At 37.2% G+C, this 42749-nt stretch carries 39 protein-coding genes and 4 pseudogenes; 16 read left to right on the forward strand and 27 right to left on the reverse strand.

Annotation, left to right across the window (positions count from 1 at the left end; all coding sequences use genetic code 11):
• The 13 genes from tnpA to WKT13_RS12580 all read right to left on the reverse strand — a co-directional run.
• On the reverse strand, positions 1 to 170 hold a 170-nt coding region (tnpA, locus tag WKT13_RS13365), incomplete at its 3' end, for an IS66 family insertion sequence element accessory protein TnpA (RefSeq protein WP_445323608.1).
• A 216-nt stretch (positions 171 to 386) separates the two neighbouring features.
• On the reverse strand, positions 387 to 662 hold the full coding sequence (locus WKT13_RS12525) for a toll/interleukin-1 receptor domain-containing protein (RefSeq protein WP_340324133.1): 276 nt from the start codon (positions 660 to 662) through the stop codon (positions 387 to 389).
• A 1-nt stretch (position 663) separates the two neighbouring features.
• On the reverse strand, positions 664 to 2226 hold the full coding sequence (locus WKT13_RS12530; RefSeq protein ID WP_340324134.1) for a hypothetical protein: 1563 nt from the start codon (positions 2224 to 2226) through the stop codon (positions 664 to 666).
• Complete coding sequence (locus WKT13_RS12535) at positions 2223 to 3047, reverse strand: toll/interleukin-1 receptor domain-containing protein (RefSeq protein WP_340324135.1); 825 nt, start codon at positions 3045 to 3047, stop codon at positions 2223 to 2225. The genes WKT13_RS12530 and WKT13_RS12535 overlap by 4 nt, the downstream gene beginning before the upstream one ends.
• A gap of 40 nt (positions 3048 to 3087) precedes the next feature.
• Positions 3088 to 4293: a hypothetical protein gene (locus WKT13_RS12540; RefSeq protein WP_340324136.1), complete on the reverse strand. Its 1206-nt coding sequence runs from the start codon at positions 4291 to 4293 to the stop codon at positions 3088 to 3090.
• Between the two features lie 738 nt (positions 4294 to 5031).
• Positions 5032 to 7347, reverse strand: a complete 2316-nt coding sequence (locus tag WKT13_RS12545) for a hypothetical protein (RefSeq protein WP_340324137.1) — start codon at positions 7345 to 7347, stop codon at positions 5032 to 5034.
• Positions 7348 to 7354: 7 nt separating this feature from the next.
• Entirely contained in the window at positions 7355 to 8323 is a 969-nt protein-coding gene (locus WKT13_RS12550; protein ID WP_340324138.1) for a RyR domain-containing protein, read from the reverse strand.
• Entirely contained in the window at positions 8313 to 8873 is a 561-nt protein-coding gene (locus WKT13_RS12555) for a sigma-70 family RNA polymerase sigma factor (protein WP_340324139.1), read from the reverse strand. Before WKT13_RS12555 ends, WKT13_RS12550 begins: the two co-directional genes overlap by 11 nt.
• Entirely contained in the window at positions 8870 to 10333 is a 1464-nt protein-coding gene (locus tag WKT13_RS12560) for a toll/interleukin-1 receptor domain-containing protein (protein ID WP_340324168.1), read from the reverse strand. The genes WKT13_RS12555 and WKT13_RS12560 overlap by 4 nt, the downstream gene beginning before the upstream one ends.
• 108 nt (positions 10334 to 10441) lie before the next feature.
• A complete protein-coding gene (locus WKT13_RS12565) occupies positions 10442 to 11296 on the reverse strand; it encodes a toll/interleukin-1 receptor domain-containing protein (protein ID WP_340324140.1) in 855 nt (284 codons plus the stop codon).
• Between the two features lie 32 nt (positions 11297 to 11328).
• Positions 11329 to 11967: a zinc ribbon domain-containing protein gene (locus WKT13_RS12570; protein WP_340324141.1), complete on the reverse strand. Its 639-nt coding sequence runs from the start codon at positions 11965 to 11967 to the stop codon at positions 11329 to 11331.
• A gap of 71 nt (positions 11968 to 12038) precedes the next feature.
• Positions 12039 to 12896, reverse strand: a complete 858-nt coding sequence (locus tag WKT13_RS12575) for a M48 family metallopeptidase (protein WP_340324142.1) — start codon at positions 12894 to 12896, stop codon at positions 12039 to 12041.
• Positions 12897 to 12913: 17 nt separating this feature from the next.
• Complete coding sequence (locus WKT13_RS12580) at positions 12914 to 13639, reverse strand: UpxY family transcription antiterminator (RefSeq protein WP_340324143.1); 726 nt, start codon at positions 13637 to 13639, stop codon at positions 12914 to 12916.
• A 556-nt stretch (positions 13640 to 14195) separates the two neighbouring features.
• Here WKT13_RS12580 and WKT13_RS12585 point away from each other — a divergent pair.
• Together WKT13_RS12585 and WKT13_RS12590 are read left to right on the forward strand one after the other, a co-directional pair.
• Complete coding sequence (locus tag WKT13_RS12585) at positions 14196 to 14777, forward strand: hypothetical protein (RefSeq protein ID WP_340324144.1); 582 nt, start codon at positions 14196 to 14198, stop codon at positions 14775 to 14777.
• Between the two features lie 57 nt (positions 14778 to 14834).
• Complete coding sequence (locus tag WKT13_RS12590) at positions 14835 to 15236, forward strand: hypothetical protein (RefSeq protein WP_340324145.1); 402 nt, start codon at positions 14835 to 14837, stop codon at positions 15234 to 15236.
• A 125-nt stretch (positions 15237 to 15361) separates the two neighbouring features.
• Here WKT13_RS12590 and istB read toward each other — a convergent pair.
• The 3 genes and pseudogenes from istB to WKT13_RS12605 form a co-directional block, all read right to left on the reverse strand.
• A pseudogene (gene istB / locus WKT13_RS12595) lies at positions 15362 to 16151 on the reverse strand (IS21-like element helper ATPase IstB).
• Positions 16152 to 16162: 11 nt separating this feature from the next.
• Positions 16163 to 17728 carry an IS21 family transposase gene (gene istA / locus WKT13_RS12600; RefSeq protein ID WP_340324146.1) on the reverse strand — a complete coding sequence of 522 codons (1566 nt, stop codon included), beginning with the start codon at positions 17726 to 17728 and terminating at the stop codon, positions 16163 to 16165.
• Positions 17729 to 17912: 184 nt separating this feature from the next.
• Positions 17913 to 18776 (reverse strand): annotated as a pseudogene (locus WKT13_RS12605) (phage integrase SAM-like domain-containing protein); the annotation flags it as partial.
• Between the two features lie 288 nt (positions 18777 to 19064).
• Here WKT13_RS12605 and WKT13_RS12610 point away from each other — a divergent pair.
• Positions 19065 to 19229 (forward strand): annotated as a pseudogene (locus WKT13_RS12610) (tyrosine-type recombinase/integrase); the annotation flags it as partial.
• A gap of 45 nt (positions 19230 to 19274) precedes the next feature.
• Here the strand turns inward: WKT13_RS12610 and WKT13_RS12615 are convergent.
• The 5 genes from WKT13_RS12615 to WKT13_RS12635 all read right to left on the reverse strand — a co-directional run bounded on the left by WKT13_RS12615 (position 19275) and on the right by WKT13_RS12635 (position 26204).
• Positions 19275 to 19922 carry a hypothetical protein gene (locus WKT13_RS12615; protein ID WP_340324147.1) on the reverse strand — a complete coding sequence of 216 codons (648 nt, stop codon included), beginning with the start codon at positions 19920 to 19922 and terminating at the stop codon, positions 19275 to 19277.
• Positions 19923 to 20509: 587 nt separating this feature from the next.
• On the reverse strand, positions 20510 to 21196 hold the full coding sequence (locus tag WKT13_RS12620; protein WP_340324148.1) for a hypothetical protein: 687 nt from the start codon (positions 21194 to 21196) through the stop codon (positions 20510 to 20512).
• Positions 21157 to 24579, reverse strand: coding sequence for a serine protease (locus tag WKT13_RS12625; protein WP_340324149.1), 3423 nt, complete (start codon positions 24577 to 24579; stop codon positions 21157 to 21159). The genes WKT13_RS12620 and WKT13_RS12625 overlap by 40 nt, the downstream gene beginning before the upstream one ends.
• Positions 24563 to 25756 (reverse strand): MBL fold metallo-hydrolase, encoded by a 1194-nt coding sequence (locus WKT13_RS12630; protein WP_340324150.1) that lies wholly within the window; start codon positions 25754 to 25756, stop codon positions 24563 to 24565. The genes WKT13_RS12625 and WKT13_RS12630 overlap by 17 nt, the downstream gene beginning before the upstream one ends.
• Positions 25757 to 25877: 121 nt before the next feature.
• Positions 25878 to 26204, reverse strand: coding sequence for a helix-turn-helix domain-containing protein (locus WKT13_RS12635; RefSeq protein WP_235303885.1), 327 nt, complete (start codon positions 26202 to 26204; stop codon positions 25878 to 25880).
• 547 nt (positions 26205 to 26751) lie between these two features.
• Between WKT13_RS12635 and WKT13_RS12640 the strand changes: the two genes are divergently transcribed.
• Together WKT13_RS12640 and WKT13_RS12645 are read left to right on the forward strand one after the other, a co-directional pair.
• Positions 26752 to 27435, forward strand: coding sequence for a hypothetical protein (locus WKT13_RS12640; protein WP_340324151.1), 684 nt, complete (start codon positions 26752 to 26754; stop codon positions 27433 to 27435).
• Between the two features lie 66 nt (positions 27436 to 27501).
• A complete protein-coding gene (locus WKT13_RS12645; protein WP_340324152.1) occupies positions 27502 to 27870 on the forward strand; it encodes a helix-turn-helix domain-containing protein in 369 nt (122 codons plus the stop codon).
• Positions 27871 to 27905: 35 nt separating this feature from the next.
• Here the strand turns inward: WKT13_RS12645 and WKT13_RS12650 are convergent, their stop codons facing one another.
• The 4 genes from WKT13_RS12650 to WKT13_RS12665 form a co-directional block, all read right to left on the reverse strand.
• Complete coding sequence (locus WKT13_RS12650; RefSeq protein ID WP_340324153.1) at positions 27906 to 28841, reverse strand: hypothetical protein; 936 nt, start codon at positions 28839 to 28841, stop codon at positions 27906 to 27908.
• Positions 28842 to 28863: 22 nt separating this feature from the next.
• Entirely contained in the window at positions 28864 to 29109 is a 246-nt protein-coding gene (locus WKT13_RS12655; RefSeq protein ID WP_340324154.1) for a hypothetical protein, read from the reverse strand.
• A 4-nt stretch (positions 29110 to 29113) separates the two neighbouring features.
• Positions 29114 to 30871 (reverse strand): AAA family ATPase, encoded by a 1758-nt coding sequence (locus WKT13_RS12660; protein WP_340324155.1) that lies wholly within the window; start codon positions 30869 to 30871, stop codon positions 29114 to 29116.
• A 62-nt stretch (positions 30872 to 30933) separates the two neighbouring features.
• Positions 30934 to 31344 (reverse strand): hypothetical protein, encoded by a 411-nt coding sequence (locus WKT13_RS12665; protein WP_340324156.1) that lies wholly within the window; start codon positions 31342 to 31344, stop codon positions 30934 to 30936.
• 428 nt (positions 31345 to 31772) lie between these two features.
• Here WKT13_RS12665 and WKT13_RS12670 point away from each other — a divergent pair, with 428 nt between their 5' ends.
• From WKT13_RS12670 to WKT13_RS12695, 6 genes and pseudogenes are all read left to right on the forward strand, one after another.
• Entirely contained in the window at positions 31773 to 32942 is a 1170-nt protein-coding gene (locus WKT13_RS12670) for a hypothetical protein (RefSeq protein ID WP_340324157.1), read from the forward strand.
• A 3-nt stretch (positions 32943 to 32945) separates the two neighbouring features.
• Positions 32946 to 33815: a hypothetical protein gene (locus WKT13_RS12675; protein ID WP_340324158.1), complete on the forward strand. Its 870-nt coding sequence runs from the start codon at positions 32946 to 32948 to the stop codon at positions 33813 to 33815.
• 57 nt (positions 33816 to 33872) lie between these two features.
• Entirely contained in the window at positions 33873 to 34490 is a 618-nt protein-coding gene (locus tag WKT13_RS12680; protein ID WP_340324159.1) for a DUF4313 domain-containing protein, read from the forward strand.
• Positions 34491 to 34505: 15 nt separating this feature from the next.
• A complete protein-coding gene (locus WKT13_RS12685) occupies positions 34506 to 34661 on the forward strand; it encodes a hypothetical protein (protein ID WP_164488568.1) in 156 nt (51 codons plus the stop codon).
• Between the two features lie 15 nt (positions 34662 to 34676).
• Complete coding sequence (locus WKT13_RS12690) at positions 34677 to 35009, forward strand: hypothetical protein (RefSeq protein WP_340324160.1); 333 nt, start codon at positions 34677 to 34679, stop codon at positions 35007 to 35009.
• 31 nt (positions 35010 to 35040) lie between these two features.
• A pseudogene (locus tag WKT13_RS12695) lies at positions 35041 to 36018 on the forward strand (hypothetical protein).
• 73 nt (positions 36019 to 36091) lie between these two features.
• On the opposite strand, the gene WKT13_RS12700 reads toward WKT13_RS12695, so the two are convergent.
• Both WKT13_RS12700 and WKT13_RS12705 read right to left on the reverse strand, forming a co-directional pair.
• Positions 36092 to 37711 carry a phosphotransferase family protein gene (locus WKT13_RS12700; protein ID WP_340324161.1) on the reverse strand — a complete coding sequence of 540 codons (1620 nt, stop codon included), beginning with the start codon at positions 37709 to 37711 and terminating at the stop codon, positions 36092 to 36094.
• A complete protein-coding gene (locus WKT13_RS12705) occupies positions 37696 to 38391 on the reverse strand; it encodes a CCA tRNA nucleotidyltransferase (protein WP_340324162.1) in 696 nt (231 codons plus the stop codon). The genes WKT13_RS12700 and WKT13_RS12705 overlap by 16 nt, the downstream gene beginning before the upstream one ends.
• Positions 38392 to 39072: 681 nt before the next feature.
• Between WKT13_RS12705 and WKT13_RS12710 the strand changes: the two genes are divergently transcribed.
• Genes WKT13_RS12710 through WKT13_RS12730 form a run of 5 tightly spaced genes read left to right on the forward strand, consistent with a single transcriptional unit; the run spans position 39073 to position 42744 of the window.
• A complete protein-coding gene (locus WKT13_RS12710) occupies positions 39073 to 40011 on the forward strand; it encodes a hypothetical protein (protein ID WP_340324163.1) in 939 nt (312 codons plus the stop codon).
• Entirely contained in the window at positions 40008 to 40277 is a 270-nt protein-coding gene (locus WKT13_RS12715) for a hypothetical protein (RefSeq protein WP_340324164.1), read from the forward strand. Before WKT13_RS12710 ends, WKT13_RS12715 begins: the two co-directional genes overlap by 4 nt.
• Entirely contained in the window at positions 40274 to 41086 is an 813-nt protein-coding gene (locus WKT13_RS12720) for a DUF4121 family protein (protein WP_340324165.1), read from the forward strand. Before WKT13_RS12715 ends, WKT13_RS12720 begins: the two co-directional genes overlap by 4 nt.
• A 21-nt stretch (positions 41087 to 41107) precedes the next feature.
• Positions 41108 to 41827, forward strand: coding sequence for an N-6 DNA methylase (locus WKT13_RS12725; protein ID WP_340324166.1), 720 nt, complete (start codon positions 41108 to 41110; stop codon positions 41825 to 41827).
• A 26-nt stretch (positions 41828 to 41853) separates the two neighbouring features.
• Positions 41854 to 42744 (forward strand): DUF932 domain-containing protein, encoded by an 891-nt coding sequence (locus tag WKT13_RS12730; RefSeq protein ID WP_340324167.1) that lies wholly within the window; start codon positions 41854 to 41856, stop codon positions 42742 to 42744.
• Positions 42745 to 42749: the final 5 nt, after the last annotated feature.

The following is a 42749-nucleotide window of genomic DNA, read 5'->3' on the forward strand; positions in this document are numbered from 1 at the left end:
AAACTGATAGGAGCCAACTCGTGTTTGATACTGTTCCTGTCAACGGAGCATTTTCGACGCCAGTAGTGATAGGTTGAATAACTTACACCTATCTGTTGAAGGTACGACTTTAACGGCAGGTCGCTTTGTTGCACCTGTAATTCTAATTCTTCAAATTCTTGTCTGTTCATAATAATTGAGGTTTGATTGTATTAACTGCCGCAAAGCTACAACCAAACCTCAAAGTGTAAAAGGTGCATTTCTTCGAATGCTTACCTTCTTTTTGCAAATGTATAAAATAAAAAATACGAGACTCATTTCTGAATCCCGTATTTCCATTTACACAAAATATTTTATAGTGCCATGTTCTATCATCTTCATATGTCATCTTACTTTTTAGGGGACATTTACTGAATATCCCTGATGTATTTTACTTCTTCTTGTACCCAATTGGATTCCTTCGCATTCTTGCTATCACAAAGAATGAACCTGTGTCTGCTATCAATTTCTCGTTTTATTAGCGCATCTACCTCTGTGTCATCTTCAAGACATTTTAAGAAGAACATTATAGGACGAATGTTTCTCTTTTCAAGCAAATTTCTTACTTGAATAACTTTATCATAATCTTTATGTGAATGGGAAAGAAATACCCAAACATCTTCGTTGATTATATCAAAATCCATATTACAACCTAGTTATATTGTATATCGGTATTCTTTCTAGTCCAGGAGCATTTCCTTCTTTCACTGTTGGTCTACCCATACGAGTAGCTAACCAGAGATACCTGTCTATATTTGCTTTTGATACCTTATATTTCAAAGGATTTTCCGAAGTACCAAGATTGATGGTACCTTCATTTTCAAGAGATGCTTTCACGAAATCTTCTAATGGATGTCCAGTCACTTCATCCATCGGTGTAGACATGAATTTGTCAACATCTATGCGATTGTTTGTAAAGCAATCAGTAGTTTCCGCTGTTTGATAAGATATGTCGTTCCAAAACTTTTCTTGGAAAACATCGTCTTTGGCATAACGCTCTATTTCGTCAGGGTCAGAATACATCTTAATCATATCATCAATCATTTGCTTGCGTTCATCTTCCTCTAATGTTTTGGGAACGCTTAACTCAAAGTTGGCTCGAAGGTTTTCAAGCATTTGTTGCTTCATTTCCTCTGTACTGTGTCGCATAAGATTGGCTATCATCTTCAATTGTTTCACCTGTGCCAGACATTCTGGCCCCATAGTGTCAGGACGAGTATTGGAAAGGTATCTTGCCAAACGCTTATGCTGAGCCTCTGTTACATTGACGAGGTATTGTTGTGGTGTCGTCTCATAGAATTGTTGTTTAATAGGATTATAGACTTTCACCCTGATTTTCTTGATGTTATCATAATTTATATTTGCCACCATGATCATTTCTGCTATTGTCCACCAAGATTTAGTATAGTCTATTTCACCATTGTCGTTACGGCTCTCGTACACCCATACTTCATCGACCTCTCGAATATGGTCTTCCAATAAGCCGACAAGCATCCATCTGCGCATAGGAGTATGCGCTTCATCAGCACCACATAATGAAGCCGGAGGTAAAACCTTCAGTTCATAGTCACCATCACAGCCAAGTCTATGACGTTCATTTTTTGATTGAATATCAGTACCTGTAATTATAGATTTAAACTTCTCAACTTCTTCACTGTGACTGTTGCGATAACTAATCATTACAGAAGTTTTTTCGTATTTCTTCCTTCTGCGTATCACTAATGAAGCCCCGAGCATTTCTTCCATTTCCTTTTGGTATTTTAGGAAATCGTTAATCATTTCTTCTGGAATGCGACTATATGTGTCTTCTTTCAGAGATTGTTCAATTTGTTCAGATGTTTTTTTCAAGATATACTCAATAGTATATCTTTCACCATCTTTTTGAGGGAAGACACCTCTTAAAGGTGTAATGTTTAATGGTAGATTATTCTCACTCACAACAATTACATGATTGAGAATATTAACTTGTGCTGTCAATGCTGGATAAACGCCACCGTCATTAAAGTCTGATGGTATTGTACAATCTACTACGACAATATCTGATACATGTACTGCATAAAGAAATTGTTGCTGTTGTAATGGATTAACATCTTTCTTTATAGTCACAAGTTCAAACTCTAAATTATATTTATTAGCAATATCCTTAATACCTTCTGCTAAAGGAGTACTGCTGCGGAATTCCGGGATGAAAAATATTAATGATTTCATACGCTTTCTTTATTAAGATATTGATTGAATGTACCTAATACTGCTTGCAAAGGATTGTAGGACTGATTAATTTGACAATCAATCTTTACGAGAGGAACTTCTTTTGTTAGTTCTTTGTCAGGTAGCCAGTGCCAATACTCACAATTGACTCTCTGACTTTTTTCAATATATGACTTTTCTCCTACATTTATAATACGCTCAATCTTTATTGGAAGTTCTTTTGTGTAGAACCTTAAATGAACAATACCTGTGAAATTCCTATCTAAACTGATGGAAAGATTGCTATTTTCTTCGATTTCTTTTGTTTCATAAGGTGGTTCGTTGTTTAACTGACAAGACATATAGCACGGGCTATACTTGCTGGTTACTTTCAATTCTAAATTACCATTGAGTTGCTTGCGTAATAAATCATATGTTTTCTCGCTATTTGCGTGATCGTATTTAACAATGCTATATTGTATTGACACGACTTCCTTTATAATAGACGGGATATTTTTGTTTTCCAAAATGTATAGCAAATCGCAACCAAGACCATAAAAGAGAATAATTGGCTTTTCGTATTCTTTGGCATGTTCTATTTCTTGCACAAAAACATCACTGTCCGATTTTATCTTGTCACCAATACCTTCAAATAAAACCATTATTATGTTGTAAGAGTTTCTGATACCATCATCCAATTGTTTTGGCCATTCACCTCCACGCACAGTTTCAACATCTAAAAACACTTTGAGATGGTACTTGTGTACTAAAATAGCTCGTATAAGTTCCGCCCATACACTACCACCATCACGTTTATAACTTATAAATACATCGTATTTCATTGGCTTTCTTTATGTTTCGTTGAGAACAAATGAACTGAAATTAATATTTTATTTCATGTAATATCCTTATGAAGTGACTATGTATATTAAACATGACTTTGTTTTTTAAGATCAATTTCCGTGTTTGAAAAGTATTGTATGAAAAATTATCCCTATAAGACTGAACCCATCCAATAGAAAATGATAATAACAACAACTTCCCCCAATTGTTAGGATTGGAAATATCTCCATTTATAATATTTATTGTATTATAAGCAGATAAGACTAACAAAAAAGCTATCATCAACATCAATATTGTGCGAATATTAAAAGTTAAAGTGTTGCAGATAATCTCTTTTGTAACATTTGTATAATAAAGCTCATGAAAAAACTTGTGTATAATAATTATTGGTATGCATATTATTGCCAAAAATATTGAAGAAAATGTTAATGCTTCATTTATAAAGTCTGAGATATCTACAGAAACATTCAAAAAGATGCCTTGCAATAGTAAATCTTTTTCAAAAATAACTATATGTTTTAATAGGCTAAGAAAATATATGTATCCATTCTTTGAAAAACACCACTTGGTAAAAAATAACACCATGAATGGAATTATAAAGAAAACCGGAATTTTTGCTAATCCATTAGAAAAAGCGACTAAACTTCTTTCAAATCTTTGTAATAAATCACGTCGCTTATAGTTGGCAGTTTCTATCTGCTCAGAATATGAGTAATCTACAGTAAATGAACTTGTCTTGGGGTTATCCTTGTAATTGGTTAGAATAGCTTTTAAACTTAGGGAATAGAAACATTCTGAGCTGTCAATTCTTAAAAAAATAGTTCCATTATAATTTGATTTTGAAATAGTCTTTAGACTAATCATTAATTTTGAATTGTCGTATTTTCTAAAAATTTTATTGGTGAGAATTTCTTGTAAAGTCTTTTTGTTTCTAATACAATAAATATATTTATTAATAAACTTTTGATGTTCAAACATTTCCCATAAAACACCTTCGGTTATATCTATAATACAAAATATATATTTTGCACGAGCAATATAAAAGTTAAGTTCATTTTTCCAATTTGATACAGGAAGGCAGAATTCTCGCACATTGCTGTTAAACCTTATTGGATTTGCAATTTTACATATTCTCAAATTAAGATTATTGCATACTTTTACTAATGATTCTTCTATTTGTTTTTGATGTTTGTCTTTATCAGAATTGAACGATCTCAAATATAAAATATCTGGATACGTTTTCATTATAAACACGCCATTACTTTGACGCCATAAAGTACTTATAATAAAGAAATATAGCCATGAAATAACAAATATTACTGCTAATTTAGTTATAGAGCTAAATGATAAGTCCGCAACTAATAAACATAATCCACTGTAAGTGAATATGTACAAACTTGAAAATAAAGCCAAAATTTTAGAGTACAATTTGCAGTAAGCAACTAAAGTGTACCATTTCGTTTTCCTCAGAAAGAAAAAAGTAGAAAGTAGGAGAATTGTTATGAATAATAACAAACAACCGAAAAGCGAGAATGTTAAACTATAATCAAAAAAACCATGTATTGCACATGAAGTTTTTTTTATCCATATTATCAGACATGAAATACAAAATGAATACATAATACCTCTAATGACAACTGCAACGAGGTCACAAAAGTCATTATTATCTGATAATAATCCGAAAACGAATTCTGATAATATATATATTAAGATGGCATAAAGTAAATATTCCATAACTACTATTACAAGCTTATAGATCTTGATAGTTTAGTAATGTTCAAAAAATAACTTGCGCAGCTTTTGATAAAAGCTTGCTATCATTAAGGAGTACCCATTAAAAGTTGCACAAGTTATTTTTTGCATATTACTTAATATAATCATACTTGGTGGTATCTCTCGATACTTCATAAACAAACTGTTTTCGTAAGGTGCCATTCAAGTATGCTTCTTCTGAAGGTTATATCTATTATTTTTATCACTACATTAGTATAATTCTATCTCATCTTTCATCTCAAAACTCAACTTCACTGCAGACTCATCATAAGGGATGGTTTTTGCAAAAACGGGATTAGAATGCAAAGTCAGACAATCTACGATACATTCATGACGGCGTAGTTTCAGACTTCTCCATGGATCACGTTGCTTATCCTTCGATTTTTCATCTTCTTTTTTTATATCCTCGCTTATCGCAGGTTCAAACCCTAGAAGTTCCATCTTGGCATTCCATCGCAGATGCTCACAATCACTAAGATTTTGTAATAGTTGTTTGTTGGAATCAAGTTGAAGCGATTCTGGTGTAACATCTTCATTGACAAGGGCAATCTTTGTATAAATATGCCATACATTGGAACGGTCTTGCTCTTCTTGGTACCAAATTTTTATTTCACTTTCCTTTCGCTTTACTGCATCGGTTTCTTCTAAATAGACCTTTCTGCGCTTTAACCAAGCTTCGTCAGCATATTCCTCTTCGTTGCCATTCTCTATGGCATCAAACTTAGCTCCATACAGTATATCATAGCGATACTTAAACCGCTTTGCCGCTTTCTCAAGAACATCTTTATTTATTGTCTCATAGGAAAAAGCATCCATCACGGAACCAAAAGGGACTATGACATTAAAGAACTCTTTATGCTTACGCAGGAAATCCTCGCGCATTGAATTACGCAAGCGAACAAAAATCTTGAAACGATTTAAATTGTCTCTATATCTGTATGCATACTCAAAAATAGACGTGGCAATGCCAACAGACTCCTCATCATCCTTAATGGAAATGACTATATAATTAAGGTCTTGGATTATAGTCTTCAACTTATCCCAAAATGCAGCAGAATGAGTAGATTGACCATTCCACCAATCTATTTCCGACTTGTTTCTTAAAGCTGGTGCTTCCGTTAAAAAATCAGCTTTCAACTCATCAATGTCTTTATCGATGATATGTATCTTCTTTGCACTAGGATTGCCTTGATTATCTTTTGTAAAAGAACTGAATTCGTAGAGGAAACGGAAAGCATCACGTCCTGTTTCACCAAAACCAATTACCATGCCAGTAAAACCAGATTTCACAGTTCCTGCATTCAGGTCTTTTTCTACATAGTTAATTGGATGGTAGTCTTTCTCTCTCTTCAAATTCTGTATAGCCAAATTACTGGTATCGATGATATGTACCATAAATGCTAATTTACCATCATTGAGCATGGACGTATTGTTCTGGCTCTTTCTTGCATGACAGTAACAGTAAAACGAAGAATATTTATGGTCAATCTCTTTTTTCTGAATTGTTTGTAGCACTGTAACAGCCTGCAAATTATCTTTTTCTTCATCTGACAAGAAGAAATATTCTACTTTACTTTTGTTTTGATTTCTATATTTTCCAGTTGCCGAATTGCGCAATAATTTCTGTAAAGGTATTCGTACTGCCCAAGAAAAATCCAATGCTTTGAATACCTTAAACACATCGTCAGCTTTACTATTTAAAATAGGATTCTCAAAGGAACGTGAGGAATTGAAAAGCAATGCCCCTATCTCCTCTATATCTTCCAAATATTTATCAATACCATTGCTGTCGGAATGGAAGAAATGACTAAAAGAAAAGCGCGTTGCGGCATGGCTATGACCTTTTTGAGGCATATTTATGAATAATATGTAATGATGTTCGTTGCTTTTACTCTTGGATATACTCTTAGCTAAAGCAACTGTATTTGAATTAACACCAAACATCACATAGTAGTTGCAATCTTTTTGCAACCAACTCAACATATATGCCCATACTATTTTTACCCAAGAAAGCAATCTAAAACCAAATAGACGAAGAATAAAAATTGCACTTATTGCAACGGCACAAAAATGCGTAAGCGCAAATAAAGCCATATAAGTAGGATTGCCATGCAATTCTTCCTTTACTTCTATTAAATCTGAATGAGATACAAACATTTCCATAGATGATAGACAAGATCGAAGTAATAAAGCAATGTTACTTGCGGCACTTCCATGCTCATTGAAGCCCACCATGTAAAGAACTACTCCGCACATCCATATAAAGAATGCCTGAATCTTTAAATGACGGAAAAGTACTATTTTGGCTTTAGGTATACATACGGAAATGATAAATACAATGGCTAATAATGCAATGATTATGTTCAGACCATCTAACCAATTATAAAATAGATTGTGAGAACATGAATCTACTAAACCAGTAAAACTTTCTGCAATACGAGATGATAGTGTATAGTCTTCTATCGTTTCTGCATTATTTGCTAAAATTTGTATCGTATCAGACGGATTAACAACTATTTGTTTCATATTTTTCTTACTTTTTTCTTTTTACAATCTCAAATCCCAACTTCTTCACCAATTTCAGCGTCTGCATCGCCATCTCTCGGTCATACAACTTCTCGCTTTCGGGCAGATTGCAGTAAGGCACCATGTCGGGTGTTTCTTTCTTTTGGTCATTGCGCTCCGACCCATAACTCCAACCTTGATCAGTACGAGCTTTTGCCCATATCTCGTGAGCGTTCTCAGCAATAGCCTCCTGTAGTTCGGTGAGGTCGTCATCGAGGGCTACATCATCAAGATTGATGGGGTATGGCTCATATACGAAGCGGTCGGTGGTGTTCACAACTACGAGGTAATAGTTGGATTGTGTCCAAGCTTTGACGAATGACGAAAGGGGATAGGTGGTGAGTTCCTCTTCGGTATAAGGATTGAAGAGCGTTATTTCATCTGATTCTATAGAAATAGAACTGATGGCTACGGCATGGTTGGGCTGTGTGGTGTCTTCTACCACATCATGTAGAAGTAATGTATTGTCGATGACAGCTATCAGTTGATTACCATTGTCCAAAAGGCGCACGATGTCTTCCATAGTTGAGTCGTAGCGACGGCTGACGGACAGATTGTTTTTCTCCAAGAGTCTACCTATATTATATAGTGGCATGCCTTTGTCTTTTAGCCAGCAGTTGCGGTAGGCTTCGTCGAGGAGCGTCTTGTGTGTGGTCTCTATGCCAAACTGATGGAGGATGAACTCTTCACACTCTATATCGCAAAGATAGTTTTCCTTCTGCTTGGCTGCCATGGCTGTCATGGGGACCGGTTTTGTTATGGCAGGTTTCAAGGTTGCCATATCTTCATCCACTTCGCTTGCAATGCGGATGATTTCCTGTAAATTTTCATCTTGTTCTGCAGCTTTCAACACACGCATGGTGTCTTCTGTCGACGTGTTGCCGTCCAAGAAGGCAGACAACAGTTCATCTGATATAATAATATGCTTATCGTTCATAATGCTTTTTGTCTTTAAGTGCAACTTCGGTGAGAGCCTGTATCGCTCTGCGTTTGATATTATAGAGATTGTCCACGGTCACACACAGTTGCCGTGCCACATCTTCCGGTGTCTTGTCTTCTATCATCAGCAGACGTATCACCAAGGCGTAACGTTGGTTCTTCATCTGTCTTAATAAAGTCTCCATATCCATTCGTGCTTGTGAGTTTTCCGCCAATGAAAGCTCACGATGACTATTGTTAAGAGGTTCTTGACTCTCGTCATCTATCACCTTCGCTTTACTTTTCAGCAATAGGCAATGTCTTATGGCAATGGTCTTTAGCCATTGATAGAGTGTACTTTCATACTTAAACGAGCGCAACTTCTTCGCATCGTTCTCCATAAGGAGTATGTATATCTCGCTGATTATCTCGTCGTAATCAACAATCTGCGCCCCGAACACTCGCCTAATGACACTAAGGAACAACGGACGGCAATCCTTAAAGAAGAATTGTGCCGTTACCTTAGTGTCATGGGCGATGAGGAAAGATATTATTTCTTTGTCGGTCATTCGAAAGATGTTCTATTGGTTTGAACAATTTTATTAATAATATGGGTAGGAAGTTCTCCATTTACTTCAAAGGGTATAGTCTTGTAACCTCCGTTTTCTCGGATGTATGATATACCTTTAATTTCAAAGAGATTCTCAGAGATACTAAAATCCGCATCTATATAACCGATGTTTTTCCCGTTATCATTATTTACAGTACCTTCAATATGCTTTTTAATCAAAAACATAGAAAGATATGTAAGGTCGTTGTTTTGCGGATATTGTATTTTTGCTTCAATTTTTATGTCAAAATTGTCATGGCAATCAAATTTTATGATGAATTTAGCTTCACTCTTGTCGTAAATGCCATTTGTTGTTAATGAATAGATATTGCTTGATTCGCTATTTGTATTTCTTTTTGAAGAAGCATCTCCTCTTTTATGGTCAGCAAATCTATACTGTGTAGAGTCGTGATCCGATTTGTAGGCTATGTGTGACTCATTATATTTTTCGACCTTTGTATTATTCTGTGAGCCTCCAAAACTAATATATTGGATTGGTATAAATACTACACACAAAAAGAAGGCAATAGTAATGGTTATAAAACATCCTTTGTGTTTAGATAAATCTCGTAGCCTATTAGATTTGGAATATACCATTTCCTGTTTTTCAAAATTAATATTTTCAATATTTTTCTTTTTGTCTTTGATTGGTAAGTATGCGCATATTTCAGAATAATGTTTGAAGTCAAATGATTCAAATTGACGTAAACTAATTGGTAATGAAGATATGTCAAAATTAATAATAGTAATTATATTCCCCGTTTTTCTTCCTGTTCTTTTTTCTTCAATAAAAGTTCGCCATTCTGATTGTACATAAGAAGATTCAATGTGTTCTGGTTTAGAAGCAATAATTATCATATGTGTGGCAGAATCCAACGCTTCATCAATAATCTTTCCGTATTCAGCAATGCCTTTCTTTCGTAGCTCTTCATCTGCCAAAAAAACATTGTAATTCAGCTCTTTCAAATATTTATACACCTTTTTAGCAAAAGGGTAATCTTCGCTTTTACAAGAAATAAAAACATCATATTGCGCATTTTTAATGTCATTTGCGCATAGAATCAATGTTTCCTTTTGGTCTTTCGTTCCACATCTTTTCTCTATTTCATGTAATAGAATCACCTTTGCACTTTTACTATCATACGGATTAAGACGAATGACAGGAATCTCTAATAGAAAATGTCCAATTTTTCCTAAATTCACTAGTTCTGTATTATCAATAATTATAGGAATAATCGTCTTATTTTCTTTTATTGCAAGACGTAAGTCTTCTTCAGTATAGACCGAGGAAGAACGATTTCCAGACAATACGCAAAGAACTGCTTTTGAACTGATGATTTCAGCTCTTATAGTTTGCTCAAAATCCGATGCTGCTTGTATACTTTGTATATCACCAGAATATGTAATATCCCGCAGAATGTAAAATACTTTTTATTTTTGAGACTGCTTCAAAATCTCTTCTGCTGGCACTAATGTATATGTCGCTATTCATTTATGATAATCTTAAATTGAGTGTCATTGCACAAACTATATTAAGCCGTATACTCTATCTGCATCAACTTCAACGGTAAAATCAGAGTGAGAAGAATTTCTTTTCGTTAAGTGTAATCCATATCTCTGATTCAATTTGTTAATAGTATAATTAAATATTTTAGTCTTTTTGATGTCTTCCTCTATATAATAATCCTTTATGAATTTTCCGAGAGCTCCAATTATCATTCCTGTAGGTCTCAAACCAGCCCCAACGCCAGCACCATTTACCGCTCCTTTTGCAGAATCTTTTATACCATAAAATAGTTCTAACAATTCAGCAACTGGTATTTCACCAACAAAGCAATTTCTTTCATAATCTCTCTTTAGAGTTAAATTTAGCCCTTTATGGATTGATAGGGTAATAGCAGATTTATCTGCTGATATTTGTATTTTTGGCTCAATGTCTGCAGATGTTTTTGTATAACAATCTTTCTTGCTCATTCTTTCAACTCCAATCCACGAAGCGAGATTGTTGAGTAATTTATCGCATTGCCCTTCATCGTTAATGTCTATATAATCAACATTGCCAAAATGGAATTTAAACCATTTACGGAGTCCTTTCTTATCAACAACGACAGGGACAATCCTTTTTCTTTCATCTTCAGCATAAAGAACCTCTCGTTTCGTCCATTTGGAGTTTATAGAACTATCAGAAAGCATGAAGAGAACAACGTTTGATTCTTCAATGGCATTGACAATCACTTCCTCGAATTGAGAGCCGCTTTCTATGCCCTCGGAATCTATCCAACAAGTCGTATTTAATTCTTGTTCGATTCGTTTGACAAATGGGAAGACGATATTCTTATCAATTCTAGAATAGCTTATGAATATAGGTTTAGAGTTTTCCATTTTGCATATAGTCTATATCGCGTAAAATTTTACTATAATTCATGACCACACTCCGAACAAAACCTCTGTCCTTCCTTCACTTCCGCTCCGCATTTCGGACATTTCTTGATGTTCTTTGCTCTGTCGAAGCTGCCATCTTTCTTTGCTTGCTTATAGGCGGCTTTGCCCTCTTTTACCATATCCTTGATGTTAGATTCCTTGATAATGTCGTGGATAATGTGTTTGGTGTCATCTGATTCCGAGACCTTTAGCGTACCGTCTGGCTGCATCATTCGGGTAATGAGTTTCAGGTATATGATAGCAGAGACATATACTATGGTATAACCAAGGGCAGCGTTCATAGCTACAGAAACGACTTGGGCACCAAGGATAATGGAAACGATTGACGAACCAATGAGTACGGCGACAAAAGCACCTGCACTTGTTATCAAGTTTGTGACGATGGCAGAGCCGATGAACTTTGCCGTGTTCTCCGACATAGATATGTTGAGCGTCTTGTTAATCTTGACGTATGTTGCCCATACGAAACCTGCTTGGGGCAGTGCCGCAGCCACTCCTGCAAATCCAGGAGCGATTCCTGCCACGCCACTCGATATAGCAGCTGCTATGGCATAACCGCTGATAGTCTCACTGATACAGGCAATTTTTGTTCCGTCAAGAGTGCCTTGCATCGCCTTGTCAAGTTCTTGACAGGCTTTTGCTAAAAATGGAGCTATATTTATTATGTGAGTATTTTTCTTTGTTATAGTTTATGTCCGCAATGTTGACAGAACTTCCATGAAGCGTCTATCGCCTTATGGCAATGAGGGCATACGGGATTACTCTTTATCATATTCTGATAATCTTCGCTCTCTACCCATTTCAACATCTCTCTGACACGGACTGATGTAAAAGGATGGTCTTGATCCATCACTGCGTAGGTCTGCAATGTCTTATTCCATAGTCCATTCTTGCAGAAAGCGCCATAAAGGTCGGCTTGTTCGGCAAGCTCTTCAAGGTTGAGCTCTGAAGTGATTGACTTCGGACCGCCAGCCAAGCGTGCCAACATCGATGCCGTAGCCTTCGGACCAACGATATACGCAGCTGCACGGTCGCAACTCAATTCGCTCTTGCGTTGCCAATACATCAAGGCATAGTGGATAGGCACAGCGAGTTTTGCCAACGCCTCGAACATGCCAGAAGCATTGGCAATAATCTGTGCCAATGTATGATAGAGCATATGGCGACAAGCGATGTGTCCACATTCATGAGCCACAACACCAACCAACTCGTCCTCAGACATCATGTCTACCAAAGCCGAAGTGATGGTGATGGCAGTCTGTGTGTCGCCAAAAGCATAGGCATTGGGCGATGGATTCATTTCCAAGTAAAACTCTGGTTCTTTGATTTCCAACCGCTCGCAGATGGGAGGAAGAATATTGTAGAGTCGTGGCAATTGTGTGGGCGACAACCTCACCTTTGAAGCCATGTTCAGTCCCGTCTGTAACTGTTCTGCTCCAACATCCATTACTTTCTTGACAATAGTCGAAAGCATAGGGATGGCTTTCAATGCCTTCAATGCAGCCGCATCTTCTGGGTGTATGAATTCTGTATATTGCATTATTGGTTTCCGTTGTTTCAAAAAGTTTCAATAATCTGTATAAAGTCGTTCGGTATATAAGCTGTTGCTACATTGCAAACACCTTCAAGAACTACAATTACACGCTGCTGTCCTGCTGCTCTGCCTACACGTCCTACGACTCCAGTGAACGCCCCATCAATAACTCTCACCAAGTCGCCGCTTTTGAAATGGCAACGCTCTGGCAGCAACACCATGATGTGTTCGCTGTTAACGCTTGTCAGTTTGATGAAGTTAAGCATTTCGTTGTCAGGAATGGTGACGGGAGGATTCTTGCCAGTCTCTTTCTCAACAGGCTTTGTCTTGTCTGTGTAGTATTTGAGCCATTTGGCAGTAATGGCAGGCTCTTTCACGAACTCGTGCGTTTTCTCACGGGTCATGTAGGCAAAAATAATATTGGAAAGCAAAGGCTCATGCACGAGCTTTCGCTTCCCATTTATCTCTTTGACGACATAATGCATAGGCAAATATGTCTCAACGTTTGCAGTTTGAAGAACCCCAAGGGCTTTCTCTGTTCTTCCATAAGTAGCACGCAATACGAACCACTGCTTCTTTTCTTTATGGACACAATCCGAGGACATCCCTGTATGGGAGTTCTCTGTCTGATGACTTTGAACTTCGGGGGAGGTGCAGGAGGTAAGTCCAGCACAGGAGGGATTGTTACCGCCTCGTCGGGTGTCAGCATTAGGCAATGCTGGCGTATGCTTCTTAGATTCTTTATCCATAATCTAAGGATCAGTCCCTTTACAAACGTTTAATGCGCTGACTGAATGTTTAGTTCCCCAGTTGGTGTATTGTTTATGTCAATAGGTTAACTATATATGGTTTCCACTCGTCAAGCGGTTGTTATGGGTTTGTTAAATAGAGAGTCCCGAGTAAAAGTACAAACATTTTTTGAAAATCCGCAACTTTTCTCCAAGAATCGGACAAACTTTTTGAAAATATTCTCAATATAAATGAAAATCGGCGTCAGAATTTGGCGTTCCCGAATATTTTGCGTATGCCAATTCCATAAAAACATTAAACGAATATTGTTCCAACAGACTATGCTATCGCATGAATACTTCCGAGATTTATTGAAATTCTTGTGCAAAGGTATTCGTTATGCCTTATTGATTTCAAGGTCAAGGCTTTGCTTGGCTCTCAAAATCTCCACACCTACGGGTAGTATTTTGTTGCCAAACCTTGCATCAATGTGCATAACACCTTTTGACGGCACATAATTTCTAACAAATCCCGGAAGTAGGTTTCTACGAAAGGGAAAAATAAAAATTTTGAAGTATGAGCAATATTTGTGACACGCAGTACAAGGTGAGAGGTTCACGCAAGGCATTGAGCGACCTTTGGAACACCCTTCAGATTATGGAGGTGAATAGTAAGGATGTCTATCTTTACAAGTCGGCAGAGCACTATGGCATTGACTATGAGCATAGCGGTATATCTGTTCGTGGAAAAATCTACTGGGCAGAGTTCGAGGATGACGAGGATGGAGGGCTGTTGTCATTTGACACCGAAAGTGCATGGTCGGCTTGCGACCTGTTCTTTGATGAATTGAATAAGGTACTTGGCAATGAACTTTCTATAAGTTACCGTGAAATAGAATGTGGATGTGAGATATTTTACGTCCACGATGAAGGAGGTTTCTTTCCCGAAGAGTGTTGTGTAAGTTCTTCTGGTGGCAACTTTGAAGATATTTGTGAAGATGTGTATGACACCATATGCGATGCTATTGAGGCATGGTGTGAGAAGACCGGAATTAGCCAAGGCGAGCGGACAGAGGAAGAAATGGTGGACTTCATCAACGAATACGAGTACGACTCAGAGGACACCTATTATTATATACACCCTTTTGAATTTGATTAGTACTTACCGCAAGGGGTAAGGCTCACTGCTTTGCCCTTTGCATAACCACTTTGAAATATGAAGATATTAAGGAAGAAACAGATTGGAAGAGCAACATGCACCATATTGCAGCAGTTGGCTCTCACCACACCTCTTAATGTAGTGTATAGTTGGGGAATAACAAACAAGGTTGCAACTCAAATTGAAATCACGGTTGATGGGATGGAGAGAACCGTAGCAGCATTGATGATGGATGTTAATGGCTTCAACTACCAAGGCAGACTCTATGTGACCAATAACCGAGTTAAGCAAACCTTTGGCTTGTATAGCGAACGGAACGGAATGTTGCATGAGGAAAATGAAAACATAGCCTTCAAAGACTTGGGGCAAGTGCTCGATGCGGTTATTGAGACAGGCGGCATGAGCCAACAGAAGCACCAGCAAAGATTGCGTGAATATGCAAAGAGACTTTTGGCTTAGTATAAGAATATCTGGAAAAGCCACGCGACTTTGCCCCCTTTGGCCAAACAGGATGGTCCCCTTTGGCTACAATATGATTGACCCTTTAAAGTCCTGGTGTTGGGGGTCAATTTTATTTTACCCTTTTAAAATTTCTCGTTTTTCTTAGACCTTAACTTTCGCATACTTTCACCATATAACTCTATGGTATGAGCCGTATGTATGATGCGGTCAAGGATTGCATCGGCAATTGTCGGGTCACCTACCATGTCATACCAGTTGGAGGATGGGTACTGCGATGTGATGATGATGGATTTCCGTTCATGCCTGTCCTCGATGATTTCAAGCAGTATGGGACGCTCCTTTGCGTCAAGCGGTACGATGAACAGGTCGTCAAGGATGAGTAACTGGCAGCGCTCAATCTTCTTGAGTTCCGTTTCAAGTGTACCTTTGACTTTGGCGACTTTTAGCGCACCGAGCAGTTTTGGGGCATTGGCATAGAAGGTTCGGAATCCCCTTTTGCATGCTTCATGTCCGAGGGCACAGGCCAGATAGCTTTTCCCCGTTCCTGAAGAACCGGTAATGAAAAGGTTCTGTGCCTTATGCACAAAATCAAGGGTGGCGAGACGTTCCATCTGGTTGCGCTCCAGACCTCGGTTCGTGGCATAGTCGATCTGTTCAATATAGGCCTTGTAGCGGAATGCCGCATTCTTGGTAAGCCGTGCAATGGCAGCCTGTGCACGCTAGTCCCATTCGCGTGCGAGGAGCATGGAAAGGAACGTGTCCGCAGTCATGGATTGCGGAGTGGTGCCGGCAAGACTTTCCCTGAAAGCCTCTGCCATACCATGCAATTTCATACGGTTCATTAAATCCAGGGATATGGTATTCTGGTCTTGTTGTCCCGTAATGGGAGCTGTTTTTATTGTTTACTTCCATAAATATGAGTTTTATTGTTTATCCTTTCTGTAATATTCGCGTCCACGTATATTTTTGTGGGTCAATGGAGCCTGGGAAGTCACGTTGGGCTGTACTTTCCCGTCCTCATCGGGAAGGAAATCCGCATCTTCTCCAAGTTCAAGCACCTCACGCAAAGCCTGATACCCGTATTGCAACTTCTGGTCCGCACATGCGCAAGCCGCAACCAGACGGTCACGGCCGTATTTTTTTTCCAGGGTCAGGATGCCACGGCATGACCTGAACGCTTTGGGAGGATATTGCATGGCACGCTCCACTTCCCGGAGATAGTTCAATACGATATTGTCTATTTCCGAGGCACGTTGGAAGAGTTCCTCCAAGTCCTTGTCATAGGGGCCATAGTGTCCCGGCAGGTTGTGCTCCTTTTTCCAGGAATAAGCGTAGGGAATGTCACAGCGGTCATGGGTGGCAACAAGGTTCATGCCACAGTAGATTTCCACTGTATCGGCATCATAGAGAATCGTCATGCGCCTGCCTACATACTCCTTTGGAACGCTGTAATGGTGCTTGAACAACGAGACGTAAGAGTTCTTCCCGACAGTCATCAGCTTCCTTTCTTTCACCACGTAACGTTTTACAGGAAGCGGTCGAAGGTAGTCCTTCTCTCCCTGAAGGAACATTTCCTTGCGTGACATCTCCCGTCCGGCCATCACCTTTTCATTGAAATCAAGCAGGGAGACATGGATGGCGGTATTGAGTTCCTCCAGGCTGGAGAATGTCATTCCCTCTATTTCAAGGTAAATGGAACGGTAGAGGAGCTTCACGGCATTTTCTACCAAAGCCTTGTCCTTGGGGTGATGCACACGGGCGGGATAGACCGCACAACCGTAATATTCGGCAAAAGCGGAGAAATCATCATTGATGACAGGCTCGTTGCGGTCGCTTCGTGTGACGGCAGCCTTCAGGTTGTCGGGGACGATAGCCGCAGGAACGCCTTCAAAATATTGCATGGCATTCTCGCATGCTTTTATCAGGTCTTCCTTGCGTTGCGACCACACGGCTTCGCAGTAGGTATAATGGCTGAACGGAAGGATGGCGACAAACACCTCGGCTTTCTTCGTCTCGCCTGTCATTTCATCAACGACTTCAAGCCTGTCACCGGCAAAGTCAATATACATCTGGTCTGCGGCATAGTGCTCGACATGACCGACGACCTTGATGTGAAACCTGTATTCGCTGACAATCCGTTTGAAGGAAGACAACCGGAAACCGTCCGGATATTCGGAATGGTACTCCTTGAACAGTTTTCGGACACTCATGCCTTTACGTGACAGGCGGGATACATATCCGGGAAGCAAGGCCTCCAATTCAATCCTTCTGGGAGAAGGCTCCCGATGCCGGGATGCCGCACAGCCAAACAACTCATCCAACTGCACATCGGACAGGGAAAGAAGTTGTTCAATACTCTTACCACTTGAAAGAAACAAGCGGACATACTTGCGGACTGTATTACGGGATGTATGAAACGTGGACGCCGTTTCCTTGATTCCCATGCCGGCCGCATAACATCTTAAAATGTTTTTGATTCGTTTATCCATTTGTATAGATTTTATTATCACCCCCGTTACACCAGGACTCGGGTACTCAAATCTACACAAAAAATCTATAACAATAGGTGGGCTAAGTGGTCAATACTATTTTGGCCAAAAGGGTCAATCATATTGTAGCCCAAGGGGACCATCCTGTTTGGCCAAAGGGGGCAAAGTCGCGTGGCTTTTCCACTCGCTGGTATTTCAGCCATATAGCTCCGCTGTCATCCTTTACAAGGTTTGTTTCGGTTATGGACACTACATCAATATAAGAGGTTCCAGTATAACAGGCGAAAAGAAAAAGATCTCTGGTAGTAATATGCGACCAGCGGTGTTCCTCTATTTCCAAATCACGGAGTTTTTCAAAATCCTCACGGCTCAATGCTCTCGGTGGCTTCTCCAGTTTCTTTGGCAAAGTGTAATGTTCAAAATGATATTTGTCCGAATGTCCTTCCTTAAAGGCTATACGACAGACCCGTTTAAGTAGAGCCAGATAGTGGCGTACGGTTTCAACACTTAATCCACACTTTATGACCACATATTCCTGAAACTCCCTTATGAACTGCTCGTTCAACTGTCCGAAAGCAAGATTGGAAACCTTATAACGGCTGGATATGAATTCGGCTAGTCGTTGACGCGTATAAATGTAATTGGGTATCGTTCGTAATGAATATTCCACACCGACAAGAGATTTGACTTCTTCTATGTGGCGGTCAAAAAGTTTGAGCAGAGTCATGCGGCTGTCCATTCCACCTTGAAACAGATTTTTTACTGAAACGGCATCGAAATCGGTTTTCCGTTCTACAAGGGTATCAAATGCTTTGTGTATGGAAACAAGCAGCCTGTCTATTTTGGCATTGGTTTCCACCACTTCCTTACTTTTGCCGTTCAACCGGCTTTCCCTCGGATTCCAAAGTTTCTCACTGCAATTCAGTTTACAACTGAATTGTGCTACACTACGGTTTACCGTAATTCTGCCCATGATCGGAGTTTTTCCGTTCTTGTCTGTTTCGCTTCTTTTAAGGTAAAGCAACACCTTGAATTTTTCAATCTTCATACGCTTACATTTTTTGTTGTAAAACTACAATTCTTATAAGCGTTCTTTGATATGCAAAACATTGCAAATCAGCGAGAAATTATCCGGTCTCAGATTACTTGATCTGCTCACCGTTACCTATATTGTTCAGGTAACTGGACAGCTAACGTTTTGGTAACTGAAACCGCTCAATATTCTGCACTTCATTGCTTTTTCGACTTTAAGCAAAATGATGAATATCTGCTTATTTCCAACACGTTACGATTTATCTGTTCAATCTTGTTAGCTCTTGCTTTTTACTTTATACTCCACTGTTTCCGTCATTCGTACGCCTTCATACAAATCTCTTTAGGCACAGACATTTACACAGTATCAAAAATGCTTACTCACAAAAATGTTTCGACCACACAGATTTATGCTGATTTGGTCAATTCCAAGAAACGAGAGACGGCAAATAAAATTTCGTTGAAATAATTCTAAATACCACAATAGGGAATTCCGATTTTCAGAATTCCCTATTTATTTACTACTTCCATTCTCCACAGCAATTTTAGGTAATCCAAGTCTTATTCTAACAATGTCTAAAGCTAAAATATCTATACGCTGAAAATATAATTCAGCTTCTTGATTTGTTAATGTTGGATGAGGTAATTGAGGTGACGCATTATAATGCCTTGTTTCTTTTCTTGAATTAGCAATTCCCATTAAATCTTTTATTGTAGTATCTCCAAAGAAAGGAATTAGTTCAGGAAAGATTTCTTTAATTCGCCTATCAATTCTATGATTTAATGGATATAACCAATTAATCATGTCAACTAATTTACCCATAATTAAATAACACGCTCTTTCGTCAGACTCAACAGCACTATTATGTACTGCTATCAAATCTTTGATTTCCTCATCCAAAGAATCATAATTATTAAGAGCAATATATAATTCATCCAAAATTGAAGTTTTCATATTTCCATTAATAGGAATAGGAACAGCTCGTGCAAATGAAGAAAGCGTTTCCATTAAAAATGTATCAATTTCAGCAATATTAGCTTCCCAACCTTTAGGTAACTCTCTAAAGTCTACAGCTCTAACCCTTTTGTGAAATATTTGATTATGCGGGGAATTTAAAGAAACTCCTAAGACATATTTAAGCAACATCGTTAGTTTTTCCACAAAACTTGATGTTAAAATTGAATCATATATTAAATCATTATAATCTTTTATAGTTTTTTTGTAGAAACTATAATTCGATATTCATAACAATATTTTGATTCCCTATAATCATCTGATATGATCCATTTATCATATTCAAATGAATTATGCTCATATTCATCAATATGAATAGGCATCGGTTTACTTTTATAGACTATATGCATATTATAAATTGATTTATAAATAAATATACACATTTAATATTGGTAACTACTGCAATTATATTGTTTTCTAAAATGATCTAATTCAAAATAATTACATTATAATACTAAATTTAATTCGTAGTTATTAAATTATAAACTAAGAAAATACATATCGAAATATCACTGACCAATTGGGATACAACCTCATAATAACTCGCCATGAAGATGGCTACTTGTTTAAATTTTTATAATTTACTCTCGTCTGGACAGATAATCTTGCCTCTTGGTACAGGTACAGCCCAATGAGTTCTTACAAAGAAAAAACATGGCACAGATTATTTTATAGCGCTTTATTTTACACTACCATTCAAATGGAAATTCATCTTTTTCTGATTCTTCTTCCTTCTATCGTTTCAACTTTTGATAAGAGTCCTCTGCGATGTACATAGATTGAATAGGCTTTATATCATTTCCATTATAAAAAAAGCAACCAGATAAATCGTATCTTGTACTTCTGGGTTGATAATGTCCGTCATGCAAGAATTTTTCCCCAGATATATAATATATTAATACTAATTTTTCATCTTGAAGGTAATGATCCAAAATATCTTTTCTTATTGCAATTCCATTAAATCCTTTTTTACAGAAGTTCATAGAAACTACCTCATCTGTTTTTTTCTTTCTCACAACCCCTCTTTCTGCCGTATATAAATCTAATTTATTCATTAACCCTTCATTGGGAGCATAAGCTGTCGATAGAAAATTATCGGCATTTCTCAAACCGTCATAATTCTCTTGGAGTTGTCCTTTATTCGAAATTATAATATCGCATGGACAACCATGCGGTCGTTTCTCATATTCATAACATTTAGTTCGCTTATATCTATCAGACCATGTATATTCGTTCCAAAGAAATTCATACGCGCCATGACTTTCCGGCATCCACCCTCCATGAAAATTTTTGTCTTTTGCCCAGCTATTAAAGGCATGAATATCCTCCTCTTTAATAAAGATGGAATCTACGAACAAGAAAAGTTCTCTATTTAATTTTGTTATAACCTGATCGCATGATTGATGAGATTTAAGTACCAACCATTGGATACCTTGTTTGTTATAATGAATACTGGCAATGGTAACGGAAACTTACGATCCATCCAATCATCATCCGACATTTTTTCACCAATGTTTAATGAGCCATCTTCTTGAGGTTCCATTCCACATTTATCTTCATCTGTCATTGTAGGGGCTATATATGGAATAACATCAGAATACCATGGAAAAGGAATACTTGGTAAATCATCATATATGTTACTGTTATATCTATCTTTATAACCATCTGTCATTTTACAATGGTCACTTAGTAAGGCTTCAACTTTATACAATGCTAACCATTGATACTTCTTTCCTATACGCTCTGTCTTATTCTTGAAACGATTTGACGAATAGCTGTCCTTAAATAATACTCCAATCTCATCAGTCCAGTTGTACTCATGTTTAATGAGATTATTAATCATTAAAAGAATGTCATCAAGAAGAACAAAAGACGTTTGCCCCTCTTTTTCGTTAATATATATATTACTTGTATTCCGACTATTGGTTCCTATAATATATCTGTTAAAATCTTCAAAACCATTAATAGACTCATAAAGCAACTGTGATGGATATGATGTGCCAAAATAATTTTCAGTAATATCATCCCATTCATCAATAATTAATCCATTGGGATTCATAGATTCATATGGTGGTTGTACTTGTGATAGCAAATCTTCGTTTCCTAATTCTCTAGAAAATGCTAAAAGTGATAATGTCCAATGTCTAACAATAATATCTAATGGTGCCTGAGCTCTATCACTATAGTGACTCTGTTTAATTTTTTTCGCTATCTCTGATATTGCATTTTTATCTCGAGATATAAGTGAGTAACCATACACAGCAGCATATAGAATATGTAATACATATGGGTCATTACAAGTATGTAAATCCTCAATGAGTAATGATACAAAACCTGTATTTCCAAATTTTTTCATTATTGATACTATTCGTCTTAGGATAATATGTCTAACTTGTGGATGAGGAGAAGTACACATCCACAAGAATAAAATACAAGCTTTGTATGCATCATCTTCAGAGTGAATTTGAAAGCCTATACGCTGTCTGAAGTCATCTTCATAATATTCTTTATACAAATCACCTATATAAACTGACCATTTCATATCGCGTTCATACATGGTCATGGCAAGCATTGCACTATTAAAAACTCTTATATTATCAACAGACAACGAATCGATTAAATCAAGAATGCTGTATGGCTCGTAAATTCTATTTTCTAAACTCCATTTAGCAATCCTTTCTCTATTGATATTTTGCAATTTAATACTTTCAAACAGTTCTTTCTTGAATGTGTTTGTAAATGTATTGTCTAATAATAAGGCATCTGAAAAATCCCACTCAGACAATAAAGCGATAATAAAATGTTCTAGATAACGTGAAGAATGCTTTTTATTCTCATCTAAAAGGAAAGAACGAATACTTTGTTCATTGCGTTTGCTATTTTTGATAGTTGCTACTTTTAGAAAATCACCTAATTGTTCATATTCAAATTGTACACAATTGTAATTATTATTAATGATTGGCAACAAAACATTCTCTTTTAGACAAACATTCAGGAGATTATTACTCCAAGTCCTATTGCGGCATATTCTATCAGCATAAATTCGAGCTTTCTCACGTGGAACTGGTAAGCAATGTCTATAATTTAGTGAATAGTTTGCCAAATCCATTAAAAATTTTATAGTGATATAACGATATTCATCTTCGTCAACTTTACGGCATATATCTGCATTTTTCTCCAATATATAATATACATATAAGTTTGATCTCGGAGAATCAATCACGTTATTTATTCCATAACTTTTTGCTGCTTGACAAAATATTTTAAGGAAAAGCGGATTTTTAAAATCTGATTTGTACCGTTGCATAATGGTTTTATTCTCTGGATTTTCAATCCTATATTCTTTAAAATAGTCATTTGTAGCTTTCTCGACATCGGAAAATCCATCTATTGTCATATCTTCTACATTTTTGTTCTTTGCAAAGGTAGAATACAGGTAATCATCAGACTGAGAACGTACAGAAAGTATCAACTTAATGTTATTGCAGTTGTTTATTGTGTCGTATAACACAGGAAGCTGCTTCTTCCAATAACTGTCTTCCGCACCCTCATTAAGCGCATCTATTATTAGTAAAGCGATACTATCATTTTGTTTCATTTTATCGTCCAACAGATTTAAGTCTGTTTTATCAAAATTGAGCAATTTACATATTTGCGGTATTATCTCTTCAGAAGCAGTGAACTGACTTCCAAATAATAAATATACATTTATTTGTTTGCATAACTTCTGGGCTTCATGACATAAAAAATGGGTTTTACCACACCCTGCATTACCTCTTACAATAATGACCTTTTTGTAGTAATCGTTTATTGTTTCACTGAATTTTTGATAATTAGGTAAATTTTCTATATAAAAATCTCTTTCAGAACTTTCTTCAGAATTCTCTGAAAGTTCAAAAAAAGCCCATAATTCATCATCTTTTTCTCTTAAAGATGGGAACTCTTTTTTATATGCTTCATTTTGTTTTAATATTTTCTGAACCTCATCTCTGAAAGTCCTTTTCGAAGACAAAAACCATTGTCTATACTTTTCACATTGTTTTTTTACATTTTCAAATCCATCTTTATTTATAAAGTTATAAAGTTTAACGCTGAAGTCACTGATGTCTTGATGGAGTTTAGGATTATATCTATTACCGGCTAACTTTATTGCTTTATATATTTGATTTTGGCTTGTTCTACGACCATAAGTTGATGTATCTTCTGAAAAATGATCTTGTTTGTATGGTATATTTTTTTTGTCAAACCAAGGACTTGTCAATTGTCTGATGGATATATACCCCAATGTTTGTGAAACACTTCGGGTCATTATTCCTATTACAGAACCAAATTCATTTATAACAGGAGAACCTGAGAATCCTTTATAGCTATACAAAGCTAGAGTATCTTCTCGAATTACAACAATATCATATTCTAGTCTATGAACTTGTTGCCGGTTTCTTATAGATAAGGAAATAAGATCTTTATTATTTCCTAGTTCAGAAGGATAGCCTATTACCTTCAATTCCAAATCTTCATTGAATTCAGCTGCAAGAAGCTGCAATGTTTCATGAGGAATATGTTTTGTACATTTCAGAATCACAACATCATTATGGCCACCTAATTCTTCAACTTCACATAAAATAGACTCTCCCATATCTATAAACACAGGAGTTTCTTTGTTGTACAAATGGTCTATGACCGCATGACGTACTGTTAGCAACGTATCTTCACCAACAAAGAACGCCGTTGCATGTTCACTACCGCATTGTAACGGGACAATAGCATTGAACAGAATTTTTCTTGTTTCAAATTTTAAATGCATCTATCTGATTGTAATCTGCCTCAAAATTCAAGGCTGTTTTTATTTTTATTGGAGCATTTACATAACGCTCTGTAATTGGATTTTTGTGGTTAAAATGTAAATAGTGCAATTGTTCATTTCCATCTAAACTACTAGTGAGAATCTTTGCTATAGTAGCTTCTGAAGGTCTTTCCTTTTGGTTTCCGCCTGTAAATATATAATGTCTGGTTTTTATTGTTTCAAACAACTGTAAACTAGTACTATACATACTGCCATGATGTGACATTTTTGTTACCAATAGCTTTAATGGCAATCTTCCAGTATATTTTTCTTTTATCGTTTCTATAACAACCTTGGGAGCTGCATCCCCTAAAAAAAGGATACGAGCATCATTATATTCCCAAATAAATGCTATAGATGCAATATTTTCCTCTGATTCATCTTCTTTCTCTATTTTTGCTATTCGATTCAGATATTCATTTGTAATATCTGAGTTTGATGTTGGCTGAGAATCTGTTATATCATAATCTTCTAATTGTTGTAACAACGTCAAGAGCTCGAAAATATTCGCCTCATTGATGTAATTATTTTCTTTTCTTTTATAAAAATATCTCAAGAATGCTTTCTGATATTTCTGATCAAGTTTATCAAGAGCTTCTTTAGTTGGAGATAGGAATACTAATTTCCCAAAACTAAAACCATCAACACTTTTTAGTTCAAAGTCTTTGCTATCGACTGTTATATAATTGGTATACCAAACATTTTTCCAGTCATTATTATCATATATACTTTTTGCTAATAAAATTGCTTTCCTAGCAGAAACCTTATATTCACTCTCCTCAATTACGGAAGGTAACTCTTGCATATATTCATTAATGAGGGTCTGCATTGAGTCATTAATAGTTTTTTCAGATTCTTTTGGTTGCTGATAACAATTGTATATAATATTCCCAATTTGCAGGTCTGGAGTAGACTTTAACATTGTAGACAATCCTGCAATATGGTCGTTATCTATGTGTGTGGCAATTAATAAGTCTATACGTTTATGCAACGTATTTTCTACAAATTCTTTTATCTGTTTATTATATGAGCCACAGTCTACCATCAGATGAAATTCATTCCCATTATCATCTGTTATTAATAAAAAAATACAGTCACCTGGACCACAAGGAAAAGTTCTAAATAATGCTGTAGCCATATTTAAAATAAATGATTATAAAATTCATAGCCTTCAGAGTCGCGAATAGATTCATAACTCATCTCTCCAATCAACCTTGGTGCTTTCAGTCAATCAAAATCTGCAAATACATAAAGTCTTTTCATACCTTATTCTTTTTGGATGCTCTTTCTCGTTTTTTAAGACTCAAATCCTGCAAGGTCTTTCCTATTGCATCTTCTTTTGCAAGCAGAAGAATATCGTTATCCAGCTGAAGCGCATAAAGCACCCTAAGATAAATACCTATTGCCACTGTAGGTACACCTTTCTCTATGCGTGAAACCGTAATGGGCGAACAGGTAGCACGTTCGGCAATCTGTGCGACACTAAGATTTCTACGCAATCGTGCAAGTCTGATTTGCTCACCCACAATTTGCATCTTCTGACCCAGTTTTCTTGGCAACTTAGTACCCATCGTACTTTTCGTCATAACTCACTCAATATATCATATAATATGCAAATATAACGGTTTGACTTTATTTTAAAAACATTATAAAAATAAAATTCTGATGACATCACTTCTTATCTATTTGACGCTATTTTCACCCTTTGTTTGCGAGTAACATTTTTATTTGGTGAGAATGACCATCTGGCACACTTCGAGTTTTTTTTAGTGCATTATAATAAATATACCTACCACTTTCCTGGCGGTCATACTCCAACAGTTGAAGAAGTGCAAAAATATTATGTACCATTGGCGGAACGATTATTGGAATTATAGCGTAACCTATCATATAATATAGAAAAAATACTACTTTTATTTATTATATGATAAGTTATAAATTCATATCTTATATTCAATCTCATAAATTAATCCGCCCCTATTCCATCTGAACACTTATTACTTTCCAATAATAATCAAACTATTTATGACAATTAGTGACGTTTGATGAAGTCTGATGTCACTCTTATCATTTTCTGATAATACATAATCAATAAACATTACCTTTGCTCACGAACAGTTAAACATACGGCTTATGTATTTGAAGAAATTTGAATATTTTATTTTAGATTCTAGTGTAGCTAGAACATTACTTCTTATGGCACTTGCTATACGCATTGAAGCAATCAATGCAGGCTTTGATCAGTTCAGCTCAAATATTATTTTTATATCGGTCTTTATAATATCTACAGGATTATATATATCAATGCAAATTGCATTATACGAGATAATTATATATTTATGTCATCATAGCAAATCTTTGTCTATCCATGAACATCTTAATGATTCTGTGATTGAACCAGAACAAGCATTTATGGAATATGAAAAACTCCGTTCGAATACTATTATAGAACAGAAACGTACGAACGATAAAAAGCTAGAGTTAGTACATATATACATCCATCAAACGATGGCTGCTTATACAAGCCAAGAAAATCTGCAGCGCCTCTGTGCTTATATTTCAGATTTCTTTCAGGATAAAACTGCTATAGATATTATTCCTATAAAAGTAGATTCAAAATTGAAAGCTATAGATGTTATGCATTTGGGTTGGAACATAGGTAAAGCATTAGGTAAACGACGTTCATATACAGCAGAATTCATTAAAAAAGTATTTGCTGATACCATGAAAGAAAATGAAATCAACACTATAATCAAAAAGATGTCTCACTCAGAAACAGAATGCCTGATTAAATTAAATCCAGATATAATTCAATAAATCAGACTTTATATTCATAAATATTGCATCAACAAATATTAATCCTCAAAAGCAAAAACAGATACTATGACAAAAGAACCTATCACATTCGACAAGCTTCCGCAGGCTGTAAGCTATTTAACAGAACAAGTAGAGAAAATTTATCAATTAGTTGAAACCTTACAAGCACAGAAACCGGATAATCAGCATCAACTAATTGACATAGATAAGGCTAGCATACTTATCCAAAAATCAAAATCGACAATCTATAGACTTGCTCGTACAGGTCTCATCCCAGCCTATAAACGTGGTAAGAAATTATATTTCTATAAGGATGAGCTCCTTAAATGGATAGAGGCTGGCAAAAAACAAAGCCAACCTCTATCATATCAGGAACAATCCACACAAATACTTCGTGGGATGAAACGCAAACCTAGAAATGGGACTATTATATGATTTCTATTCTAATTATGTTATTAAAAAAGAATTACTCATTTACCACATTGTTTTTTGATATCGTTTTTTAATTTATCAAAACAACGAGCCTTGTCCTCAGTATATTCACCACGGAATATTTGATTTTCAATTTCCTCTCTTGTTTTTGTTCCATTGAAAAGTACCTCCAACTGGCTTATGTGTCCCGGAGCAAAATCTTGGTATAAATCATATTGTTTCAAGGCCAATTGCTTATGATAATTATATCGCTCATCTAATCTAAATTCATTAATAATTTCTTGATAAATACTCTCTCTAGGAGTAAATTCTAAACGAAAATCGTTAGGGTGTTCTTGCATCCTAAGCATAGAAACATTTGTATCATATGCAATCTTAATGGTTATTTCCTGATCGAATTGATAATTTTCACTTGTAGGAGAAAGCATCAAAAGTTTTGTTTTATCAGTACCTCCTATTTTATCAGCACCCTTCAACTTTTCATTACACACAGAGCAACTTGGGACAAAATTATAGAACGATAATCCGACTAAAGGACAAACGCGTTTAGGAAGGAAATGATCTAAATCAAAATGATTACGAAATTTTTTTTCTAATCTTTCACTTTTACTTGGATTCACGTTCCTGAAATAACGATAATTATTAAATATATCAACTACATTACTCACATCTGTTCCATGACATAAATTAAATATAGCATTAATTACAGAATCAGTATATTCCTCATCTTCTTCAGACCTAATATATCTCTTGAGTAAATATTTATCAGCACTTGTTAGAAAAGTTGCAAAATCCTTATATACATTAGAAAATCCATAAGTATTGATAAAACTGGTTTCACAATAGAAGCATACAGATAGATCCAATTCCTTAGAATATTTCATAAAGAAATCCGCAATCTTAGGTTGATATGCATCTACTATAGGAGTATCCACTCCAGAATAATGAAACAATTTTTTTAATTCAGTATGCAATTCTTCATGATTTCTTGTTTTTTTACTTCCTTGAATATCTATAATCTATATACATATCAACTAATTGGGAATATGTCTTTAAAAAAATATCTATTATGTTATCAGGATATAATTGTTGAGGAAATTCATTACGACTATATTGCCAGAGTTGTCGCTTTAATATATCCCATCTATCCTGCATAATCTGCAAATTTTCATGAAAGATATCTTTATATTCTTTCATTAAAGAATCCATTATATATGCATTCGGGTAATTAATTCTTCTCATAAAGTTAACTTTTTAATAGTTTTTCGATTTCTGAAACCCTCAATATTAGACGTCTCTTTTCCTCCTCTAAAATTCGTTTATTATTATTCCTTAACATTATTGTATCAAGCATTTCCATCAAGGTATTACGCAAATAATTTTCTCCAATAAGATTAACAACTTTACTATAATATTCAATTTTTGAGAAGAAAACATCTTTTACCTTTTGGGGTACATTGTTCGTCACATCATACATATCTACTATTTGTTTTACAGAAGCTAATGCTACCTCACCTATAGGATTTTGAATAAAAAACTGGTTATATAATAAATCATGTATATTAGATGCAAAAGTTTGATTATCTTTATTCTCAGTTTTTCCATCTTTTAGATAAAGTATTCTATTTTTAGGGACATCAGAAAGGACAAAAGGTGAGTGCGTCACTATAATAATATTTACAGAACGAATTTTTGTATTATTTATATGACACCATGAAAGCATCTTAATAATATTTGCAATCATTGTCCGTTGCATTTCTGGATGAAAATACAATTCTGCTTCGTCAAGGACCAAATTAATATGATGATAAGCTTTTCGATAGCTATCCTCTCTTATACTTTCAATATTCTTAATATGGTATAGAATATAACTAGCACTTTGTAATATTTGTTTCTCTCCACTACTCATTTTTCCTAATGGCATTCCATTATTCATATCTTGACTAATTTTTTCTCCTTTAGGTAGGAAATACATCTTCCACTCAAATATTGATGGAGGCAATACCGCAAAGACTTCATCATAAGTATGAAAACGTTTTCTTTGCTTGTTTTCAGGCAACAGACTATTATTTATTTTTAAATTACGTTTAATAATTTCTTCTGCTGATATTTTCTTTACAGACGTCAGATATTCTGCTGTACCTATAGGTGCGTATATGGGATCATAAATTTTACGCTTAAGAAATTCTAACACTTGATGGATTTTCAATGTAATATGTGTATACTCTTGAACTGATAGTATTTTGTTAATTACATTTTCAATATTAGTTTCATTATCTTCTATAAACCTCATGGTTCTATTCTCTCCTCCAGTTAATGTATATGAACTTCCATACAACTCTTTCAAGTATTCTTTTTCACTTTCTGTCCAAATTCTTATCCCTATCATTTGACCAAATGATGGATAGTTTAAGCAGATTTTTATCGATTTATATACTAGATAAGTCAATCTAGTTTCTTTGATTGGTTGAGCATATTCTTTAAAAGGCACAAAACCTTCAAGTTTTCTATTCCACACTTTACAAAAGTTGTCATGTAACTTTTTCACCTCTTTTTCATCTAAAAAAAGTTTATCATTACATAACTTCTTCATTTTATTGTAATAGCGTATGGAACATGTATCATCAAAACGATATTCTATATAAACAGGCTTATATTTATCCATAAAACATTTTCCTTGAGACCAAAATAAAAGACTAAGTGTTGCTAATCGTTGTTCGGCTAAATCTTTCTCATTGGAAATGTTAATATTACCCCAGTCATCTCTATATGGCACAACAACCAACGGTGTAAGATATCCATCGTTTTTATGTAGTAATCCTCGTACCCATTTCCCATCAATTCCCAATTCTCCTAATGGATTCATAAGTGTTTCTGTAACATAATCTGCTTGACAGAATGAATGAATGCTATAGTTAGTACATATTGTATAAAAAAAACTCGATAATATTTTTTTTCTTTTACTATCTGATATATAATCTGATTTAAAATCTTCTTTTACCATTGAATGATTTTTACCAGACAAATAATAATAGCTAATATTTCCATAGTTATATGCAATTTTCCCTAAATTACCATCTGTCTCAAAAAAAGTGAAGCGGCAAACCCCGTCGCTTCTAGAAGTCTTCTACCAACTGGTACATGTAATTCGTTTTCTTTCTGATACTTTTTTTTATCTAAAACGGTATAGGCAAAATTATTTATAATACGAAACATTAACTCTAATAAAGTTGTTTTTCCCGATCCATTTTGTCCTACAATACATGAAACTGATATTCTTAAGCCATCAGGAAAAGATTCGTCTGTCGCATATTTATAAATTGACGATAAAAGTTCATCATCATTATCTTTTTCCCAAATCCATTTATTATTTTCTGTTGGTTCATTATAATCACCAAAAGGATACCATCCACCAGGTTTCTGGTTTTTTATAACAGCTGGATAGCCTTCGTTTATTTTTATTCCAATTATTCTCATAATAAAACAATATTATTAGTTTTAAATTTATTACACGTAAGAATAAGAATTTTCAAACCTCATGAAATATACGACAAAATAATTAAAAACGTAATTATATTTTTTTATTTATTTGAATTATTCCATAATAAACCATCATTGCAGACTAAATGAAAGCTTAATAATATCAAGAATGTATCAAAAAAATAGAAGAAAAATAAGTTCTTTTATTTAATATTTCATTTCTTACAGCAAATATCGCCCTTTGCCACTGACTATGCAAGGCGGCCCTATCGGGCTGGTTGGCTGGAAAAAAATCATCCTCGCTTCGCTCCGGTATTTTTTTCCGCCAAGCCTTGCACTGTTCATTGGCAAAGAACAGCCGGGCCAATAAGAAATTGAAATACTGGCTCCACGGAGCCGGTCATGTCTAATTTAAATAAAAGAATATGACTGAAGAAGTTGGAAAGAAGGTATGTGAAGGTACAGTAGCAGACCTCATGAAGGACAAGACCGGAAAACAGACGGTTATCACGTTGACAAGAAAGAATGCTTACCGAGTGAAGAAGATCAGAGAACAAGGGACGGATGACGAATCCGTCCTTTTTCATTTCCGTAAACGCTGTACGGGAATGGACTCCTATGTACACACCATCGAAACGGCAGACGGGGAAACAGAACTGCATCCAAATGTATTTGAAAAATGGGAAGCTGTGGAATTTCTGTATCCCGGCTATCTGGAAGACCTGCTTGATGCTGCATACAACGCATACAGATGGAGTTCCTTCGAACCTGAAGCAAGGGCGGAAACAGACATCATGCAATATGAAAAACAACTTGTAGAGGATCTGAAACAGATTCCGGAAGAAAAGCAGAACGAGTATGTCAGTGCATACCATAGTAAGTTCTCCGCCCTGTTGGGTAGTCTCTCACGATGTGCCAGTCCGATGGTGACAGGACCTGCCAAGTTCAACTGCCAACGCAACAACAAGGCACTAGACGCATACCAGAACAGATTTGATGAATTTCACGACTGGCGCAACCGCTTCAAGTCTGCCATGGAAAGAATGAAAGAGGCTGCCAAACCGGAAGAACAGAAGCAGGAAGAGGTATGGAACCGCCTGAAGCGTGACATTGCAAGCAGCGCACGGACTATTCATGATATTGATACCGGTAAAGCAAGAGGATACAGCCGTGCCCTGTTCGTCAGCAGTATCCTTAATAAGGTAAGCACCTATGCGGGAAAAGGAGAAGTGGAAATCGTACAGAAAGCAGTGGACTTCATTACAGACTTCAATGCGCAATGCAAGAAACCGGTTATCACTTCGCGGAACCGTTTCTTCCAACTGCCGGAAATGGCACGCCAGGCCAGACTGAAACTTCAGGAAATCAGAGAACGGGAAAACCGTGAACTGAAATTTGAAGGCGGAATGCTGGTATGGAACTATGAGGTAGACCGCCTTCAAATCCTGTTTGACAGTATTCCGGATGACCAGAGGCGCAAGGAACTGAAATCATACGGTTTCAAATGGTCGCCGAGATACCAGGCATGGCAACGGCAACTTACACAGAATGCCGTATATGCAGTCAAAAGAGTGTTGAACCTGCAAAACCTATAAGACATGAAAGACCGATTGAAATATGTAATCGATTCCCGCTACTTCGACGGAACATGCCTAACAAGTATGAGTGACGGATTCCACAATGACTATGGTGGGGAAACAATCGAAGAACTGCGCATACGGGAAAACAATCCCTATCTGAAAGCCGTAACACCTTCTGAGATGGATAAGAAACTGCGGCTATACCATCAGTCCCTGTCCGAACCGTTCAAGGAAATCACCGAAGAAGACTACTATGACTTGCTGGATGTACTGCCACCCTTGCGCATGAGACAAAACTCGTTCTTTGTGGGAGAACCGTATTACGGAAATATGTACTCTTTCTGCTTCACCCGTCAAGGAAGATATTTCAAGGGCCTACGCTTCGTACTTACTCCACAATCCGAACTGGACAGTCAGATAGACCGTCACATGGAAATCATCAACCGAAAAGCCGTGATCTCAAAAGAGGAAACAGGCAAAACGGTCACAACCGGAACCAGACTCATTCCCTATTATTTTTCACTGGACGGAAAACAGCCCGTATTCATCTGCAACCTTGTCATCCAATCAGATTCCAGACAAGCAAGGACGGACATGGCGAATACCCTGAAAAGTCTTCGCCGGAACCATTATCAGTTCTATAAAGGGAAAGGACATTACGAAACTCCGGACGAACTGATAGACCATATATCAGGAAAGAAGTTCACCCTTGTTTCCGACGGACATTTCTTTCAATATCCTCCCGACAGGGAATCCGCAACTTTCATCGGACATATCAAGGAGACATCAGAGGAATTTCTTTTCCGGATCTATGACCGTGAATATTTTAAAAGACTGAGGACCGTGAAAAAGGAGTCCGCACAGGAACAAATAAATATCAAATCATAACATTCGGGGGAATGCGGTAGAATAACTGCCGTATTCCCTCATAAAAACAATACAAGTATGAACAAATCAAACACTCTATACTGGAAAACAGCCACAGATCCGGCTGAACGCATTGAGGTCAGACTCGTCCTGAACAGTTATATCGACAATGACAATCTGTATGTAGGACTTGAATCCCGGTCTAAGGAGAATCCGGAATGCTGGGAATCCTACACGGACATCACCGTCAACCTCAATTCCCTTCCCCCGTTCCATGCCTATGTGGACAACTGGGACTGCAACAGACATGTACATGATTTCCTGACCAGTAACAGAATAGCGGAACCTGCCGGATTTGAATATCAGGGATTCAGAATGTTCCGCTTCAATCCTGACAGGTTGAAGGCACTCGCACCCGAACAGTTCAAGACAATCAGCGCCAAACTGCCACCACAGGATGACATGATAAAGGACATCATCTATCAGGAAAGACGTTTCCCTTTGAGAACTGTTCAAGACATTCACGGAATATATCTTGTTTCAAGCAAGGAACTGGAAGAATCTCTGATCGAAGGAGTACGGAACCTGGATGCTGCGGCAAATGAACTGCTGGATGGCATCTGCCTGTTCTGCTCCACACAGGAACTGCGCTATCTTACGGATGCAGAACTGATAGAAACAATCTACGCACAATAAAAAGGAGGAAAAAATATGAAAACCGGAGACATTGTATTTCTGAGACGTCCCTATAAGGGATACCGTGCCGTCGAATTGATGGAAAGACTGGAATACCGCTGGCTGGTCAGGATTGTCGAGAGCGGTCTTGAACTGGAGGTATATGAAGATGAACTTATATCAGAATTTTAATACGGACAAAGTGTTATGGAAAAATATCAGTTTGCATTCCATTCGGAAATAATCGGCTATACCTCTCCTCATATCGGCGAGGTCAGAAAAGCCATACACAGAAAAGTGGAAAAGGAAAAGTCTGCTGCCATAAAGAATGATATTGAGCTGCACATGTACAAGGTACATGACGGCATACCGGTTCTCCTTAACACCTGCTACCTGTACGATGAAAAGGGATGTATGGTACACGGAAGTATCAAGGGAACCAAGGATTATCTGCTTGAGACATGGAGATACCATACAAACAGACATTCCAAAGGTTTCAGTTCCACAAGAATCAGGCCCTGCACGACAAGCAGGGCCTGATTCGTTTGTATAACTCTTAAAATCAGGAATCATGAACCAGACATTACAACTTACAGACTATATTCCACAGTATGTAAGCCTCTACTACGTGGACTATCGGGATGATCTTGATGAGCATGAAGACATCCAGGAGGAATGCATCCGTTCCAACAATATGGAAAAACTCTATGAAAAGGCATACGAATGGTATGAGGAACAGGAAAGTTCAAACATGCATGACTATCTGGAGGAGACAAGAAAGAATATGGAAACGGACAATTTAGCCGGAGAGTTTGAAGAGCATGAAGATGAAATCAGGGAACTTATCTATGACCGGAACGATTCCGATCCGGTAAAAGACCTGATACGCAACTCGTCCGTCACTAATTTCTTCTATTCGCTCGAAGTGGAAATCAGCGGATATCTGACCGGTTGTTCACTGTGGGGAGAATCAGTCGCCATGGCCTGCCATAAGGTACGCCGCGCACTGTATCTGAAAAAGGGGCAGTTTGACGAGAAGATTGAAGAACTGGTAGAGAATGCCACATACGGCGGAGAACTGCGCATCTACTTCAACGCCATGTTTGACAGGCTCATCAGCAAAGACCCTGAGAACGATTTCAAGAGCATCCGTTTCCACGGGAATGTAGTGGTGGCCATTGCCGACAGACGGAACGGTTCCGGACATCATGTACGGATTCCGCTGGACATCACTTTCCCTTTCCGAAGGGAGAACCTGTTTGTCGATTCACAGGTACACTATTCCTATGCCAATGAAGTCTGCGGCATGACCAATGACTGGTGTGATTCCACAAAATGAGAAACGGGCATGATACCTTTTACCGGCTCTGTCCGAAAAAGCCGGATGGCTGAATACAAGAAACAGGAAGCCGCTTATGAGCAGACATTCCGAAGCGGGAAATGCACCTTCGGTGACATGAACTACAAACGCCACCGTGACGTGCGATATTCGAATGAATATCCTGCCGGATGCAGATGCCCTCATTGCGGTACTTTCTGGATTGACTGAAAAACATTTATTAGCCAATAAAATTATATCTAACAATTGAAACTTTTTCTCATATTTTCTTTTTATAAATTTACTAATTAGAAGATCCAAATAAAGCTTTAGATGATCTACGGAGCATAGTAACAAACTCCATCATTGCAAACCCTGCAAGGAAAGAAACTATTAGATATGTATTTAAATCTTTGCTACTAAAAAGCGATGAAAACATAGAAGTCCGGAATGCAACTATAAGAAAGGCGGTTATTGGCACACCAATTATAGGTCGAAAGACATACCAAGGCCACCATGTATCCATATTTTGTCCACCTTTATAACACTCCCAACCTATATAATCGTAAAACGTACGTGCACAACAACCTAGAAAAACTATACATAAAGTTAAAACAAAAAGTTGTTTTGTATTAGAGTAATTATTATTAGACTTATAAATTAGTTCATTTACCTTTTTTATATACTCTTGCTTATGAGAAGCATTTTTTATAGAATCAATAGGTTCCATACAATTGTATAATAATTCTTTTTCGGAATTATCTATAGCCTTATAAGTAGAAATAGAAGTATCAGAAATAGCAAACCATATAGGCGGCTCATTCTTAATTGTCAGATTACTTGTTAAATTCTGAATAGGAATTTCTACATTTGATTCTGACAACACTTCTGAATAGTTGATAGATGTACAATACAATGCTATAAAACAAAATATAATAGTAACACCTAGTATTAAAAATTTTTTCCACATAAATTTTATTATTTGCATTATTCTTTCAAACAAATTATATTCTTTAATAAATTGATTATCTATTGCATTTACATACGGAAGAAAAACATCAAGTGGCTCTCTTATAGTATTATTAGGAGTGTTAAAATTTGTATAAGGTGATAATCTAATATATCTAAACACAGCATAAAAGTCAAGTGTTTTTTTTACTTCAACATCTCTATCAATATTGTATTGTTCAAGGATAAGTCTTGTAAAAGGATGCGTAGGACTACTATGTGACAAGATATAACCAATACCCAAAAGTGGATCCCCCGACATCATTCCTTCAAAATCAATAAATGCAGCTAAATGATTATCTTTAGATATTATTATATTATCAAAACTAAAATCACTCCATACTAAGCATGGTGATGGTTCTTTTATTTTATCAACATAGTCAAAGAGTCCATTACAGATTTTGATATATTTTAAATTTTTTGTCTGCTTAAAATATTTTCTAGACTTTTCTATTTCAGCCTTAAGAAAATGACTCCATGAATTATATTCATTGATTCTACCTCTATTGACACCACCATATCTATCGACTTTTATTTTGTTAATTTCTTGATAATTACTAATTACCTCAATACAAATATTCTTTAATTCATTCTCATTTAGAGTGGTGAATTTATCATTGAGTGTTTCACCTTCTACCCATTCATATATGAGATAAGCAATTTTACCTCCTGTTCTATTTATACAAACTGGCAATGGAGCTTTTATACCTTTTTTTGCAAAATCTATAAGATATGAATATTCAACTTCAGCTAACCATCTTCTTGGATTTGGATAACAACGGACAACATACTTTTTAGTTTTTGTATGCATCTTGTATGTATCAGTCATTACCCCTTTATTAATATACTCAAGTGTTATATTATTCCAACCTTCAGCATTTAACTGTTTAAGAACTGTATTTATCGATGTAAACATTTGTATATATGTAAATTAAGTTCCTTACTTATATTTGGAGTAAAAAAATATGTTTTAAACATTTCTAGGTCTTTAATCCTGTAAGCATTTTTTATTACCCATTCCTTTGTTTGCTTTTCAAATTCAAAACCTAATTTATTTTGAAAATGAAGGAGACGAAACCAAAAAACAGAAATAGCCGACAGAGGTATATCATTAGAAACAGGTCTTTCTGGAAAATCCAAACGAACAGCTCGTAAAACACGATTGTTTATATCTGTTATGCCATGTACAGGATCATAAATAGTGCCTGTTTTAATATTAACACCTATTGCATTGGCAGTAAAATCAAAATTTTTCAACAAATCATCAATTGTAAGAATTGGTTTAGGAGAAACTACAAAATTGTAAAATGGGACAATGTCGACATAATGCCCATCAATTGCATTTGGATAAAATCGAGGTGAGCCATATTGTCCATATACAACACGACCATATTTCTCTAAATATGTAATTAGCATATTCAGTTCTTCTATCGTACAGTTTATAAAAACATCAATATCCTTACCACCATTTCCATATAAGATATAGTCACGAATATACCCACCACATATATAAAAATTTTCTATGTCCTGATAATCAAATAAAATATTCCATATTGGATGCTTATACAAAAATTGGAGACTATTTATTTCATTCATCTTTTTATTAATATTATATTGATTCTTCTTAATTCATTTACAAAACTAATAAAAGAATCTTTTTTTAGAACATAGATTATCAATTATTCTTCTTAGTATTTACCTTATTAAAGATGCCCTTATATCTTCTATATATAGAAATTACATAATAGCCTAAAAATCATTTTTAATGATTAATTCAAAATAAAAGGATTATATCAAATAACATTACATATGAAAATATTCTTTTTACAATCTTAAATTTTTAACGATATATACGTTATAAATTCTCTATTCACTGTGTATCAAGAATAAAAAAACAATTATAAAAATCCAATATGAATTTAATCATGTATAAGATTTACTCATGTTATAAAAAACTTTATACAATAAAAACATATTGATTTAATCAATAGCACCTTACAACAGCGTACATTTGCTTTTCTGAGAAGATCTCAAAAACATCTATTAAACTTGACAGCATCCTCATTTCTTGCTGCAAAAATAGCTGTTTGCCGCACAACTCCCGCAAGGCGGCCCTGCCGGGCTGGTTGTCTGGAAAAAAATCATCCTCGCTTTGCTCCGGTATTTTTTTCCGCCAAGCCTTGCAGGGATGTGGGCAAACAGACAACAGGGACAACAAGAAATAAGAATGCCTGTACTTTACAGGCAGACAATGTATAACAATAAATATCAGAAGTCATGATTACAGACCAGAAGACACAGAACAGGCTTCACGCGGATACCGGAACGGAACTGTTCTCCATCAGACAAAGGAAGGAAGCCGTCACAAGGATGCTGGACATTCTGAAAGAGACTCCGGAATACCTACAGGTTATGAACCATATACCGGCTTATGCTATGGATGACGATACGTCAGAATGGTGGAAATCGGAAGAATCGGAAAATTTCATGAACTCACTCCTGGAAGTGACGGAAAGCTATACTCCGAACGGATACAGGTTCGGACCGAAATCCGGCACGGCCGACCTTTACGGCTACTGGGAATGCAAAAACGGGCGGACAACCCTCTTCCATCTGCTTTTCAGTCTGGAAAGCGGATATGAATGGGGAAAAGGTCTTTCCCATGAGAAAACGGATGCATTCTACAAGGAAATAAAAGAGAAATTTCATGAAGAGGGATTCGATACGAACAGAACTGGCTGTACGTTACCGATCATGTATCTTGTAAAAGGAAAGACACGCCTGTACGTGCATCCGATGGGAATAAGCGGTTACTGTGAAACACTGCATATTCCACAGATTACAGCCATATTGAAAAAAGGAGGCCGTACATTCCGTCTTGTAAAGGATACGATAGCTGAAGAGGTGTATTCCTTCACCGATGAAGAAGAAATGGAATATTACCGTGCCAGATACGGAACGTGCATCCACAGGAATATACTGGATGCCTTCAATAACCGCCGGGCTGGGAAAGAAGATATCCTTTCCATGATGGCATCACGGATAAATGTGGCGATGACATCACATCTGCACGGTATCGGATATGATTCACCGGCATACAGGTTCGTGCATGAAGCATACGACAGACTGGTAAAGAGCGGAAAGCTGAAGGAGAATATCAGGAAGACAGGTTGCTGCAAAATCATAATGGCCACTTCAAATACCAATGCAATATGAGACTGAATTACAATGACATGCTGCTTCTAGCAATATGGGAATACAACAGGAGACAGGACGAGGATCTGACCCTGGAACAGTTTCAGGAAACATTCGGACAGGTTCCCGGCGCACATTTCCATGACAAATGGGTGCATTATTACAACAAGAACCTGCTGATGATGGCCGCCTATTTCAGAGGTGAGGAAGAAAACGGCCAGAAATTCTGTGACATGATCACCCGACAGGTTGAACGATATACACAAAACAGGAGGAGAACAGGATGAATACAAAGATACGATATGACCTTGACAGTCTTGAACTGGCAAACGGTGAATTCGGGTATCCCATAACAGAAAAGGAAGTACGGAAAGTGAACCGTATGCTGGAACTGATGGAGAATGTCCGAAGCAGGCAGATGTGCCCGACAGAAGGAGACTGCGTGGAATTTGTCTCACGTTCTGGTGACTATTTCGGAAAAGCTCATATAGAACGGATAACAGGCAAATATGCGGATATATGCCTGATACCGGAAACGGTATTCTGTTTCGATGACATGGGAAAAGCCGCCTATGATACCACCGGAAGTCCCTGGACGCAGGTCAATATCCGGAACATGAAACCCGTAGGTACAGAAATCCGCATATTCAGGACATGGGGATTCGGGAAGCGCAGCAATACGGGCAGTCTCAGGTTCGATGCTCCGGTCAGGAAATGGGAATACAGAGAACCGAATCCGTTATATGACGGTTACACCACCCGTAACTGGTTCCGCTATCATATCATGAAACACCGGGACAGGGAAAGGACAGGCGAATATACCTTCCGCAGCGATTCATTCACGCTGTACAGCCAGAGCGAGCTGGACGAGCTGGCCACAATCCTGAAAGGCAGACTCTACAAGGGAATCCTGCCTGACTCTCTTGTACTTTGGGGATACCGCATGGACATTAAGGAAATATCACGTGAACAGTGGAACGGTATGGGACAGCACGGACAAATCCGCATGAAATTCATGGGATACGGTCCGGTCAGAATCCACACGGACAATGAAAACCATACCATAACAGTATACAGAATCAACGACAGTCTATAACAAATTATAAAACAAAGGAATATGGCACGATATGAAATCTCCAATGAAGTCAGGCCGCTTGACATACTCATCACAGGCTTTGCCTCCTCATGCGGCTATGAAATACAGACCGTATTCAACGACCTGCTGCGTTTCATCATCCACGGCTTCTCTCCGGGAGCACCGCCAATAAGCAACTGGAAATACAAGCGTCAGCAAAATGCCTCGTTCATGGAAATGACAGCCAAATGGACACGTATCATGCAGAAACAAATCGGCAGGTCGGGCTGGTTCGACGCTTTCGGTGAACTCCACATGGCTTACTGCTCAAAACCGAGACAGCAGGCAAACGGACAGTTCTTCACGCCGTCACATATTTGTGAACTCATGGTCATGTGCGCGGCAGGTAAAAAAGAGACCGGACAGAGGATGGGAGATCCCACATGCGGCAGTGGAAGACTCCTGCTGGCATACCATGCGCACAATCCGGGAAACTATCTGGTCGGAGAAGACATCAGCCGGACCTGCTGCATGATGACCGTATGCAACATGCTCATCCACGGATGTGTCGGGGAAGTGATCTGTCATGACAGTCTCCAGCCGAAGGCATTCACCGACGGATGGAAAGTCAACCAGACTCTGCCCTTGACGGGAATACCTTCTATAAGACGCATGAAGGAAGAGGAATACAGGAATCCTCTTCCGGAAAATATCGGACGCTTCAAAGAGGCAGTCCGTATCATCAACCTATTGGACAAATAATTACCAACCTTTTAAAAAATATAATTATGGAAGCTTTAGCAACATTGAACAATCAGAGACAGTTTGATTTCCAGAACAACGGAATCGAAGTAATGGACCTTGAAACACTACAGCGTACCTACAAGGAGAACGACATCTACGGCAATCCGGTCAGGGGTATCTACCACTATCAGGTCATCCAGCGCATGACGGACATCTGCCGCCGTCACAACCTGAACTATGAGGTGGAGGAAATCTTCGCCGCCCAAAACAAGAACCGTACACAGCCCGGTGTGGTCATCCTGCCGCAGGTGGAACAGACCTATGGAGAGAAGGCGGTAGAGGCACATGTACTGCGCAGAATCTTCACCACCATCCGTATTCTGAACGGGGATACCGATGAACAGACAACCACATTAGTGGTAGCCTACCATCAAGACGGTATTCAGGCGGCAATAGGTCCCTGCGTACGTATCTGCCACAACCAGTGTATCCTTTCACCCGAACGAAGCGTTGCCAACTACGGCAAGGACAAGGTGACTACCGAGGAACTGTTCGGGAAGGTGGATGACTGGATGCGCAATTTTGAGCGTGACATGGATGCGGACAGAAGCCGAATCCAAAGGCTCAAGGAAAAGGTGTTGACACCCGGTGAATTATACATGATCATCGGTATGCTGACGGCTCTGCGTGTATCGCATGACAGTGCAGACAAAAGACTGGCATCACAGGTGGACACCTATCCACTTAACCAGGGACAGATTTCCGTGTTTACGGAAGAACTGCTCAAACTCTCACTTGAACAGCCACGCATTACAGCGTGGGATGTCTACAATGTAGCGACAGAAATCTACAAGCCTGGAAAGACTGATTTTCCTGCCATGATTCTACAGAACGGAGCAATGGCCGATTTCCTGCTTTCATATAACCAGAATTAAGCCAC

This window comes from Prevotella sp. HCN-7019, assembly GCF_037890215.1.
In the GTDB taxonomy this organism is placed as follows: Bacteria; Bacteroidota; Bacteroidia; order Bacteroidales; family Bacteroidaceae; genus Prevotella.

Coding starts and splice junctions, on each gene's coding strand:
- WKT13_RS12525 (WP_340324133.1), bottom strand. CDS start 662: ATGGATTTTGATATAATCAACGAAGATGTTTGGGTATTTCTTTCCCAT.
- WKT13_RS12530 (WP_340324134.1), bottom strand. CDS start 2,226: ATGAAATCATTAATATTTTTCATCCCGGAATTCCGCAGCAGTACTCCT.
- WKT13_RS12535 (WP_340324135.1), bottom strand. CDS start 3,047: ATGAAATACGATGTATTTATAAGTTATAAACGTGATGGTGGTAGTGTA.
- WKT13_RS12540 (WP_340324136.1), bottom strand. CDS start 4,293: ATGAAAACGTATCCAGATATTTTATATTTGAGATCGTTCAATTCTGAT.
- WKT13_RS12545 (WP_340324137.1), bottom strand. CDS start 7,347: ATGAAACAAATAGTTGTTAATCCGTCTGATACGATACAAATTTTAGCA.
- WKT13_RS12550 (WP_340324138.1), bottom strand. CDS start 8,323: ATGAACGATAAGCATATTATTATATCAGATGAACTGTTGTCTGCCTTC.
- WKT13_RS12555 (WP_340324139.1), bottom strand. CDS start 8,873: ATGACCGACAAAGAAATAATATCTTTCCTCATCGCCCATGACACTAAG.
- WKT13_RS12565 (WP_340324140.1), bottom strand. CDS start 11,296: ATGGAAAACTCTAAACCTATATTCATAAGCTATTCTAGAATTGATAAG.
- WKT13_RS12570 (WP_340324141.1), bottom strand. CDS start 11,967: ATGCAAGGCACTCTTGACGGAACAAAAATTGCCTGTATCAGTGAGACT.
- WKT13_RS12575 (WP_340324142.1), bottom strand. CDS start 12,896: ATGCAATATACAGAATTCATACACCCAGAAGATGCGGCTGCATTGAAG.
- WKT13_RS12580 (WP_340324143.1), bottom strand. CDS start 13,639: ATGGATAAAGAATCTAAGAAGCATACGCCAGCATTGCCTAATGCTGAC.
- WKT13_RS12585 (WP_340324144.1), top strand. CDS start 14,196: ATGAGCAATATTTGTGACACGCAGTACAAGGTGAGAGGTTCACGCAAG.
- WKT13_RS12590 (WP_340324145.1), top strand. CDS start 14,835: ATGAAGATATTAAGGAAGAAACAGATTGGAAGAGCAACATGCACCATA.
- istA (WP_340324146.1), bottom strand. CDS start 17,728: ATGGATAAACGAATCAAAAACATTTTAAGATGTTATGCGGCCGGCATG.
- WKT13_RS12625 (WP_340324149.1), bottom strand. CDS start 24,579: ATGCATTTAAAATTTGAAACAAGAAAAATTCTGTTCAATGCTATTGTC.
- WKT13_RS12630 (WP_340324150.1), bottom strand. CDS start 25,756: ATGGCTACAGCATTATTTAGAACTTTTCCTTGTGGTCCAGGTGACTGT.
- WKT13_RS12635 (WP_235303885.1), bottom strand. CDS start 26,204: ATGACGAAAAGTACGATGGGTACTAAGTTGCCAAGAAAACTGGGTCAG.
- WKT13_RS12640 (WP_340324151.1), top strand. CDS start 26,752: ATGTATTTGAAGAAATTTGAATATTTTATTTTAGATTCTAGTGTAGCT.
- WKT13_RS12645 (WP_340324152.1), top strand. CDS start 27,502: ATGACAAAAGAACCTATCACATTCGACAAGCTTCCGCAGGCTGTAAGC.
- WKT13_RS12655 (WP_340324154.1), bottom strand. CDS start 29,109: ATGAGAAGAATTAATTACCCGAATGCATATATAATGGATTCTTTAATG.
- WKT13_RS12660 (WP_340324155.1), bottom strand. CDS start 30,871: ATGGTAAAAGAAGATTTTAAATCAGATTATATATCAGATAGTAAAAGA.
- WKT13_RS12665 (WP_340324156.1), bottom strand. CDS start 31,344: ATGAGAATAATTGGAATAAAAATAAACGAAGGCTATCCAGCTGTTATA.
- WKT13_RS12670 (WP_340324157.1), top strand. CDS start 31,773: ATGACTGAAGAAGTTGGAAAGAAGGTATGTGAAGGTACAGTAGCAGAC.
- WKT13_RS12675 (WP_340324158.1), top strand. CDS start 32,946: ATGAAAGACCGATTGAAATATGTAATCGATTCCCGCTACTTCGACGGA.
- WKT13_RS12680 (WP_340324159.1), top strand. CDS start 33,873: ATGAACAAATCAAACACTCTATACTGGAAAACAGCCACAGATCCGGCT.
- WKT13_RS12685 (WP_164488568.1), top strand. CDS start 34,506: ATGAAAACCGGAGACATTGTATTTCTGAGACGTCCCTATAAGGGATAC.
- WKT13_RS12690 (WP_340324160.1), top strand. CDS start 34,677: ATGGAAAAATATCAGTTTGCATTCCATTCGGAAATAATCGGCTATACC.
- WKT13_RS12700 (WP_340324161.1), bottom strand. CDS start 37,711: ATGTTTACATCGATAAATACAGTTCTTAAACAGTTAAATGCTGAAGGT.
- WKT13_RS12705 (WP_340324162.1), bottom strand. CDS start 38,391: ATGAATGAAATAAATAGTCTCCAATTTTTGTATAAGCATCCAATATGG.
- WKT13_RS12710 (WP_340324163.1), top strand. CDS start 39,073: ATGATTACAGACCAGAAGACACAGAACAGGCTTCACGCGGATACCGGA.
- WKT13_RS12715 (WP_340324164.1), top strand. CDS start 40,008: ATGAGACTGAATTACAATGACATGCTGCTTCTAGCAATATGGGAATAC.
- WKT13_RS12720 (WP_340324165.1), top strand. CDS start 40,274: ATGAATACAAAGATACGATATGACCTTGACAGTCTTGAACTGGCAAAC.
- WKT13_RS12725 (WP_340324166.1), top strand. CDS start 41,108: ATGGCACGATATGAAATCTCCAATGAAGTCAGGCCGCTTGACATACTC.
- WKT13_RS12730 (WP_340324167.1), top strand. CDS start 41,854: ATGGAAGCTTTAGCAACATTGAACAATCAGAGACAGTTTGATTTCCAG.